Origin of the sequence: Stutzerimonas stutzeri (assembly GCF_024448695.1) — a bacterium.
Lineage (GTDB): Bacteria > Pseudomonadota > Gammaproteobacteria > Pseudomonadales > Pseudomonadaceae > Stutzerimonas > Stutzerimonas stutzeri_T.
Genome location: NZ_JAMOHY010000007.1, coordinates 57,516 through 115,186, shown reverse-complemented (window position 1 = coordinate 115,186; position 57,671 = coordinate 57,516). Strand labels below are relative to the sequence as shown.

51 protein-coding genes and 1 riboswitch (1 of these 52 only partly in view) are annotated in these 57,671 nt (G+C 61.0%); of the genes, 21 read left to right on the top strand and 30 right to left on the bottom strand.

Annotated elements, in window-relative coordinates; genetic code table 11:
* Positions 1 to 145: 145 nt before the first annotated feature.
* On the bottom strand, positions 146 to 799 hold the full coding sequence (locus NAV32_RS08590) for an OmpA family protein (RefSeq protein ID WP_256052382.1): 654 nt from the start codon (positions 797 to 799) through the stop codon (positions 146 to 148).
* Positions 800 to 990: 191 nt separating this feature from the next.
* The gene (locus NAV32_RS08585; RefSeq protein ID WP_256052381.1) at positions 991 to 1,620 is read right to left on the bottom strand and encodes a LysE family transporter; all 630 of its coding nucleotides are present in this window, start codon (positions 1,618 to 1,620) and stop codon (positions 991 to 993) included.
* 55 nt (positions 1,621 to 1,675) lie between these two features.
* Here NAV32_RS08585 and NAV32_RS08580 point away from each other — a divergent pair, with 55 nt between their 5' ends.
* From NAV32_RS08580 to NAV32_RS08565, 4 genes are all read left to right on the top strand, one after another.
* Positions 1,676 to 2,638, top strand: coding sequence for a 2-hydroxyacid dehydrogenase (locus tag NAV32_RS08580; protein ID WP_256052380.1), 963 nt, complete (start codon positions 1,676 to 1,678; stop codon positions 2,636 to 2,638).
* Between the two features lie 63 nt (positions 2,639 to 2,701).
* The gene (locus NAV32_RS08575) at positions 2,702 to 3,703 is read left to right on the top strand and encodes a class I SAM-dependent methyltransferase (protein ID WP_256052379.1); all 1,002 of its coding nucleotides are present in this window, start codon (positions 2,702 to 2,704) and stop codon (positions 3,701 to 3,703) included.
* Between the two features lie 29 nt (positions 3,704 to 3,732).
* Positions 3,733 to 3,865: riboswitch (yybP-ykoY riboswitch) on the top strand.
* A gap of 91 nt (positions 3,866 to 3,956) precedes the next feature.
* On the top strand, positions 3,957 to 4,544 hold the full coding sequence (locus NAV32_RS08570; RefSeq protein ID WP_256052378.1) for a TMEM165/GDT1 family protein: 588 nt from the start codon (positions 3,957 to 3,959) through the stop codon (positions 4,542 to 4,544).
* Positions 4,545 to 4,629: 85 nt separating this feature from the next.
* Complete coding sequence (locus NAV32_RS08565) at positions 4,630 to 5,073, top strand: ester cyclase (protein WP_256052377.1); 444 nt, start codon at positions 4,630 to 4,632, stop codon at positions 5,071 to 5,073.
* Positions 5,074 to 5,096: 23 nt separating this feature from the next.
* On the opposite strand, the gene NAV32_RS08560 is transcribed toward NAV32_RS08565, so the two are convergent.
* Positions 5,097 to 5,915, bottom strand: a complete 819-nt coding sequence (locus NAV32_RS08560) for a M48 family metallopeptidase (protein WP_256052376.1) — start codon at positions 5,913 to 5,915, stop codon at positions 5,097 to 5,099.
* Positions 5,916 to 6,072: 157 nt separating this feature from the next.
* Between NAV32_RS08560 and NAV32_RS08555 the strand changes: the two genes are divergently transcribed.
* Positions 6,073 to 8,202 (top strand): methyl-accepting chemotaxis protein, encoded by a 2,130-nt coding sequence (locus NAV32_RS08555; RefSeq protein ID WP_256052375.1) that lies wholly within the window; start codon positions 6,073 to 6,075, stop codon positions 8,200 to 8,202.
* Positions 8,203 to 8,314: 112 nt separating this feature from the next.
* On the opposite strand, the gene NAV32_RS08550 is transcribed toward NAV32_RS08555, so the two are convergent.
* Positions 8,315 to 8,938: an SOS response-associated peptidase gene (locus NAV32_RS08550; protein WP_256052374.1), complete on the bottom strand. Its 624-nt coding sequence runs from the start codon at positions 8,936 to 8,938 to the stop codon at positions 8,315 to 8,317.
* 33 nt (positions 8,939 to 8,971) lie between these two features.
* Positions 8,972 to 9,232 carry a DUF2007 domain-containing protein gene (locus NAV32_RS08545; protein WP_256052373.1) on the bottom strand — a complete coding sequence of 87 codons (261 nt, stop codon included), beginning with the start codon at positions 9,230 to 9,232 and terminating at the stop codon, positions 8,972 to 8,974.
* Between the two features lie 224 nt (positions 9,233 to 9,456).
* Between NAV32_RS08545 and NAV32_RS08540 the strand changes: the two genes are divergently transcribed.
* Both NAV32_RS08540 and NAV32_RS08535 read left to right on the top strand, forming a co-directional pair.
* Positions 9,457 to 10,620 carry a 1-acyl-sn-glycerol-3-phosphate acyltransferase gene (locus NAV32_RS08540; RefSeq protein WP_256052372.1) on the top strand — a complete coding sequence of 388 codons (1,164 nt, stop codon included), beginning with the start codon at positions 9,457 to 9,459 and terminating at the stop codon, positions 10,618 to 10,620.
* A gap of 329 nt (positions 10,621 to 10,949) precedes the next feature.
* The gene (locus NAV32_RS08535; protein ID WP_256052371.1) at positions 10,950 to 12,326 is read left to right on the top strand and encodes a DUF1329 domain-containing protein; all 1,377 of its coding nucleotides are present in this window, start codon (positions 10,950 to 10,952) and stop codon (positions 12,324 to 12,326) included.
* A gap of 83 nt (positions 12,327 to 12,409) precedes the next feature.
* Here NAV32_RS08535 and NAV32_RS08530 read toward each other — a convergent pair whose 3' ends face one another.
* Complete coding sequence (locus tag NAV32_RS08530) at positions 12,410 to 12,994, bottom strand: YajG family lipoprotein (RefSeq protein WP_256052370.1); 585 nt, start codon at positions 12,992 to 12,994, stop codon at positions 12,410 to 12,412.
* Between the two features lie 160 nt (positions 12,995 to 13,154).
* Between NAV32_RS08530 and NAV32_RS08525 the strand changes: the two genes are divergently transcribed.
* On the top strand, positions 13,155 to 13,346 hold the full coding sequence (locus NAV32_RS08525; RefSeq protein ID WP_256052369.1) for a hypothetical protein: 192 nt from the start codon (positions 13,155 to 13,157) through the stop codon (positions 13,344 to 13,346).
* A 62-nt stretch (positions 13,347 to 13,408) separates the two neighbouring features.
* On the opposite strand, the gene mqo is transcribed toward NAV32_RS08525, so the two are convergent.
* Together mqo and NAV32_RS08515 are read right to left on the bottom strand one after the other, a co-directional pair.
* Positions 13,409 to 14,920 (bottom strand): malate dehydrogenase (quinone), encoded by a 1,512-nt coding sequence (mqo, locus tag NAV32_RS08520; RefSeq protein ID WP_336604863.1) that lies wholly within the window; start codon positions 14,918 to 14,920, stop codon positions 13,409 to 13,411.
* A gap of 302 nt (positions 14,921 to 15,222) precedes the next feature.
* Positions 15,223 to 15,510: a PA4642 family protein gene (locus tag NAV32_RS08515; RefSeq protein ID WP_256052368.1), complete on the bottom strand. Its 288-nt coding sequence runs from the start codon at positions 15,508 to 15,510 to the stop codon at positions 15,223 to 15,225.
* A gap of 158 nt (positions 15,511 to 15,668) precedes the next feature.
* Between NAV32_RS08515 and dauA the strand changes: the two genes are divergently transcribed.
* Complete coding sequence (gene dauA, locus NAV32_RS08510) at positions 15,669 to 17,402, top strand: C4-dicarboxylic acid transporter DauA (RefSeq protein ID WP_256052367.1); 1,734 nt, start codon at positions 15,669 to 15,671, stop codon at positions 17,400 to 17,402.
* Positions 17,403 to 17,404: 2 nt separating this feature from the next.
* Here dauA and NAV32_RS08505 read toward each other — a convergent pair whose 3' ends face one another.
* Entirely contained in the window at positions 17,405 to 18,313 is a 909-nt protein-coding gene (locus NAV32_RS08505) for an SDR family oxidoreductase (protein WP_256052366.1), read from the bottom strand.
* A gap of 948 nt (positions 18,314 to 19,261) precedes the next feature.
* Between NAV32_RS08505 and NAV32_RS08500 the strand changes: the two genes are divergently transcribed.
* From NAV32_RS08500 to NAV32_RS08485, 4 genes are all read left to right on the top strand, one after another.
* Complete coding sequence (locus tag NAV32_RS08500) at positions 19,262 to 19,741, top strand: DUF2726 domain-containing protein (protein ID WP_256052365.1); 480 nt, start codon at positions 19,262 to 19,264, stop codon at positions 19,739 to 19,741.
* Positions 19,742 to 19,851: 110 nt separating this feature from the next.
* Entirely contained in the window at positions 19,852 to 20,874 is a 1,023-nt protein-coding gene (locus tag NAV32_RS08495) for a DUF5924 family protein (RefSeq protein ID WP_256052364.1), read from the top strand.
* A 66-nt stretch (positions 20,875 to 20,940) separates the two neighbouring features.
* Positions 20,941 to 21,465, top strand: a complete 525-nt coding sequence (locus tag NAV32_RS08490; protein WP_256052363.1) for an MgtC/SapB family protein — start codon at positions 20,941 to 20,943, stop codon at positions 21,463 to 21,465.
* Positions 21,466 to 21,489: 24 nt separating this feature from the next.
* Positions 21,490 to 22,806, top strand: a complete 1,317-nt coding sequence (locus tag NAV32_RS08485) for a PQQ-dependent sugar dehydrogenase (RefSeq protein ID WP_256052362.1) — start codon at positions 21,490 to 21,492, stop codon at positions 22,804 to 22,806.
* 6 nt (positions 22,807 to 22,812) lie between these two features.
* On the opposite strand, the gene sfsA is transcribed toward NAV32_RS08485, so the two are convergent.
* Positions 22,813 to 23,520, bottom strand: coding sequence for a DNA/RNA nuclease SfsA (gene sfsA, locus NAV32_RS08480; RefSeq protein WP_256052361.1), 708 nt, complete (start codon positions 23,518 to 23,520; stop codon positions 22,813 to 22,815).
* A complete protein-coding gene (locus NAV32_RS08475; RefSeq protein WP_256052360.1) occupies positions 23,520 to 24,692 on the bottom strand; it encodes a pyridoxal phosphate-dependent aminotransferase in 1,173 nt (390 codons plus the stop codon). Before NAV32_RS08475 ends, sfsA begins: the two co-directional genes overlap by 1 nt.
* A 192-nt stretch (positions 24,693 to 24,884) precedes the next feature.
* Between NAV32_RS08475 and dksA the strand changes: the two genes are divergently transcribed.
* Complete coding sequence (gene dksA / locus NAV32_RS08470; protein WP_256052359.1) at positions 24,885 to 25,328, top strand: RNA polymerase-binding protein DksA; 444 nt, start codon at positions 24,885 to 24,887, stop codon at positions 25,326 to 25,328.
* An 85-nt stretch (positions 25,329 to 25,413) separates the two neighbouring features.
* Complete coding sequence (gene gluQRS, locus NAV32_RS08465; protein WP_256052358.1) at positions 25,414 to 26,316, top strand: tRNA glutamyl-Q(34) synthetase GluQRS; 903 nt, start codon at positions 25,414 to 25,416, stop codon at positions 26,314 to 26,316.
* 110 nt (positions 26,317 to 26,426) lie between these two features.
* Here the strand turns inward: gluQRS and NAV32_RS08460 are convergent, their stop codons facing one another.
* Positions 26,427 to 27,953, bottom strand: coding sequence for a PLP-dependent aminotransferase family protein (locus NAV32_RS08460; RefSeq protein ID WP_423836422.1), 1,527 nt, complete (start codon positions 27,951 to 27,953; stop codon positions 26,427 to 26,429).
* 57 nt (positions 27,954 to 28,010) lie between these two features.
* Here NAV32_RS08460 and NAV32_RS08455 point away from each other — a divergent pair, with 57 nt between their 5' ends.
* Entirely contained in the window at positions 28,011 to 29,270 is a 1,260-nt protein-coding gene (locus NAV32_RS08455; RefSeq protein WP_256052356.1) for a benzoate/H(+) symporter BenE family transporter, read from the top strand.
* Between the two features lie 62 nt (positions 29,271 to 29,332).
* The gene (locus tag NAV32_RS08450) at positions 29,333 to 30,598 is read left to right on the top strand and encodes an aspartate aminotransferase family protein (RefSeq protein WP_256052355.1); all 1,266 of its coding nucleotides are present in this window, start codon (positions 29,333 to 29,335) and stop codon (positions 30,596 to 30,598) included.
* 42 nt (positions 30,599 to 30,640) lie between these two features.
* Here NAV32_RS08450 and NAV32_RS08445 read toward each other — a convergent pair whose 3' ends face one another.
* The 18 genes from NAV32_RS08445 to NAV32_RS08360 form a co-directional block, all read right to left on the bottom strand.
* Positions 30,641 to 32,341, bottom strand: a complete 1,701-nt coding sequence (locus tag NAV32_RS08445) for a GspE/PulE family protein (protein ID WP_256052354.1) — start codon at positions 32,339 to 32,341, stop codon at positions 30,641 to 30,643.
* Positions 32,341 to 33,036: a type II secretion system protein gene (locus tag NAV32_RS08440; protein ID WP_256052353.1), complete on the bottom strand. Its 696-nt coding sequence runs from the start codon at positions 33,034 to 33,036 to the stop codon at positions 32,341 to 32,343. The genes NAV32_RS08445 and NAV32_RS08440 overlap by 1 nt, the downstream gene beginning before the upstream one ends.
* Before the next feature lie 14 nt (positions 33,037 to 33,050).
* Positions 33,051 to 34,217: a prepilin-type N-terminal cleavage/methylation domain-containing protein gene (locus NAV32_RS08435; protein WP_256052400.1), complete on the bottom strand. Its 1,167-nt coding sequence runs from the start codon at positions 34,215 to 34,217 to the stop codon at positions 33,051 to 33,053.
* Positions 34,218 to 34,219: 2 nt separating this feature from the next.
* Positions 34,220 to 35,362, bottom strand: a complete 1,143-nt coding sequence (locus tag NAV32_RS08430) for a type II secretion system protein (protein WP_256052352.1) — start codon at positions 35,360 to 35,362, stop codon at positions 34,220 to 34,222.
* The gene (locus NAV32_RS08425; protein WP_256052351.1) at positions 35,359 to 37,416 is read right to left on the bottom strand and encodes a prepilin-type N-terminal cleavage/methylation domain-containing protein; all 2,058 of its coding nucleotides are present in this window, start codon (positions 37,414 to 37,416) and stop codon (positions 35,359 to 35,361) included. Before NAV32_RS08425 ends, NAV32_RS08430 begins: the two co-directional genes overlap by 4 nt.
* 12 nt (positions 37,417 to 37,428) lie before the next feature.
* A complete protein-coding gene (locus NAV32_RS08420) occupies positions 37,429 to 38,685 on the bottom strand; it encodes a type II secretion system F family protein (RefSeq protein ID WP_256052350.1) in 1,257 nt (418 codons plus the stop codon).
* Positions 38,682 to 40,190: an AAA family ATPase gene (locus tag NAV32_RS08415; RefSeq protein WP_256052349.1), complete on the bottom strand. Its 1,509-nt coding sequence runs from the start codon at positions 40,188 to 40,190 to the stop codon at positions 38,682 to 38,684. Before NAV32_RS08415 ends, NAV32_RS08420 begins: the two co-directional genes overlap by 4 nt.
* Positions 40,187 to 40,636, bottom strand: coding sequence for a tetratricopeptide repeat protein (locus tag NAV32_RS17655; protein ID WP_256052348.1), 450 nt, complete (start codon positions 40,634 to 40,636; stop codon positions 40,187 to 40,189). The genes NAV32_RS08415 and NAV32_RS17655 overlap by 4 nt, the downstream gene beginning before the upstream one ends.
* 413 nt (positions 40,637 to 41,049) lie before the next feature.
* Positions 41,050 to 42,756, bottom strand: a complete 1,707-nt coding sequence (gene mshL, locus NAV32_RS08405) for a pilus (MSHA type) biogenesis protein MshL (RefSeq protein WP_256052347.1) — start codon at positions 42,754 to 42,756, stop codon at positions 41,050 to 41,052.
* Positions 42,757 to 42,801: 45 nt separating this feature from the next.
* A complete protein-coding gene (locus NAV32_RS08400; RefSeq protein ID WP_256052346.1) occupies positions 42,802 to 43,575 on the bottom strand; it encodes a prepilin-type N-terminal cleavage/methylation domain-containing protein in 774 nt (257 codons plus the stop codon).
* The gene (locus tag NAV32_RS08395; RefSeq protein ID WP_256052345.1) at positions 43,572 to 43,937 is read right to left on the bottom strand and encodes a hypothetical protein; all 366 of its coding nucleotides are present in this window, start codon (positions 43,935 to 43,937) and stop codon (positions 43,572 to 43,574) included. The genes NAV32_RS08400 and NAV32_RS08395 overlap by 4 nt, the downstream gene beginning before the upstream one ends.
* 299 nt (positions 43,938 to 44,236) lie before the next feature.
* The gene (locus NAV32_RS08390) at positions 44,237 to 44,758 is read right to left on the bottom strand and encodes a general secretion pathway protein GspB (protein WP_256052344.1); all 522 of its coding nucleotides are present in this window, start codon (positions 44,756 to 44,758) and stop codon (positions 44,237 to 44,239) included.
* Positions 44,755 to 46,014 (bottom strand): hypothetical protein, encoded by a 1,260-nt coding sequence (locus tag NAV32_RS08385; RefSeq protein ID WP_256052343.1) that lies wholly within the window; start codon positions 46,012 to 46,014, stop codon positions 44,755 to 44,757. The genes NAV32_RS08390 and NAV32_RS08385 overlap by 4 nt, the downstream gene beginning before the upstream one ends.
* Complete coding sequence (locus NAV32_RS08380) at positions 46,011 to 46,505, bottom strand: hypothetical protein (protein ID WP_256052342.1); 495 nt, start codon at positions 46,503 to 46,505, stop codon at positions 46,011 to 46,013. The genes NAV32_RS08385 and NAV32_RS08380 overlap by 4 nt, the downstream gene beginning before the upstream one ends.
* Positions 46,505 to 47,335, bottom strand: coding sequence for a prepilin-type N-terminal cleavage/methylation domain-containing protein (locus NAV32_RS08375; RefSeq protein ID WP_256052341.1), 831 nt, complete (start codon positions 47,333 to 47,335; stop codon positions 46,505 to 46,507). The genes NAV32_RS08380 and NAV32_RS08375 overlap by 1 nt, the downstream gene beginning before the upstream one ends.
* Before the next feature lie 14 nt (positions 47,336 to 47,349).
* Positions 47,350 to 48,150 carry a type II secretion system protein gene (locus NAV32_RS08370; protein WP_256052340.1) on the bottom strand — a complete coding sequence of 267 codons (801 nt, stop codon included), beginning with the start codon at positions 48,148 to 48,150 and terminating at the stop codon, positions 47,350 to 47,352.
* A 285-nt stretch (positions 48,151 to 48,435) separates the two neighbouring features.
* Positions 48,436 to 49,179 (bottom strand): response regulator transcription factor, encoded by a 744-nt coding sequence (locus tag NAV32_RS08365; protein WP_256052339.1) that lies wholly within the window; start codon positions 49,177 to 49,179, stop codon positions 48,436 to 48,438.
* Positions 49,179 to 51,104 (bottom strand): ATP-binding protein, encoded by a 1,926-nt coding sequence (locus NAV32_RS08360; protein WP_256052338.1) that lies wholly within the window; start codon positions 51,102 to 51,104, stop codon positions 49,179 to 49,181. The genes NAV32_RS08365 and NAV32_RS08360 overlap by 1 nt, the downstream gene beginning before the upstream one ends.
* Before the next feature lie 138 nt (positions 51,105 to 51,242).
* On the opposite strand from NAV32_RS08360, the gene NAV32_RS08355 reads away from it, so the two are divergent.
* From NAV32_RS08355 to NAV32_RS08340, 4 genes are all read left to right on the top strand, one after another.
* On the top strand, positions 51,243 to 51,482 hold the full coding sequence (locus tag NAV32_RS08355; RefSeq protein ID WP_256052337.1) for an alkaline shock response membrane anchor protein AmaP: 240 nt from the start codon (positions 51,243 to 51,245) through the stop codon (positions 51,480 to 51,482).
* Positions 51,466 to 54,420 (top strand): sensor histidine kinase, encoded by a 2,955-nt coding sequence (locus tag NAV32_RS08350; RefSeq protein ID WP_256052336.1) that lies wholly within the window; start codon positions 51,466 to 51,468, stop codon positions 54,418 to 54,420. The genes NAV32_RS08355 and NAV32_RS08350 overlap by 17 nt, the downstream gene beginning before the upstream one ends.
* Positions 54,421 to 54,504: 84 nt before the next feature.
* Positions 54,505 to 55,926 carry a sigma-54-dependent transcriptional regulator gene (locus tag NAV32_RS08345; protein ID WP_256052335.1) on the top strand — a complete coding sequence of 474 codons (1,422 nt, stop codon included), beginning with the start codon at positions 54,505 to 54,507 and terminating at the stop codon, positions 55,924 to 55,926.
* Positions 55,927 to 56,579: 653 nt separating this feature from the next.
* Positions 56,580 to 57,671, top strand: the 5' portion of a protein-coding gene (locus tag NAV32_RS08340; protein WP_256052334.1) for a polynucleotide adenylyltransferase PcnB. It continues 312 nt past the right edge of the window; the window shows 1,092 of its 1,404 coding nt (coding positions 1–1,092); it begins with the start codon at positions 56,580 to 56,582; its stop codon lies off the right edge, out of view.

Here is a 57,671-nt window from a genome sequence, read left to right as displayed (position 1 = left end):
ACCTCCTCAGTGCCATGGCTCGCTGTCACGAGCTTCTGAGTCACGGAGCGTCGATAGGTTCAATGAGGGAAAGGAAAAGATAGAAAAATGACGCCGCTTTACAGACACAGGCACGCCCGTTGCGGACGCGCCTGCTATCACCCCCTTAAAGCGGGCGCAGATTGATCTCGACACGACGGTTCTGCGCACGTCCGGCGGCGCTGTCGTTGCTGGCAATCGGCTGGCTCGGGCCTGCGCCATAGGAAGAGATGCGCGAGGACGCTACGCCGTTGCCTTCAAGATAGGCTGCAACACTGCGCGCACGGCGATTTGACAGGTCCTGATTGAGCTGCAGCGAACCGGTACTGTCGGTATGCCCCACGATATCGATGCCGTTCTTGTTGAACTCCTTGAACACCAGCACCAGCGAATTCAGCGTCGAATAAAAGCCGCTGGAGATATCCGCCGAGTTGCTGGCAAAGGTGATGTTACCGGGCATGATAAGGGTCAGGTTGTCGCCCTCGCGCTGAACCTGAACACCAGTACCCTGCAGCGTCTGACGCAACTTGGCCTCTTGGGTGTCGACGTAATAACCGTAACCACCACCGGCTGCGCCACCGACTGCGGCGCCGATCAGCGCGCCCTTGGCGCGGTCCTTTTTGCTCGACGTTGCAGCACCGATCACAGCGCCGCTGACCGCGCCTACGCCACCGTAGATACCCGCCTTCCCGGCCTGTTGCTGGCCGGTATAGGGATTGGTCGTACAGCCAGCCAGCAGTGCGAGAGAGGCAGCGAATGCGGTCAACTTCAGCGTTTTCATTGGAGTACTTCCTTCATTTCATCAATAACACGAGGGCCACCCGGCCTGTGCGGGCAGCCTGAACTGGCCGTAGATTAACATCGACCAAGCGCAGGAATGGGAACGGAAGAGCAAAACCCTGTCAGCACTCACCGCAGCGCTGAGTACAAACCCGTGCAGAGCCTTGAATGGATTCTTGAGAAAGTTTTCCGTCAGGCCATCTCACTGACCACCAGGCGCACCCCAAGGCCAATCAGTACCGCACCCGTGAGCCAGTCGAACCAGTGCCCCATGCGGGCAAACCCGGCCCGCACGCGCTCGCGACTGAACAACCAGGCCAGCAGGCAGAACCACGCGCCAGTGGCGAACGCCAGATAGAACCCATAGCCGGCCTGCACGGCAAGCGGGGTATGAGGGTCGATAACCACTGTGAACAGGGAGAGAAAGAACAGTGTCGCCTTCGGGTTCAGGCCATTGGTAACAAAGCCGATAGTGAATGCACGTCGGCGGGACAGCGGCGCGGCCGGTTCGGTTACTGATATAGCACCCGCCACTGCCGGTCGCGCGCGCAGCGCCTGAAACCCCAGGTAAAACAGATAACCCGCCGCCAACCACTTGAAGAGGTTGAACAGCAGGATCGACTGCGAGACGATCAGACCAATCCCGAGCAGCGAATAACTCACGTGCAACCCAATGCCGCAACCTACGCCAAAGGCGGTCCAGCTACCGCTTTGCTGGCCACGGGTAACGCTTTCACGCACCACTACCGCAAAATCAGGTCCGGGGCTGGCCACGGCAAGCACATGCACCAGAGCCACCGTGAGAAATTCCATCCAGTACATTTATTGACTCCGCCATTCAGGGCATCTGCCCTCTGATTCATTCAGGTACGACTTCATGAGCAACCGCCGCGCCGTATTTCTAGACCTCGCCCCGCTCGATCAGGGCGATCTCGATTTGAGCCCATTGCAATCAGCCTTCGATGAGCTGATCTGCCATACCCAGACCGCCGAGGAGCAGATCATCGAGCGCCTGCAGGGCGCGCAGGTCGCCATCGTCAACAAGCTCACGCTGGGCGATAAGGTATTCAGCGCCTGCCCGGACCTGAAGCTGATTCTGGTAGCAGCCACCGGCCTCAACAATATCGATCTTGCCGCCGCTCGACAGCGTGACATCAGTGTCTGCAACTGTCAGGCCTATGGCACTGCCACCGTTGCCCAACACACCCTGATGCTGCTACTGGCACTCGCCACACGCCTGCCGGATTATCAGGCCGCGGTAGCCCGTGGCCGTTGGCAGGAAAGCGGACAATTCTGCCTGCTGGACTTCCCGATCGTCGAGTTGGCCGGCAAGACGCTCGGCATCCTCGGTCATGGTGAGCTGGGCAGCGCAGTGGCCAGGCTCGCCGAAGCCTTTGGCATGCATGTGCTGACCGGCAACCTGCCCGGCCGTCCAGCACGCCCAGAGCGCCTCGCACTGGAGGAGCTGCTGCCACAGGTCGATGCGCTGACCCTGCACTGCCCGCTGACCGAGCAGACCCGCAACCTGATCGGCGCCCGCGAACTACAACTGATGAAGCCCACAGCCTTTATCATCAACACAGCCCGCGGCGGCCTGATCGACGAACAGGCGCTGGCTGAAACCTTGCGCCAGGGACATCTGGGCGGTGCGGCCACCGACGTGCTGATCAGTGAGCCACCGAGCCACGACAATCCGCTGCTGGCTGCCGACGTGCCGCGCCTGATCGTCACCCCGCACAGCGCCTGGGGCAGCCGCGAAGCACGGCAGCGCATCATCGGGCAGATGAGCGAAAATGCTGAAGCGTTCTTTGCCGGTACGCCCAAGCGCCTGGTCAACTGATGCCGCTTACGCTTATCAGGCCGTAACAAGCTTGCTAAGCTCGCCGGTTTTCCCGGAGGCATCATGGATCCCCGAAGCGAAGTACTGCTGCGCCAGGCCGAACTTTTCACTGGCGATCTGTTGCTTGCCGGTCTACCGGCGGACGATCTGCTCGGCCAGCTCTCCGGGGCCAGCGGCTGGAGCTGGCACGCCGGCGATCATCAGGTGCTGCAGGCCCGCTTCGCCGGGCGCTGCACATTCGGTGTGCAGCCCCCGGCAGCCAGCTTCGATACGGCGGTGCTGTTTCTGCCCAAATCCCGGGAACTGACCGATTACCTCCTGAACGCGCTGGCCTCCAGACTGCAGGGCCAGTTGCTGTATCTGGTCGGCGAAAAACGCGCCGGCATCGAGCGCGCGGCCAAACAGCTGGCGCCGTTCGGCGAGCCGCGCAAACTCGACAGCGCCCGGCATTGCCAGCTCTGGCAGGTCCGGGTAGAGCACAGCCCGCCCACACCCAGCCTGCCGGACCTGGCCCAGCACTTCAGCCTTCAACTGGCGGATGGACCGCTGCAGATCATCAGCCTGCCCGGCGTGTTCAGTCATGGTCGGCTCGACCGTGGTACGCAGCTGCTGCTGGGGCAGCTCGACAACTTGCCAGCCGGTCGCCTGCTGGATTTCGGCTGTGGCGCAGGCATCATCGGTGCGTTATTGAAACGCCGCTATCCGCACAGCGACGTACACCTGCTGGATGTCGATGCCTTCGCTGCCGAAAGCAGCCGCATGACCCTCGCCGCCAACGGGCTGGAAGCCGAAGTCATCAGCGGTGACGGCATCGATGCCGCGCCCCATGAGTGCGCCGCGATCATCAGCAACCCGCCCTTTCATCAGGGCGTACACACCCACTACGCAGCCAGCGAAAACCTGCTGCAACGCGCCGCCAGCCATCTGCGCCCCGGCGGCGAACTGCGCCTGGTGGCCAACGCCTTTCTCAAATACCCGCCGCTGATCGAGGCGCATCTGGGACATTGCGAAACCCTGGTGAACGCCGACGGCTTTCGCATTTATCGCGCACAACGCGAGGCCTGACCCGACTTGCACAACGCGCTGCGCTTGGGCAAACTCGCGTCCGTCCTGGGGGAGTAGTCTCCGGCGAGCGCCCTGCTCGCCTGGCATGCGTCAACATACTTGGTCCACAGACCATGGTGCATGCGACCTGCGCGGCCTGTTTCGGCAGCCGACGCGCGGTTTGACAAGACCCATGACACGTACCTCTGACCCTGGGCGGGCGGATGTTGCGTGTCATGGTGATTTCGTCGACCCGCCCTTTAAGGAAACCCGCTTGGAATCGTTCTACATCTCCACCCTGATCGTTGCGCTCGCCGAAATCGGCGACAAGACCCAACTGCTCGCATTGTTGCTGGCAGCGCGCTACCGGCGTCCGGTGCCCATCATCTGGGGCATCCTCATCGCCACCCTGGTCAACCATGCGCTGGCTGGCGCCGTGGGCAATTGGGTTTCCACGCTGGTTTCACCGGCCATCCTCAGCTGGATTCTCGCTGCCTCCTTTGCCGCAGTTGCCCTGTGGACGCTGGTGCCGGACAAGCTGGAAGACGACGAGGCCGCGCGCGGTCGCTACTTCGGTCCCTTCTTGGCCACGCTGGTAGCATTTTTCCTCGCCGAGATGGGCGACAAGACCCAGGTGGCAACGGTCATGCTCGCGGCCCAGTACCCTGACTTCCTCTGGGTCATCGTCGGCACCACATTGGGCATGCTGATCGCCAACGTGCCGGTGGTACTGGCCGGCAACTTTGCCGCCGACCGCCTGCCACTGACGCTGATCCGCAGGATTGCAGCCATTGGCTTCGCCGCTCTGGCCCTGTATGCCGTCTATCAGGCACTGAGCCTGAACGGCATGCTTCCAGTCTGATACGCAGCGCAAATTGCCCGCTCCCCGGTACTGCTAGAGTGCCTCCATGCCGCGTTTCTGACGGCAAGACAGGGGAGCAGGCTGCATGTCACCGGAGGAGCGAAAACGTCGGGTTCGTCAGCATATCGACCTGAGCTGGGGCAAGGGTCGCCTGGCGCTGGCCGAGCAGTTGCAGAGCCGCTATTTCAGTTACAAGAGTTCATTCATCGCGCAGCCGGTCAACAGCGCGGGGTTTGGCCTGATCGTGCGGGAAATTCGCCTGGCCATGGCGGATCTGGAAGTGGTCGTGGATGAATGCCTCAGTGAAGACAACCGCGTGGTCACGTCCAGCACACTGTTCGGCACCCTGACAAAGCCGGCGTTCGGCTATCCGCCGAGCGGCAAGATACTGACGGTGGCGGTCATGTCGTTCTGGACTCTCAATCCCGGGGGCGACATCGAGGAAATCAACAGCCTGTTCGATCTGGAAAGCGCCCGACAACAACTGGGCGCGCACACTCCTTTCCCGATCACCTTGCCACCGACCTGATCGGGCGGTGGCACCCTCCGGCTTCAGCGACCTTTTCGGCGCTGCTCATACAAGGGCATGACCTTCGGAATATTTGTCTGCAACGCCTGCGTGCGACTGCTGGAAGACGGGTGTGTGCTGAGGAACTCCGGTGGTGCCGAGCCACCGGCACTCGCCATCTTCTGCCACAGGCTGACCGCTGCATTCGGGTTGTAGCCGGCGCGTGCAGCCAATTCCAGGCCTATCAGATCGGCTTCGTTTTCATTGCCGCGGCTGTTGGGCAGCGTCATCAGGTATTCAACGCCCATGTTGGCCAGCTGCAGGCTGCCATCGCCGACGCCCAGAGCCGAGCCCAGCTGCGTCGCCATCTGCACCCCGTAGGCCTTGGACATCGCCTCGCGACCGTGCTCGCGCAGCGCATGAGCAATTTCATGCCCCATCACCGCGGCGATCTCGTCATCGGTCAGTTTCAGCTTTTCGATCAGGCCGCTGTAGAAGATGATCTTGCCACCCGGCCCGCAGTTGGCATTCAGCTCCGGACTGTCGATCACATTGACCTCCCAATCCCACTGGGCGGCGTCCGGGCGAAACGTCGGCACCTCGGCAATCAGTCGCTGGGCGATGCCATTGACCCGCTTGGCCAGCGCAGTATTTTTCGCCAGGACACCCTTCTGCGACGCTTCGCTCAGGGTTTGCTGGTAGGACTGCGCATACATCTGGTTGACCTGTTCAGTGGACAACATGCTGAACATGTACTGCTTGCGTTCGACGCCAATCGCACCGCCACTGGTGGTGTTGACTGCCTGGCAACCCACGAGCAAGGAAGCGGCCAGGGCCAGGTGGAAAGTATGCGGCTTTAGCATGTGGCGTCTCCGGTGAGTTCTGCGCCGTATGCTAGGGGCTGTTGCCGTCACGTCGCAAGCCGCATCGCCGCACTCATAAACACTGGTTGGCACAGGCTACAGTCATGACCGACCTGGCCGATATAAATAGACCAGAATAAAAAGCCGGGAAGCCGCCATGTTCAAATCGATCCAGACCTCCTTCGCCACCCTCGCTGGAGCCGGCATATTTGCGGTAGCGGCTGCACTGCTGCTCTATGTCATGTGGAGCGGCACACAAACCCAGCAGATGGTGGAGATACGCACACGCACGCTGATCGAAGGAATGGTGCAGCAGCGCGTCAGTGCGCTTGCGCAGCATCAGGTCAGCCGCATCCAGGCGGAGCTGCAACTTCCGCTGTTGATCGCAACGGATGTGGCGCGCGTCAATGCCCTGTCGGGCAAGACCGGCGATGACGGCATGCCGATGGCCAATCTGACCCGCGAGGAGCTGATCAACCTGGCCCGGGAAACCCTTGAACAGAACCCCATGCTCCAGAGCCTCTATATCGCCTGGGAACCCAACGGCGTTGACGCCAATGACATCATGTACGGCGGTGATACGCCCGGCATGCTCGGTGGCCGTTTCGCCAGCTGGCTGTATCGCGACGGCAACAATGGCCTGAAACTCGAAACCCTTACCGATCTCGAAGACACCAGGCAGCTGCCCACGGGCGTGCGCGCGGGCGAATACTATCTGTGCCCGCGCGAAACCCTCAAACCCTGCGTGATTGATCCGGCCCCTTACGAAATGAACGGTGAAATGTCGCTGCTCTCCTCGTTCAACGCACCGATCATTATCGACGGCAAATTCCAGGGCATCGTCGGCGCCGACCTCAAGGTCGATTTCATGCAGCAGCTCCTGACCCAAGTGAACAGCCAGCTCTACAGCGGAGCCGGCGAGATTGCGCTGATCACCACCAACGGTCACCTGGCCGCCTATACAGGCGACGCTTCCCAGCTGGGCGAGATGGCTACGGCAGTTCTCGATGGGGACAGCGTTTCCCGCCTGCAACAACTGCCCCTGAACATCCCTTCGCTGCAGATGAACAAGGCACAGGGTCAAATTGAAGTATCCCTGCCATTTACCTTCCCGGGCACCGATGCTCGCTGGACGCTCTGGCTTGAACTGCCACTCGGCGTGGTCATGCAGGACCTCGAGCAGCTTCTCGCCGAACTCGACCGCGAGCACCAGAGCAGCCTGCTGACCATGCTGGTGATCGGCCTCGGCATCGCCCTGGCAGGCATCCTCGCCATCTGGCTGGCCAGCGCAGGCATTACCCGCCCGCTGCGGCGCATGGTGTCGATGCTCGACGATATCGCCCAGGGCGAAGGCGATCTGACCCAACGCCTGAATGTCGACAGCAGGAACGAGCTGGGCCAGATCGCACGCGGCTTCAATGCTTTCCTGGCGCGGCTGCAGGGCATGATCGGCGAAGTGGTCGGCTCCGTGCAAAAGGTCAGCGACGCCTCGGAAGACACTGCCGACATCGCCAACCGCACCGACCAGGGCGTGCAACGCCAGCTTGCCGAGATCGAACTGGTCGCCACCGCCGTGCATGAGATGACTGCGACGGCCCAGGATGTCGCACGCAACGCCACCCAGGCAGCCGAGGCGGCCAACAGCGCCGATCACGCCGCCAGCCAGGGCAAGAGGATCGTCGCGGCTACCGGTACGTCCATTGCCGAACTGGCCGACGAGATCGGTCGTGCAGTGAAGGTGGTGCAGACCCTGGCGCGTGACAGCGAAAATATCGACGCGATCCTGGTCACCATTCGCAGCATCGCCGAACAGACCAACCTGCTGGCGCTCAACGCCGCCATCGAAGCAGCCCGGGCTGGCGAACAGGGGCGCGGTTTCGCTGTAGTTGCGGACGAGGTACGCAATCTGGCGCAAAAAACCCAACAGGCAACCGGCGAAATCCAGTCCATGATTCAGCAGCTGCAAAGCGGTACTCGCAACGTAGTGGAGGTCATGGAAAGCAGCCAGAACCGCACCCTGGACAGCGTTGCACAGGCTGACGAGGCGGCGCGGGCGCTGGAGACCATCACGCAGGCGGTATCGCAGATCAACGACATGAACAACCAGATCGCCAGTGCCGCCGAAGAACAGAGCGCAGTGGCCGAGGACATCAACCGCAACGTGGTCAATATCGGTCAGGTCGCCCACGAAGTCGCCGGTGGTGCCGAGGAAGCCAGCCAGGCCAGCGCCGGCCTGACCCGCCTGGCCGAACAGCAGCGACGCCTGATCAATCAGTTCAAGGTCTGACGGCTGGCAAACCGCAAAGACTTCGTGGCTGAAGCCACTTCCATAGACAGCGCTCAACCGCTTTCGTGGGAGCGACTCCAGTCGAGAAGCCTTTTGGAGCGCCTCACAGAACCTAGTTCGCCGGCGTCAGGCACTCCGGCGAATCGAGCTTCGGGTCATTTACCAGAGTCGCCAGCGGCCGCTCGCGCAATGTTGGCTGAGGGCCGGCAAGCAAGGCCTGCAGAGTGTCGACAGACGCCTCGGGATCGAGCCAGGCGCGAACACCCGCCTCGTCGAGGATTACTGGCCGGCGCTGATTCGCCGCTGGCAGGGTCACTACCGCCGCACTGAGGTACGTGTGCCCCTGAACCGGATAGGCCTCCCATACTGCTGCGAAATACATCAGCGAAGCCTCGCCTGTCATCCAGTAGGGGCGCTTGCGCCCTGTGCCGCGCCACTCGTAGAAGCCATTGGCCGGCAAAACGCCACGGCGCTGCCGAAAGGCGTCACGGAACATTGGCTGCTCGGCCAGGGTTTCTGCCCGCGCCTGCGCTGGTGTGCGGGTGAAATCGCTCAGCCAGGCCGGCGTCAAGCCCCAGCGCACCGAACTGAGCTGCACATCATCACGCTCACTCCGGCGCAATAACAGCACCGAAGCACCGGGCGCCAGGCTCCAGTGCGGCGCCTGGTCGGCAGGAAAGCCGGGCAACGCGGCAAAGGCCGGACTCCAGCGAAACAGGGCATAACGGCCACACATGGATAAGCACTCAAAGAGGAAAAGCGAAAGCGGTTAACAGATGAGCTCTCCCGGATAACCCTCAGGCTCATCGCCAGGCAGCAGCTCGGCGCCATTGTACGCAGCGATCAGCTGCCGCGCGTGCTCGGCCTGGTCATCCCCGACCATGAGGCCGAGCAGTCCGGCAGCCGGCAACTCACCAACCGCGCCGATCAGATGACGTCCGGTCAGGAACGCCTCGACCCCCTCGCCGGCCAGCATGCCGATCAGCATTTCGGCTTCCAGCAGATCCCGTGCCTCATAGATGCGTTGCATCGCAGCTTCCTTCTTGCAAACGACTGACGTCTGTTCCCGTTTTTACCTGAATCCACCCGGCAAATAACCGCGTAGTTGAGCGCGCAGCTCCCGACCATCCACCCAATGAGTGTGGCTCAGTTTCGCTATCAGCGTCTCCCGTGTGACTTGTCGCTATAATCGCCGTCCAGTTACGCCCCTGAAACAATTGGGGTTATTCAATGGTTTCACTTACAGAGAGCATGATGGACGAATTCGAAGCCATTCGACCCTACGCCGACGCCGAAGTCCCTGCCGTAATGGCGCGACTCTTCGCCGATCGGGAGTTCCTCGATATCCTGGCGCGTTTCCGCTTTCCGCGACTGGCCGGCACGCTGGGCTGGCTGCTCAAACCGCTTATCGCGCAACGCCTGCGGAGCGAGTTTGCCACTATCCATTCGGTCGACACGCTGCAGGCCCGGATTGAGATGTATCTGGACCGCACCATCGAACGCGCCACCGATGGCATCACCTATTCCGGCCTGGACAGATTGCAGCACGGCTGCGCCTATCTGCTTATGGCTAACCACCGCGACATCGTGATGGACCCCGCCTTCGTCAATTACGCAGTGTTTCAGGCGAAGCTGCGCACGCCGCGCATAGCCATTGGCGACAACCTCCTGCAGCGGCCTTTCGTCAGCGACCTGATGCGCCTGAACAAGAGTTTTATCGTGCGCCGCTCAATCACCGGAAGACGTGAAAAACTCGCGGCCTATCAACTGTTGTCGGCCTATATCAACCATTCGATTCGCAACGATGGTGAGTCGATCTGGATCGCCCAGGCCGAAGGCCGGGCCAAGGATGGCGACGACCGCACCGACACGGCCATCCTGAAAATGCTTCACATGAGCCGTAAGGATGATCCTTTTGCCGATGTACTGTCGGCGCTGCGGCCCACACCGGTGTCGATCAGCTATGAATACGATCCCTGCGACCAGGCCAAGGCCCGCGAACTGTATATCCGTGACACGACCGGCAGCTATACCAAAGCGCCTGGCGAAGACGACGCCAGCATCGCCTTGGGTATCACCGGCTACAAAGGGCGCGTGCATATCGGCTTCGGCACGCCTATCACTGAGGTTCCGGAAGACGCCAGACAGCTTGCAGCAGAAATCGACCGGCAGATTCTGTGCGGCTACCGCCTGTTCCCGGTGCATTATCTGGCCTATCGAATCTGGGACAATCAAGATCCCGAACTGGCGATCCCCAGCCTCGCCGAGCTGTTCAGCAACGAGGAGATCGCCCGCGCCGAAGCCGAATGGAAGCGGCGTCTGGGCGCCTGCCCGATCGAGCATCAGCCCTACCTGATCCAGCAGTACGCCACTCCCGTGCGCAATCAATATCGCCTCAAGGCCGGCTTGCCCTTGTAGTGTCCCGCTGAAAACCGCCAGCCCTGGCGATACATTGTTGAACGCTTCCTTACAGCCCTGTACCCGTTTCGCCTCGACAGCGAAACGGGCAACCCCCCGCCCATACGCCCGATCAAAGCCGGCAATTTACCGGCTGATTGTGCCATTTGTGCCGACAGGCCCCGGGGCATTGATTGACTTGAGGTGCCTTTCGGCTTAACCCTCGTCTCGCTTCAAAACGAGCGAAGTAGAGCATGCGCTGTCATCGAAGCAGCAACCGAACTGCACTGAATGACCAGGCAATCTATGGCGCTCACAGGGACTCAGCACTGAATCAACAGGACCGAACAATGAATAAGAACAGTGTGAAAACGGGGGCACTTTCACTCACCCTGCTGGCCAGCGCCTTGCTCGCCAATGCAACTATGGCCGCAGTATCCGAAGCGGAGGCGGCCAGGCTGGGCGACAGCCTGACACCTGTTGGCGCAGAGAAAGCCGGCAATACTGCCGGTACCATTCCTGCCTGGACCGGCGGCCTGCCAATTGACGCTGCCCCGATCACTGCAGACGGCTTCGTCAGCGATCCTTATCCGAACGACACAGCCAAATTCACCATCACCGCACAGAATTATGAGCAGTATCAGAAGCACCTGACCCCAGGCCAGGTCGCGATGCTCAAGCGCTACCCCGACACCTACCGACTGCCGGTATTCGAAACCCGCCGCAGCGCCGCCATGCCAGAGCGCATCTACGAGGCAGCACAGCGCAACGCCACCCGGACGTCTTTGGTGCGCGGCGGCAATGGCCTGGAAAACTTCGATACGGCCATCGCTTTCCCAATGCCGCAAGACGGCCTGCAAGCCATCTGGAACCACATCACCCGCTACCGTGGCGGCTCGGCCCGCCGCGTTGTGGCGCAAGCAACACCCCAGATCAACGGCAATTACAGCCTGGTGAAGTTCGTCGACGAGGTCGTTTATACCGACACCCTGACCGACTACAACCCGGACAAGCACGGCAACGTCCTGTTTTATTTCAAACAGCAGGTCACCGAACCGTCTCGCCTGGCAGGCAACGTATTGCTGGTCCATGAAACCCTGGATCAGGTGCAGGAACCGCGCATGGCCTGGATCTACAACGCCGGCCAGCGCCGGGTACGCCGCGCTCCGCAGGTGGCCTATGACGGACCAGGCACTGCCGCCGACGGCCTGCGCACTTCCGACAACCTGGACATGTTCAACGGCGCGCCTGATCGCTACGAGTGGAAACTGGTGGGCAAGAAGGAACTGTACATCCCCTACAACGCCTACCGCCTGGACTCACCGCAGCTGAAGTATGGCGACATCGTCAAGGCCGGCCACATCAACCAGGACCTGACCCGCTACGAGCTGCACCGCGTATGGGAAGTCGAGGCCACACTGAAAAGCGGCGAGCGGCATATCTATGCCAAGCGCAACTTCTTTATCGACGAGGACACCTGGCAGGCCTCGATCATCGACCACTACGATGGACGCAATTCGTTGTGGCGAGTCGCCGAGGCGCACAACGCCTATTACTACAACGAGCAGGTGCCGCTGTATGCCATGGAGACTCTGTATGACCTGATTTCAGGTCGCTACCTGGTCATGGGCATGAAGAACGAAGAGAAGAACCCCTACCGTTACAACTACGACACCAGCTCGCATCAGTACACGCCGGCAGCGCTGCGCAACTCCGGCGTGCGCTGAACCCAATCGAGCTTCACCCGACCCTGAAAAAAAGAAACCCGCATCGAAGGCGGGTTTCTTTTTTACGGGCTGGCTGGCCGGACTTACTGCGAGAGCACCTGACCAATATTCTGATCCTTGAACACCCTGGTCAGGGCATCACTCAATACGTCGCTGACCAGTTTGGTATTGGTCTGCTCGTTCGGCGCCATGCCGAAGCGCTGGTTGAGGGTCGCTCCGTAGCGACCGGTGTAGCGTCGCCCGCCGTTCTGCACCTCGATGCGGAAGGTGGCGCCAATGGTCGCCTCTGTCACATACAGCCCTTCCTTGGGAGACTGATATTTCAACTCGGCCAGGGTCAGGGTCAGCTGCGGTGCGTTGTAGGCATTGGGCGACGGGGTAAAACCGAGCAAGCGGACAGCAGCCTCGGCCTCAGCCTGGAGCTTGGGCAGGATTTTTTCCTTGGGTACGCTGACAGCGCTGGTTTCAGGGTAAAGACCACCGCGCGTACCGAGCGTCGGCGATGGACGGCCATCCACGATCCGCACTGCAACCGGCTGGCCCTGACCCACCGGATTGATGGTGCCGGTGAGTTTCGGGGTTGGGTCAAGTTGTTGCGGACTGTGCGCACAACCGGCAAGCGCCAGCGCGGACACAGCGAAAAGGCTGAACAACAGACGTTGCAGCATGCCGTCTTCTCCAGGTTGGGGGGAACGATGGTGTGCAGTATAACCAGCACCGCAACCGCCCGACAGTAATGCGCAACAGCCTTGCCAGACTGGCATTGCACATTCATCAAGCGGTCATGAAGACCTGCGATAAAGCGGCAAAGCATTCGGAGCACGCATCATGCCAATGTCCCTCGCCTCGCTTCGCCGATCGCCACGCCGCCATTATGCCTTTGTCGATGAAAATGACTGCTGCCGCATGCTGCTGACCGCGGCCAACAGACCGCGCGGTGAGCGCTGGGTAGAAGTACGGGAAATACGTCTGGACTGGATCGGCAAACCCTTGCCGGTCTCAGGTGTTTCGCAACGCTGAAGGGCGCCCAGACAAAAAAGCCGCCCTGATCAGGGCGGCTCGGTCTTAACGCAGAGCCAGCCTCAGTCGGCCAGTCCCAGGCGCTTGTCGATCATCGCCACTACTTCACGGTAGGCAACGGCATCGGTTTCGAGAACATCTTCACGGGCCGGGAATATCTCTCCGAGCCTGGTGGTCCACGCCTCGCTCCTGAGCTGTTCGGGGAAGCAGCGCTGGATCAGATCAAGCATGATCGAAACGGTCACCGAGGCACCTGGCGACGCCCCCAGCAGCGCGGCAATGGAACCGTCCTGAGCCGACACCAGCTCGGTCCCGAACTGCAGAACGCCACCCTTCTTCGGATCTTTCTTGATGATCTGCACGCGCTGGCCAGCCACTTCCAGGCGCCAGTCTTCAGCCTTGAGCTGCGGATAGAAACCGCGCAGGGTCTCCAGGCGGTCAGCCATGGACTGCCGAACTTCCTTGATCAGATAACGGGTCAGATCCATGTTGTCACGCGCAACAGCCAGCATCGGCTTGAGGTTGCCCGGACGGATCGACATTGGCAGGTCGAGCGGCGAACCATATTTCAGGAATTTGGTGGTAAAGCCCGCATAAGGTCCAAATAGCAGCGACTTCTTGCCATCGACTACCCGCGTATCCAGATGCGGGACGGACATGGGCGGCGCGCCGACGGCCGCCAGGCTGTAGACCTTGGCTTGATGCTGATTGACGATTTCCGGATTGTCGCAACGCAGCCACTGGCCACTGACCGGAAAACCGCCGTAACCCTGGCCTTCCTCGATACCGGACATCTGCAGCAACGGCAACGCCGCACCGCCCGCGCCGAGGAATACGAAACCGGCATCGATTTCGCGGCTGCTGCCATCCTGAGTATTCTTGACCTCTACACGCCAGCCTTTGCCCTTGCGCTCAAGGCCGGTGACCTTCTGCAGATAGGACATCTTCACACCCGGCTTGGTCGCCAGGTAATCCAGCATCTGACGGGTCAGCTGACCGAAGTTGACGTCGGTACCGTTCAGGGCGCGGGTCGCGGCGATGGGCTCGTCAGCCGGGCGACCGGGCATCATCAGCGGCATCCACTCTTGCATGGTGGCGCGATCTTCGCTGTAGACGATGTCTTCGAAGGCATGGTGCTTTTTCAGCGCCTCGAAACGGCGCTTGAGGTAATCAATGTTCTTTTCGCCACGGACGAAGCTCAGATGCGGCACGACATTGAGGAAGTCTTTGGGGCTGCCGAAACCCTCACGATCACTCAGGTAGGCCCAGAACTGCTTCGAGACCTCGAACTGGGTATTAATGGTGACGGCCTTCTTGATATCGATCGAGCCGTCTTTGCTGTCCGGGGTGTAGTTCAGCTCACACAGCCCCGCATGACCGGTACCGGCATTGTTCCAGGGGTTCGAGCTTTCGACGGCTCCGGATTCCTGCAATTCGACGATCTCAAGACGGATGTCAGGATCGAGCTCCTTGAGCAGTACTGCCAGAGTGGCACTCATGATACCGGCGCCAACCAGTACCATATCTACCGCTTCGCTATCGTGTTGCGCCATTAACGCGTTCTCCAGAAACACAGCATTAAACTGTCACGACCGCAGTACGCGATCGCGTAAAACCACCAGCCAGACGGTCGAAAACGGAGGAAGTCTTCATACCGCTGTCCGGGCTTGTGCCCGAAAACAGCCCTCCAGAAAAAGGGCTGCCCGCTGTCAGGAGAACGGCTTTTGGCCTACTCCCTCCCGCACCGCACCTTCCGGAGCAAGGCTACAGGCCAGGGCTCTACGGAAAAACGCTGCGGGATCATCATGTGTAGGCCGCCAGTCGCTCAGCCCTTGGTCCAGCGCTGCCGCAACCGGGTGCGGCGAGTCTCTTCAGCTCAGCCGCGTGCGGCCCGGATCACGTCGATATAAGGCGCTGCCTGACGCTGATCACCAATCAGGGCGACGATATCCCGACCCTCTGCATCCTGCGCCTGCAGGTCATATCCCGCCTCGGTGAAAAAGCCGACGAAGCGCGCGAAATCATCAACACGCAAACCGCGATAGGCCTTGATCAGCTTGTGCAGCGACGGCGGCGTGTCGTCAGCCGGCTCGGGCTCCAGAAACAGCCTGATCGACTCGTCGGAGATCTCTTCACCAATCACCTTCTGCTTGTCTTTGCGCATCTTCACTCCACTCGACGAGCCTTACGGGGGCGGCAGTTTACTCCTGCGGACCAGCGCACTCAACGCACCAGCGGCTCTTGCGACCAAGGTCGTACAGGGCACAAGCGCATCTTTGCTCTGGGCATATACTCGGCCTTTGCGCACATGGAGTGTCCTGGATGACTTTTCCGCCCCTGTTCGCCGCTTGGCGCCAAGCCTTGCGTTCAGGCTACAACGGTCGTGCCCTGCGTGGCGACATCAGCGCCGGCCTGACGGTCGGTATCATTGCCATCCCTCTGGCCATGGCACTGGCCATCGCAGTGGGCGCCCCGCCGCAACACGGGCTGTATACCGTACTGGTTGCTGCTCCGCTGATCGCCCTGACTGGCGGTTCACGCTTTAACGTTTCAGGACCCACAGCGGCTTTCGTGGTCATTCTGCTGCCCATCACCCAGCAATTCGGCCTTGGCGGTCTGCTGCTTTGCACCATGCTTGCCGGTCTGATCCTGATTGCCATGGGCCTGCTACGCGCCGGCAGACTGATCGCCTTCGTGCCCTATCCGGTCATTCTGGGATTCACCGCAGGCATCGGCATTGTCATCGCCACCCTGCAGCTCAAAGACGTGTTCGGCCTGAACATTACCGAACAACCGCAGCATTACATCGAACAGATCGGTCTGCTGGTCAGTTCCCTCCCCAGCGCTCAACTCGGCGACGGACTGGTCGCGGCGCTTTGCCTGGCGGTCCTGATCCTCTGGCCACGTTGGGTGCCAAAGGTACCTGGTCATCTGGCCGCACTCACGGTCGGCGCCCTGGCCGGACTCGCACTGGAGGCCTCAGGGCTGTCGGTTGCCACGCTGGGCGAGCGCTTCAGCTACAGCATCGATGGCGTGAGCCATCCCGGCATCCCGCCGTTTCTTCCGGACTTTGCCTGGCCTTGGACGCTGCCCGGCCCCGACGGCCAGCCGCTGGTGCTGAGCTTCGAGCTGCTCCATCAATTGCTGGCGCCGGCCTTCGCGATTGCCATGCTGGGCGCCATCGAATCGCTGTTGTGCGCAGTAGTCGCCGATGGCATGACCGGTAGCAGCCATGATCCCAACGCCGAACTGCTCGGCCAGGGCATCGGCAATCTGGTAGCGCCACTGTTTGGCGGCATCACCGCGACGGCCGCCATCGCCCGCAGCGCCGCCAACGTGCGCGCGGGAGCCTTTTCGCCCTTGGCCGCGATCATTCATGCCGGCGTGGTGCTGGTGGCGATTCTCTGGCTGGCGCCCCTGTTCAGTCACTTGCCGATGGCGGCCCTCGCGGCTCTGCTGCTGATGGTTGCCTGGAACATGAGCGAAGTTCCGCACGTGCTGAAAACCCTGCGTATCGCACCGCGCAGCGACGTTCTGGTCCTGCTCACCTGCCTGGTGCTGACCGTTGTATTCGATATGGTCCTGGCCGTAGGCGTGGGTCTATTGCTGGCAGCGGGCCTGTTCATCAAGCGCATGAGCGATTTGACCGACACCACCAGCCTGCGCGACAGCCAGAAGCGCCTGTTTGCCGACCTGCCCGAGCATGTCGCCGCCTACACCATTCGCGGGCCGCTGTTCTTCGGCGCAGCCGAGAAGGCCCTGAGTGTGTTGCGCCGCTTCAACCCGGAAGTGAAGGTGGTCATCGTCGATATCAGCGGCGTACCGATGCTGGACATGACGGCCCTGGCTGCACTGGAAAATGTGCTGGTGGACTATCGCAAGCAGGACATCGCCCTGATCATCGTCGGCTGCAGTTCAAGCGTACGCCTCAAACTGCGCCACGCTGGCATCCGCAGCCTGCCGGGGCACCTGCATTACGTGCGCGACCTGGCCCAATCCAAGCAGCAGGCCCAGCGCCTGCTGCAGGAGACAGCAGAGCCTGGGCCCGCCAGCTGAGATCAGCGGTACTTCTGCAGGTTAGCCATCATGTCCCGTAGCGCATCCATGTTGTCGACCGGATGCGTGGCGTTATCGAAGCTGCAGATATCATCCCAGCGCGCGGCGATCTCTTCGGCATCGAAACCCGCCGCCGGATCGAAGCCGGCGCCGCGGCTGCGCTCCCAGCGCACCTTGCCCATCCAGCCGCCACCTACCTCGAACAGGCCGGCGGTTTCCTGGCAACGCTCACTGGCCAGATACACCACCAGCGGGCTGACCAGTTCAGGCTTGAGCTGTTCAAAGATCTGCGGCGGGATCAGCCCTTCGGTCATCCGCGTAGCGCCGGTGGGGGCAATGGCATTGACCAGAATATTGCTCTTGCGGCCCTCCAGCGCCAGGGTGCGAGTCAGGCCATACAGGCCGAGCTTGGCCATGCCGTAGTTGGATTGGCCGAAATTGCCGTAGATGCCGGAAGTGGACGAGGTAAAGATCACCCGGCCATAGCCCTGCTCACGCATATGTGGCCAGGCGGCACGCGTGACCTTGTAGGCGCCCTCGACATGCACCCGGTACACCGAATCCCAGTCGGTGTCTTCCATCTTGTGAAAGGACTTGTCGCGAAGGATGCCCGCATTATTGACCACCACATCGAGGCGCCCGAAGCTGTCCAACGCCTGCTGCACGATCTTTCCGCCGTCAGTGACCGAGTCGTGACTGGCGACCGCAGTCCCGCCAGCCTGGCGGATTTCCTCCACAACCTGATCGGCTGCCGAGTGATTGGCCCCTTCTCCCTGGGCGCTGCCGCCCAGATCATTGACGATGACGCGGGCGCCGTGGCGAGCGAACAGCAGCGCATGTGCACGTCCAAGGCCACCGCCTGCACCGGTCACTATGACCACCTTGTCGTCAAAGCGGATGGTTTCACTCATCGAGGCTCTCCATGAATTGCTGTGGATTGTATCCGGGAAGTGTCCGATGCGGCTTCTCGACTGGCAATCACGCGCATTGGAATGAATGCCCAGCCATAACCACAGCACGATATGAGACGCAAAACAGCCCAGCGAAGGGCATCGACTCTGGAGTGGTCAATAAAACACCAACCAGTGCCAAGCCTTGCCTGCCGGGGCCTGCACACGTCTGCGAAGAGGTTATCCACAGCACGGTACACAAGGATCTTGGATAACTAGTCCACGGCTATCGGGACCATTGGCACAAGCAAAGTGCGACTCACCGCCATCACACCTATGCTGTCATTTCAGCAAACAATGGAGAGACGTCATGCCCAACCTCCACTTTCTGGAAAGCCTCTTTGCCGATTATGCTTTCGCCGCAAGTGGTACTTGCCCCTGTGAACAAGCCCGATAATGGCGCACCGGGAAAGCTCGCCGAGCCCCGAAGGCGTCTGCGAACAGCACAAAAATCGTACAGCTAGGTCTAACCCAGTCTCTATCTGGCCTGCAGAGAGTTTGCTGGCAGTTATCCACAAGACGCTCCACAGCAACCGTGGATAACTGCAAAAAGGCTTTTCTGCCTACCGAAATCTCTTTGTAAATCAAGGCTAAAAGACTTGCCGCCGCAGGAGCAATATGCCCTTCCATAGGTTGAGCACTGTTTGTATAAAAAGTGAACAACACTCTGAAAAACAAGCCCGGCCTGGTCTCTGACGCTTAGCCCCAAGGTTATCCACAGAACGCCTCACAGATAAACGGGATAACTCGGAGCAGCACTAAAACAAGAACTTCCCCGCCCCTTACCTGCTCCAATTCCCCGACCAGTGCTCTTAACCCCCCATCGCAGGAACCCTTCATGCCCGCACCGTGTTACCCCGGCAACGATCCATTTTGCATGCCCTACCCAGGCAAGCGGGAAGGTGTTCGATGATGGCTTTTCTGGGGCTCGTGCTGGTTGCCTTCATCTGTTTTGCGCTGGTGTTCTATATCAAGCAACGTCAATACAACCACCCGGCGCTGCGCATGCCCTATCAGCTCAGGCGACCAGTGCTTCAGGCCGCCGAGCGTGAACTCCTGACGCGGCTGCAAGAAGCCGTGAACGATGACTACCTGGTCCTGTGCAAGGTGCGTATCGCCGAGGTGGTTGAGGTGACAGCCATTCCCCGGCGAGCGCACTGGTACCAGGCGACCAATAGAATATCGGCAGGGTGTTTCGACTTTCTCCTGTGCGATCCGCAAACCCTGGACCCTCTGTGCGCCATCGAGACGGAGCCTGCAACCGAAGCCAATGCCTTTCTCGACGAACTCTGCACGACCATAGGCCTGCCGCTGCTACGCCTGCCGCCAGAAACGACGAGTTCCAGCCCGGAATTGCGCACCGCCATCGAACAGGCAACGGCTAGCTGAATTCGCTGGCTGAACAGCCGGCAGGCGATTACATTTGCGCACCGATAGCGGAGTCAACGACCCACTGGCGTTATGCCCGCATGTCCTCACACCTGCGAGGTGAAACCGACATGACGCTTCATCCCAGGCTCGCTGCTCTTTTCAATCTGGTCTCGCGCCTGATCAGCCGCTACCCCGGCATCATTGCGCTGTTCGGCTTCTGCTCGGGCATCGCCAGCTTCATACTGGTTGAACGCCATGCCGGCCTGGCCAAGGTCATCGCCGCCGTGATGCTGTTCGGCTGGCTCTGGCTGATGCTGGAAACCCCCCTGCGACGCAGCCTGGAACGCTGGTTCGGCTGGAAAGTACCACCCCCGCTGTTGCGCTATGTGACCCAGATGGTGCATCAGGAAAGCCTGTTCTTCGTCATCCCGTTCTTCTTCATCACCACCACCTGGAACAGCGGTCAATCCGTGTTTACGGTAATGCTGGGGGTGGCTGCGCTGATTTCGCTGATCGACCCGCTGTACTACAAATGGCTGGCACCACGGCGCTGGCTCTACCTGTCATTCCATGCACTGACACTCTTCGCGGTTCTGCTCACCGCGCTGCCAATCATCTTTCATCTATCGACCCCGCAAAGTTATCTCTGGGCGCTGGGCGTCGCCGTTCTACTGGCCCTGCCAAGCCTGCGCGGACTGTTCCCGCAATGGCGCTGGAAAAACCTGCTCGCGATCCCGCTGCTGGTCATTACCGTCGCAACGGCCGGCTGGCTGGGACGCACCTGGGTACCGCCTGCAACGCTATGGCTGACGGATGTCGCGGTGACCATGCGCATGGACAACGCCTCGCGCAAGCCCGGCAACCGCCTGAGCCAAGTGAGCCTTGCCGAGCTGCACGCCGAGGGGCTGTTCGCCTTCACTGCGATCAATGCACCACGCGGCCTGAAGGAGCGCATCTATCACGAATGGATACACAACGGTCGGCGGGTTGATCGTATCCCGCTCGACATCAGTGGCGGGCGCAAGGCGGGTTATCGCGCCTGGACCCACAAACGCAATTTTCCTGCCGACGCTGCAGGCAAATGGCGCGTACAGGTCATGACCGAAGCGGGGCAAATGATCGGTATGTTGCGCTTCGAGGTCATCGAGTGAACCGCGTACAGGCCGCAGACTCGAAAAACACAAGAGAAACTGTTGTACGGCCCATAGGAGAAACGCATGGAATGGTGGGAAGTGATGAGCCGCACCGTTGCATCGGAATTTTCCGACCTTCCCGATCTGGAACACGCCACCCGCGTTTCGGTAAGACTGCTGCTGGCCACGGTACTCGGCGGCGTGCTCGGTTACGAGCGTGAACACAAGGGCAAGGCCGCAGGCCTGCGCACCCATATGCTGGTGGCCCTGGGCGCCGCGCTGTTCGTACTGGTGCCGCTCGAAGCCGGCATGCCGCTCGAAGATGCCTCTCGGGTCATGCAGGGCATCATCGCCGGCATTGGCTTTCTGGGCGCAGGTACCATACTCAAGGGCAATTCAGCCCAGGATGTCAAAGGCCTGACTACGGCGGCGGGTATCTGGCTGACGGCAGCCATCGGCGTCGCCTGCGGGCTGGGCCATGAGGCCACGGCAGTCCTTACCACCGGCTTTGCGCTGGTGATCTTCATCCTCATGCCACGTCTTGAACAACACGCTGCCAATACGGCCGACGGCAACCAGCAGGGCCGCGACAGCGAAAAGAACCCCTGATCCATCCCGACGCAGGAATAGGCCATGCGCACCCCTTACGCCCTCCTGGCAACAGCGACACTCATGCTCAGCCTTGCCGGCTGCGGCGAAACCGCAAAATTGCCTGTGGGTTCCGGTTACGGCCCCCACCCGACCTTGCCCGAACCCAACAAGACGCTGATCCCAACCGTCAACATCGCCAAGGCGACCGGCTGGCCCGAGGGCGCCAGACCTCAGGCAGCACCCGGTCTGCGCGTCGAGGCATTCGCCGGCGACCTCGATCATCCACGCTGGCTGCATGTCCTGCCCAATGGCGACGTGCTGGTGGCAGAAAGCGATGCCCCACCCAAACCGGGCAACCAGGGGCTGCGCGGCTGGGTCATGAAAAAAGCCATGGCGCGCGCCGGATCTGGCGGCAAGAGCGCCAACCGCATCACCCTGCTGCGCGACAGCGATGGCGACGGAGTACCCGAAGAGCGCACGGTATTGCTTGAAAACCTGAACTCGCCATTCGGCATGGCGCTGGTCGGCGACTGGCTCTACGTCGCCAACACCGATGCCCTGCTGCGCTTTCCCTACGAGGAAGGCGCCACGCGAATCGACGAGTCGGGCGAGAAGGTGGTCGACCTGCCGGGCGGCCCCATCAACCACCACTGGACCAAGAACGTAATCGCCAGCCGGGACGGCTCGCGGCTGTACGTCACCAGCGGCTCCAACAGCAACGTCGGCGAAAACGGCATGGCCGCCGAGGAAAACCGCGCCGCCATCCTTGAAGTCGATCCGCAGAACAAAACCCTGCGCCTGTTCGCTTCGGGCCTGCGCAATCCCAACGGGCTGGCCTGGCAACCGGATAGCGGCGAGCTGTGGACCACCGTCAACGAACGCGACGAAATTGGCAGCGACCTGGTGCCCGACTACATGACCTCGGTGCGCGACGGCGGCTTCTACGGCTGGCCCTACAGCTACTTCGGCCAGCACGTCGACAAGCGCGTCGAGCCGCCGCGACCGGATCTGGTGGCCAAGGCCATCGTTCCCGATTACGCCCTGGGTGCACATACCTCGTCGATGGGGCTGGCCTTTTATGACGGCAAACTGCTGCCGGAGCGTTACCGCAAGGGCGCATTCATCGGCCAGCACGGTTCCTGGAACCGCAAGCCGCGCAGTGGCTACAAAGTGGTTTTCGTGCCGTTCAAGGACGGCAAGCCGGACGGTGCCCCTGTGGACATCCTCACCGGCTTCGTCAGCGCCGACGAGAAGGCACTGGGTCGCCCCGTGGGCGTCGCCGTCGACAAGACCGGCGCCCTGCTGGTAGCCGATGACGTCGGCGACATTATCTGGCGCGTAACACCGAACACGGACTGAGAAGCCTCAGAGGATCACCGGCAGCCTATGGCTCAGACGGATTTCCTCCTGCGATATCTCCACACCGTACGCCAGCACCTCAACGCCCGCCGCCACCGCATCACGCAAGGCGGCGGCATACAGTGGGTCGATCTCGCTGGCCGGGCGCACCGCTTCGATGCCAGTCAGATTTACGCAATACAACTGCACCGCACGCACGCCATCACGCGCCAGCACCGCCAGCTCACGCAGATGACGCGCGCCACGGGTGGTGACCGCATCGGGGAAGGCCGCCACTGCCGTATCGTCAAAGCCGAGGGTGACGCTCTTGACCTCAACGAAGGCCGCCCCCGTCGGATAGTCCAGACGAAAATCCACCCGACTGTTTTCCATGCCGTAGGCGACTTCCCGCCTGAGCGCGGCAAACCCCGTCAGCTCTTCGATCACACCGGCCAACAGCGCCTCCTCCACCAGGCGATTGGCGCGCGCGGTATTCACGCAGGCCAGCCGGCCCTGCGGCGTTTCCACCAATTCCCAGGTGCCGGGCAGCTTGCGCTTGGGATCATTGTTGCGCTGGAACCAGACGCGCGCGCCCTCACCCATGCAGTTGAGCATCGAGCCGGTATTAGGGCAGTGGATGCACAGGCGTTCGCCGTCATCGGTGACGATATCGGCGAGAAAGCGCTTGTAGCGCCGCACCAGTCGGCCCGCTTCCAGCGGAGTAGAAAAGCGCATCAGCCTTGCCAGCTCTGCAGGCCACGAGCGATGCGCTCGACCGCCGCTTCGAGTTGCGGCAGATCCTGGGTGTAGGCGAAGCGCACATGATGCCCGGCCTGATGCCGACCGAAATCCAGTCCAGGGGTGATGGCAACGAACTGGGTTTCCAGCATGTGCTGGCAGAAGGAGAAGGCATCGCCGCCAAAGGTGCTGATATCGGCATATAAGTAGAAAGCACCTTCGGGCTCCACCGCGATGCCGAAGCCCAGCTCACGCAGGGCCGGCAGCAGGAAGTCGCGACGGCGGGCGAACTCGGCGCGACGTGCTTCGAGGATTTCCAGCGTAGCCGGCTCGAAGCAGGCCAATGCCGCATGCTGGGCCATGGTTGGCGCGCTGATGTAAAGATTCTGCGCCAGTTTTTCCAGCTCCGGGACCGCACGAGGCGGCGCCACCAGCCAGCCCAGACGCCAGCCGGTCATGCCGAAATACTTGGAGAAACTGTTGAGCACGAAGGCCTCATCGTCCACCTCCAGCACACTGGCCGCGTCGGTGCCATAGGTCAGGCCATGATAGATCTCGTCCACCACCAGATGCCCGCCACGCGCCTTCAGTGCCCTGGACAGCCCGGCAAGCTCATCGCGGCTCAGCAGCGTCCCGGTCGGATTGGCCGGCGATGCAACCAGCGCACCGACGCTGTCGGTATCCCAGTGCCGGGCGACCAGATCCGGCGTCAGCTGGTAACGCACTTCAGGCCCTACCGGCACCAGTTGCGCGGCACCTTCGATCAGCCGCAGGAAATGCCGATTGCAGGGATAACCGGGATCCGCCAGCAGCCAATGTTTGCCCGGATCGACCAGCAGGCTGCTCGCAAGCAATAAAGCACCTGAACCGCCGGGAGTAATCAGCACCCGTTCGGGGTCAATAGACAGTTGATAACGCCGTGCATAGAACCCGGCGATGGCCTCACGCAGCTGCGGCAGCCCTCGGGCAGCCGTGTAGCGCGTATGGCCGGCGGCGAGCGCAGCCTGGCCCGCCGCAACTATGGGCGCCGCAGTGGTGAAGTCCGGCTCGCCAATTTCCAAGTGGATGACGTCATGCCCCAGCGCCTGCAGTTCATTGGCACGCGCCAGCAGCGCCATGACGTGAAAGGGTTCGATTGCACGGCTGCGCGCACTGTAAGACGAGGTCATGTGACCTTCCTGATGAGAACAAAAAACCGATTCTACCCAAGGTCCCCCTGACGCCGCAGCCACCGTGATACTCGGGAGTAGCGCACCCCGATACGATCTGGTAAGTTCGCCCGCTTGTAGCCGCAGGGCTGGCACGGGCCGGCAGAGGGATCCATTATCCTGCGCAATGGACATAGCGAGAGGCGTTCATCCATGCCCATTACCAAAACGAAAAACAGCACCCAACTGATTCGCGCCTTCGAGCCTTACAAGGAATCCAAAGGTGAGGATTACATGAGCGACAAGATGCGCGCTCATTTCACCGGCATCCTCAATAAGTGGAAGCAGGAACTGATGGAGGAAGTCGACCGCACCGTGCATCACATGCAGGACGAAGCGGCCAACTTCCCTGATCCGGCCGACCGCGCCAGCCAGGAAGAAGAATTCAGCCTGGAACTGCGTGCTCGTGACCGCGAGCGCAAGCTGATCAAGAAAATCGACGAAACCCTGCAGCTGATCGAGGACAACGAATACGGCTGGTGCGACTCCTGTGGCGTCGAGATCGGCATCCGCCGTCTGGAAGCCCGCCCCACCGCCACACTCTGCATCGACTGCAAGACGCTGGCGGAAATCAAGGAAAAGCAGATCGGTTCCTGATCCCGAAACGGGGCGCTACGGCGCCCCGCTTCATTTCTGCAGCACTGGCTTTTTCCGCCTCGCCGATCAGCACCCGAGCCGGCTCATGTCTTCATCCCCTTCCCTGACATCCGCCTACGTTGGACGCTTCGCACCAACACCCAGCGGCTACCTGCATTTCGGCTCGCTGGTTGCAGCCCTCGCCTCCTATCTAGACGCCCGCGCCGTCGGTGGCCGCTGGCTGCTGCGCATGGAAGACCTCGACCCGCCACGGGAAATGCCCGGCGCACAGATGGCCATTCTCGAAAGCCTTGAGCGCTACGGCCTGGAATGGGATGGCGAGATGCAACGCCAGAGCGCGCGCCACGATGCCTACCAACAGGCCATCGCGCACCTGCTGCGAGAAGGCCTGGCCTATCCCTGTCAATGCTCGCGCAAACAACTGGAAGCCCATCCGGGGCCTTATCCCGGCTTCTGCCGGAACGCCAGACAACCGCTGAAAAACGCCGCCATTCGCCTGCGCGTGCCTGATCTCGAATACCGCTTTACCGATCGAGTGCAGGGAGAATTCGCTCAGCATCTGGAGCGCGATGTAGGCGATTTCATCATCCGCCGCCGCGACGGCCTGTTCGCCTATCAGCTGGCCGTGGTGCTGGATGACGCCTGGCAAGGTGTAACCGAGGTGGTGCGCGGCGCCGATCTGCTCGATTCGACCCCGCGCCAGTTGTACCTGCAGGAACTGCTTGGCCTGCCGCAGCCGCGTTACCTGCACGTGCCGCTGATCATCCAGCCGGACGGGCACAAGCTGGGCAAAAGCTATCGTTCCCCACCGCTACGCCCGGACGAAGCCGTACCGCTGCTGCTGCGCGCCTTGCGCGCCCTCGGCCAACCCACCGCCCCGGAGCTGAACGACGCCCTGCCCGGCGAACTCCTGGCCTGGGCCATCCCACGCTGGAACGCCGAGCGCATCCCACGCACGCTGACGCTGGCTGAGGCGCAGCTAGGCTGAAGCTGCTGGGAAACGAACGCAGTGTGAGGGCTGGCCGGGCACTGTCCAGGGGGCATTGCTCAGCAAACAGGCAATGCTAGAGCACCTCAGGAAGTGATCTCTAATCGGTATCAACGACTCAGCGCACGCAGTACAGCCGCAAGCTTCTTGACGGCGATTTCCAGCTCTGCCGGCGCATGGGCGGCAAAACCCATGAGAAAACCGCCCCTTTGCTCGTGCGACGCATGCAGCGCTGTCAGGCCAAGCAAGTCGATGCCGGCCCGGCGTGCGGCCTCCACGGCTTCGCCTTCAGAAATGTCACGGATGAAAATACAAGGCATCTGCATCCCTCCTGCCGGAACCCGCGGTTCCACGAAATCGGCAAGGTGCTTGCGCACCAGATGCGCCAGTACATCGCGTCGTTCGGCGTAAACGGCGCGCATGTTGCGCACATGCGCGCCGAAATGCCCACCCTCGATGAAACGTGCCAGCGTCAGTTGCGGAATCGGCGCGCTATGCCCATCCAACAAGGTGCGTGCCACTGTCATCGGCGCCACGAGCTGTGAGGGCAAGACCATGTAACCAATGCGCAGGCCGGGAAACAACGACTTGGTGAAAGTGCCGATGTAGATCGTCCGCTCGTGCGAGTCCAGCCCCTGCACGCATGCCGTGGGCTTGCCGGCATAGTGGAACTCGCTGTCGTAGTCGTCCTCGATGATCCATGCCTGGTTCTGCCGCGCCCATTCGATGACGGCCAGACGCCTGTCCAGCGCCAGCGTTGCCCCGGTCGGGAACTGATGCGAAGGGGTGAGAAATACCGCCTTGGCCGGCTGCGTGGCATCACGCAGATGCTCTACACGCATACCGTCGGCATCCAGCGGCACGGGCACGCACTCGAGGCCAGCCGCATCGAACGCCTTACGTGCACCGTGGTAGACGGGGTCTTCGATGAAGATCCGGTCACCCGCGTCGAGCAGTACGGTGGCGCACAGGGTCAGGGCCTGCTGGGAGCTGGTCAACACCAGCACACGGTCGGAGGTGGCGTACGCGCCGCGTTCGAGATTGACGTAGTCCGAAATGGCCCGGCGCAGCGGCTCCATGCCCTGCGGCGGACTGTGCAACAGCGCCAGAGTGCCGTAGTCCTTCAACACCTGCCGCTCCAGCCGTTCCCAGGTCTGCAGGGGAAAATTGCGCGTTTCCGGTACGCCAGGAGCAAAGGGGCGCGGCGTCAGGAAGTCGCGCACGCCGCCACCCTGGAACATGGCACTGCCACGCTGACTCAAACGCAGGGCCTCCGTGGAACCCCTCGTTCGCGCCGCCCCACGCCCAGGCAGGCGTTGCACCCGTTGCGACACGAAGCTGCCGCTGCCTACGCGCCGCTCGATGAAGCCTTCCAGATGCAGCTGGCCATACGCCGATTCGACGGTATCGCGCGAAACACCAAGCGATTTCGCCAGCGTGCGTGTGGCAGGCAACGGCTTACCGACATCGAGCGCGCCGCCGAGAATCAATTGCCGGATGGCCCGTTGAATACGCGCATGCAGGGGCAAAGCGGCATGGGCGGGATCACCGAGCCAGGCTTTGACGGATTCAAGTTGGGCATATTTAAACAAATGGTCTGGATCTCTTGAAAAAGATGGCAGGGAATAACCTGCCATTTTAGCGCTATAAAACAACTGCCAATCACAGCGTTTTTCAGGAGTCGTATTCGAGCCATGCCATCTGCCAAGCCATCCTCGTCCGTTCGCTTGAGCGATCTTCCCCATCCCGTTGTCGCCGGCCTGGTTTCGGTCATCGTCAACTACGGCGGCACCTTCATCCTGGTGTTCCAGGCGGCACAGATGGCCGGCCTCAGTCCAGAGCTGACGGCTTCGTGGGTGTGGTCGATTTCGATCGGCGTAGGGGTGACGGGAATCCTCCTCAGTTGGTTTTCACGCGAGCCGATCATTACAGCCTGGTCCACACCAGCCGCCGCGTTCCTCGTTACTGCACTGGCCACTACGTCCTATGCCGAAGCGGTCGGTGCCTACCTGATTTGCGCCGCCGCCTTCGTCGTACTCGGTCTGTCGGGCTGGTTCGAAAGGATTATCCGGCTGATTCCGCCAGGCGTGGCGGCCGGGCTACTGGCGGGCATCCTGCTGCAATTCGGGATCAAGGCCTTTGCCGGCCTGAGCATCGACCCGTTGCTGGCCGGGTTGCTGATCGTCACTTATGTAGTGCTCAAGCGCTTTACGGCGCGCTATGCCGTGGTCGGCATCCTGGTGCTGGGGCTGGCTTTCCTGCTCATACAGGATCGTGTCGATCTGACGGGGCTGGAGTTGAAGCTGGCCGCCCCCGTGTTCACCCTGCCGGTGTTCTCGCTCAACGCCTTGCTGAGCGTAGCGCTGCCGCTGTTCCTGATCACCCTGACCGGTCAGTACATGCCCGGCATGCTGGTGCTGCGGGGAGACGGCTTCAAGACCAGCGCCAACCCCATCGTCACCGTCACGGGTCTCGGTTCGCTGCTGATGGCGCCTTTCGGTTCGCACGCCTTCAACATCGCCGCAATCACGGCTGCCATCTGTACGGGTCGGGAAGCACACGAAAATCCGGACAAGCGCTGGATCGCCGGCATCGCCGCAGGCCTCTTCTACATTCTCGTCGGCGTGTTCGGCGTGACCCTGGCCGCCGTATTCATGGCCTTCCCGGCCACCTTCATCACCACGCTGGCGGGCCTGGCCCTGCTCGGAACCATAGGCGGCAGCCTCGCCAGCGCCATGGCCGACGCCAGAACGCGCGAAGCCTCGCTGATCACCTTTCTGGCCGCTGCGGCCAACATCTCGATGTTCGGCATTGGCGGCGCGTTCTGGGGGCTGTTGATGGGGCTGCTGGCCTATGCCGTACTCAACGGGCGCTTGCCACAGCGGACACGAGCGCCGCAACAAACCATTCAGCCGGGCACCGAGGCCGCAGCGGGTAAGGAAGCCTCCAACTGATGCCCGCCGTAGCGAGACGAATCGCCCTGCCTGCTCTATCCATCTGACTTGAGGACCGCTCCATGCAACACGCCACTTCCCACCTGATGCGGGCCTATGCCCGCCAGCCCGTTTCCTTCGTACGTGGCAGCGGCGCACGCCTTTGGGATGAACAAGGCGTGGAGTACCTGGATGCCATTGCCGGCGTCGCAGTCACCAGCCTGGGACACGCCCATCCGGAAATCGCCGCAGTCATCGCCGAACAGGCCGGGCTGCTGCTGCATACCTCCAATGTCTTTCGCATCGACTGGCAGGAACGGCTGGGCGAACGCCTGTGCGCATTGACAGACATGCAGAAGGCCTTTTTCTGCAACTCGGGCGCGGAGGCCAACGAAACCGCCCTCAAGCTGGCAAGGCTGCACGGTCACCGCAAACAGCTGACCCAGCCGCAAATCCTGGTGATGCAGAACGGCTTTCATGGCCGCAGCTTTGCGACACTCGCGGCCACGGGTAACCCCGCGAATCAGCGCGGGTTCGAGCCACTGATGCCAGGCTTCCTGCGTGTGCCCTACAACGACATCGATGCGGTGCGCAGAATGGCCGAGCAGTCGCCCAACATCGTTGCCGTTCTGATCGAGCCGGTGCAGGGAGAAGGCGGTATTCGTGTCGCCAGCGCCGACTACCTGCGGGAACTGCGCACCCTGTGCGACCAGTACGACTGGCTGTTGATGCTCGACGAGATCCAGGCCGGAATGGGCCGCACCGGCACTTGGTTCGGCTATCAGCACGCGGGCATCGCGCCCGATGTCCTGACGCTGGCCAAGGCGCTGGGCAACGGCTTTCCCATCGGCGCCTGTCTGGCGCGCGGCCAGGCCGCCGACCTGTTCTCGCCCGGCCAGCACGGCTCGACCTTCGGCGGCAATCCCTTAGCCTGCCGAGTGGCCTGTTCAGTGCTCGACATCATGGCGCGTGACAACCTGCCGGCACGCGCCGCCGTACTCGGGGACCGCTTGCTTGCCGGCTTGCAGCAGGCGCTTGGCGATCACCCGGATGTCATCGCCATCCGTGGCCAGGGCCTGATGGCGGGAATCGAGCTGAACAGGCCTTGCCAGGAGCTGGTCGTTCGCGCACTGGCAGAACAGCGCCTGCTCATCACGGTGACCCGCGACACCATCATCCGTTTGCTGCCGCCGCTGATCTGCGACGAAGCGCAGATCGACGAGATCGTGGCGCGTCTCTCTCGCCTCTTGTTTTCTACAGCGCAAAAATCGCCCAGCAGCAATTGCGATCACGCCCAGGAAACCTGCGGCGCACATGAAGCCCGAACAGACACACTCATTCAGGCCTGATCTTTTTGAACCTCAGGAAAAGTCTTCATATATCTATCAGGGTTAGCGCACGACTGGAGCCAGAGCCTCGCGACTACCCAAAACGCGTGTAAGCTCGTCTACCGTTGTGAGCCCTTCACGCAAGAGGCGTGCGCCCGTTTCCCAGAGTGGTACATGGTTGCTCGCCGTGAGCAGCCCGAGCAACTGAGCGCGACGCCCGCCATCCTCGACCCAGCGCGCCAACGGTGCGTCTACGATCAGCATTTCGTAGACAGGTAACCGGCCATAAAAGCCAGTCTGACGACAGTGCCCGCAACCCTCGCCTCGAAAGTGCTGAACGCCAGTCAGCAGAGTTTCGAGGCCTGAAGGCATATTTTCAGGCGCAGCTACTGGCACCTTGCAGTGCGAACAAAGGCAACGCGCCAAACGCTGATTGATGCAGCCGATCAGTGTCTCGGCCAATGCCTGGGGCGCGATCCCCAGCGCCATAAGACGACCGACCACGCCCGACACGCTGTTGACGTGCAACGTCGACAGCACAAGGTGGCCGGTTTCCGCAGCGCGGATCGCAGCTTCTGCCGTTTCTCCGTCGCGTATTTCACCCACCAGCATGATGTCCGGGTCGTGCCGCAGAAAATGGCGAATGGCGGTTTCGAAGGTGTAGTTGGCCTTGCGGTTTACCTGGGTTTGGGCAGCGACCGGCAGCTCGTACTCGATGGGGTCCTCGACGGTCAGAATGCTCTTCCCGGTCATGCCCAGCGGGCGCAATCCCGCATGCAGGGTGGTGGTCTTTCCGGAGCCGGTGGGCCCGGTCATCAGGAAGATACCGTGCGGTTGCTGGAACAGCTCCTGTAAACGCTGCAGGTGTTCGGGCGCAAATCCCAGCTCTTCCAACCCAGCCACCGAGATCCCTTTGGGGAGCAGACGCATAACGACGCTCTCCCCTTGTGGCGTGATGCTGGTGGAGACACGGACATCGTAGGCCTGGTTTTCGATAGTGACGGAGAAGCGACCGTCCTGCGGCCTCAGGTTATCGGAGATGTCCATGGCCGAGATAACCTTGATCGCCGATACCAGGCGCATCATGCCTCGCCCTAGCGCCATGATGGGGACCAGCACACCGTCAATGCGGAAGGCCATATGCACCGACTGGGACTCGGGCTGCAGATGAATATCGGTGGCACGCTCGCTGACAGCCAGGGCCAGCATCTGGTTGATCAACTCATCGACCGGGAAAGAACCCTGACTGTCCCGGGACAGCTGGCGATACTCGCGCTCGAAGGCAGACATCGCCGATCCTCGTCGCGGTGAATAGACCTCCTCGATACGACGCGTCACGGCAATGAAGTCGCCTTGGCAAAGCCGCGCCACCAGCCCGGTCCTGCGCTGGATCAGGCTGACGGCGCGTTGCGGATCGGCATTGCCGAGCACTGCCTCAAGATGCCCGGCGTGTACGCGAAGCGGCAACAGCCCGTGCGCCAGACAGGCCTCACGGCTGAACAGTTGCAGCACCTCCGCCGCGGGTTCAGGCCACTCCTCCTGGCTGAAGTACGGCAGCCCATGGTGCTCAGCCAATACGCGCGCCAGATCGCTGGCGGCCACCAACCCCAAACGAACCAGTATCTGGCTTAGTGATTCACCGGTTACTGCCTGTTTCTGTTGGGCGTAGGCCAACTGAATCGGCTCGACGATGCCGAGGCGAACCAGAGTGCCGCCCAGCTCGGGCGCGTCAGCCAGAACCAGGTCGGGATCGACTCTTTTCATTACCGGTCCATCAGATAGTAAGCGGTCAGGGTGGTCACCTGGGACTCATCAAGGTTGGTGGCGCTGGTTCCACCGTACGCTACGCCGCTGTCCAGGCTCCACGTGGCGCTGGCAGCGGTGATCACATCTGCCTGTTCCTTCTCACGGAAGCTGCCAAACCGCGCATCGGCATTGCCATCGACCAGGTTGTCGAGCATGCGCGCCAGATCGGGCGTCAATCCGCGCAGGATCAGCACATTCTTGCGCTGTACCACGTATATCCCGGCGCTGCTGCCCGGAACGCTCCAGGCAACGTTTGCAAAACAGGCGCTGACGTCCTGGGGGTTGCCGTTGCTATCGAGGTAGCCATAGTGGGTCTCGAAGCCTTCCGCGCGGCCCTGCGGCATGGTTACCCCGGCTGCGTACATGGCGTTGCGCAGGTTTGTACTGCACAGCTCGCTATCGTTAGCCGCATTGACCTTGCCGGTCGGCGTCGTCTGGCTATCGCCGGGCGCCACGCCCACGCGATCCACATGGCTAAGATACGACAGCTGCCACCCCCTGACGAAACTGGACGCCAGATGCTGGTAAACGGTGTTGCGCTGCAGGTCACTGCCCAACGTCAGGGCACTGACGATCAACGCGACGATGATCAGAACAACGGACATTTCCAGCAATGTAAAACCGCGTTGGCGCGAACAGGTATGGGTAGTCATGGGAATCTCTGTAATTACTGGGCCGAAAGCGCGTCGTTATCGGCGCTGACGACATTGATGCGGACGTCGTCATGCAACTCGTCCAGTTCTTTGATCAGAAGATCGAGCTCCTTCAACTGATCACGAACCTTATTCAGATTGATGATGGCCGCTGCCTGGGCTGCACCCGCCAGACCCACCAGCGCAGCGTTGCCTGTGATCGCGCCAAGCGAGGCGCCAACTGCAGCAGCAGTGGCACCAAAAGTATTGATAGCCGAAGCGGTCGCGGTCGGCGCGGAGGCAGCAGCAGCCGCGACCGACGCGGTAGCCGAGGCAATGGACGCGCCCGTCTGGAAGTTGTCGGCGAACGCCATCTCTTCGACCAGTTCAAGCTGCGTTTTATAGTCGCGAATGGTCTGGCGGAACATCGCCAGCGTGGACAGCACATTAGGGTGCGCATGACCGGCGGTTGAGAGCAGCGCCGAACAGCCCAACTGCTCCCATAACTGGTTGAAGCGCACGACACTGACACGGTCGTCATATTCCCGGCTGCTGTTGCGGACCGGGTGCTCGAAGCCCAGCCCGGCAGCATTCAGCCCGTCGAACAGCGAGCCATTACCGTCACGATCTGCCTGCCCAGGGTCAGCCAGCACATAGGCCACTGCTTCACGTGCGCCTGAGTGCTCCAGGTACAGATACTGGTTATCGGCAGCGCTGGTTTGTGCCACGCCGAGCGCACGACAAAGATCCAGCGGTGTGCTGCTGTCAAACGCCTCCAGTGCTGCCGCCGGTGGCAAACCAGACACCAAGATCGGCTGCCAGCGGTCGGTCGCGCGGACAAGATTGACATCGTTCATCGGCGCGCCGTCGCTGCGCACATAAACGGCATACCGGTAGTCATAGCCATGTGCATTTCGCAGCGGCCCACCGAGCCCCACCGTCAGGTAGGGGAATCCGCCAGCTACCGCAGGGCAATCCTCTACGCCATCCTGATTGGTATCGGCACATGGCAGCCGACCAGTCGCCAGCGCGAAGCCGGTTATCGCATTCTGTGTGTCATTTACGTCATCAATGGCTGATTCCACACTGGCCAGGCGAGTCAGCGAGGGCAGCAGCGACATCAGCACGGCCGTCATCAGTCCCAGCACGACCAGCACCACGGAAAGCTCGATCAGCGTCATACCCCGCTGTCTGCATCGCATGCTCATTGGAACCACCCCTTAGCATCGCGATTCAGCGCCGTGGTGCGCGCCAGTTGCTGGTAGGCCAGGGCGTCAGCGTGAGCGACCTTCGCAGCCTCATGCTGTTGCTTGGCGATTGCTAGCTGATCCTTTTTATCGGAGACGTCTTCTGCAGTGCTGCTGAGCTCGTCCTGTATGGCGTAAATTGCCGCTGCCGCATTGATGGCTGCTACCCCGATGGCAATGGCACCCGTGGCACTGCTGAGCGCAGCGGCGGCATCATTCAAAGCCATCGCGGCGCTCGCCGCAGTGTTGAACTCGGCGATTTCTCGTTTCAACTCGGCGATCTCCAGATTGGTTTCCCGGACTTCCACGCCAAATTTTCGAAAGTCCAGGTAAAATTTGAAGGCGCGCCGGGCATCGTAGGCCGCATTGGAGTCACGGGTAGCCGCGCTGACGCGCGCCAGGATGGACGGGCAATCGAGCCGGACGGCCAGCTCGGCGAAACTCATCGCCGTTACCTGATCGTCGTAATCATCACTCTGGCTGTGCCCGGTCGATTCGAAGACCAACCCTTTGGCGTTTATACCGTCGAATGGCCTGCCGTCACGGTCGGCGTCAAGCGGGCCAGGGTCCACGAACAGGAAGGCCGGATTTACCCTCGCGCTCCCGGTATGCGCCTGTACGCTGGCTTCACCGGGCTGCAGCCCACCGGACACACCCAGCCTGAGGCCTTGGCAGAAATCCAAAGCATTGCTCTGCAGCGGTGTAGCGCCACTGAGCAGCGACGGCTGGTAGCTGCTCTGCAGGGCGACCAGATTGGCGTTTGCGTGCTGATAAACCGCGTACTGGAACGGGAACCCGCGGTCGTTAACCAGTTGTTGGCCAAGGCCTGCCGTACGCCAGGGAAAACGCCCGCTGCGGGATCCATTGCAATCCTCGTAACCGTCGCCATTGGCATCCGGGCACGGCAGGCGGTCATGCTGGACGATAAAGCCGACCGCCGAGTTGACGGCAAGCTTCTTCCGATCGAGCGAAGGAGAGGCGCTTTGTGCGCTACCCAGCACGCTCAGGGCCATGGGCACCATCGCGAACAGAAACCCCAGCACTGCAAGGCTCAGGGCCATTTCCAGCAGACTGAAACCGGACTGTCGATGCACTTTCATTGCACGGTTCCTTTGCTGTCCAGCGTTCGCACCAGATCATCCATGCCACTGAAGATTGTCAGCGGGTCGGGATTCGTCGAGTCAGGGTTGGCTTTCACTGCGGCACAGGACACTGCATCGTATGCCTCGCTGGAAGGATCACAGAGGACTTTGATGCCGTCATTCAGGGCGCCGCTTCCCGGCGCGCCGGCCTTGCAGCTACTGGTGCTGGCGTCATAGTCCATATTGAAGTTGAAGGCACAATTGAGCGCGCCGTATGCGTCCCTGTCCCCTTTGGCCTTCTTGTCCGCTGTCTCAGCCGCAACGCGAAGCTTATCGACCTCGTTCCAGGCCTCTCGCGCTTTGGTGTAGGCATCAACATGCGTATCGTACGCGGTAGCCAATGGGCAAGGCGTTGAGCCGCCACAGCCAGCGCTGACCAGGCTCTGGCGAACCTCGGCGATACGTTGCTCAGCCGTTTCCCTGGCCGCACCCGCACTGGCGCCCAGATCGACAGCATTACCGTCTTCGTCCTTGATGGGATTACCATCGGCGTCGACTGGCTTGAAGTCTCCTGCCTCAGCCATCTGTTTCACTATGGCTTCGCTCTCAAACCAGGCATCAATGGAGGGCTCAACGCCCAGGATGATGCTGGATTCGTCCGGAGGGTTCTCTGGATCAAGATCCTCCCGTCGAGGGAAGCCGTAAAGGTCATCGAGCGCCTTATCTCTTTGGGCGCCGGACAGGTTACCGATTTCCGTTTCCAGGGCGTCGCGGCTGATTTGCGCCTCGGCCAGCGGACCGGCAAGATACGCCGCTAACGCCGCCATATAGGCATCTTGTGCAGTCTGGGCGCTAAGCTGTGATTGTTCAGAAGCGGTCAGCGCACTATCGACCCTCTCCAGCGTAATGCCCGAGCCACCGCTAGCAGTTTCCGGCGCTCCGGCCTTCTTTGCGATTTTCGAATACAACACCGTGGACGATATCTGCAGCCCCAGTGCTGCCCCGGACAATCCGACGGCTATGCCGGACAGGGTTACGCCAGTGCCGGCAGCGGCTACGGCTGCGGTATAAACCGGAACCAGTGCGCAACCGGCAAAGGGGGGTATCGCACAGGTGGCGGTGGCCGTAGCAAGCAGGCCGGCCGAGATACTCTGCACTTCCATCGCGCCACTCAGCTCGGCTGCCGCCTGCGCCATGGACCAGGCAGTCAGGGCGCTGCCTACGGCATTCATCATCACACCTTCATCGGCGCTGTCCTTGTTGGATTCGGCGAAGGCGATGTTTTCCTCCTCCAGCGCGATGGCATTGGCCGCTAGGTTCAACGAGCGCTGGCTCACCTGGCAATGCAGCAGTTCATACAGCTCGGTCAGGCCACGCCCCTGTGTAGTGTCATCGTAGGCCGTGGAAACCGGCGTTTGTGGAGCATTGAATCCTGTTGCGCTCGTGCTATTGAGGCCGTCGTAGCGATCGCCATCGCTGTCTGCATCGGCCACTCCGGGGCTGGCCAGCATGTACGCCATCCCCGCGCGGGCGCCATCGGTGTAGGCGATATGCAGGTAGGCATTGTTTTGCGCACTTTTCGCGGCACTTGCCAGAGCAGTACAAAGATCCAGGCTGTTTTCATTGCCGAGATCGTAGGCAGTTTCGTCGGCATTGGTCGGCTTGAAGCGTTCGTCCCTGACCGCCAGGTCGGCATCCGCCGCCGCGTTGCGATAGACCCCGTAGCGTAGCGAACGCCCGCCCTGCTCACCCACTTCATAGCCAATGGCTGCCAGCTTCAGGGTGCGGTACGGCAGGTCGCCCTTCTGCGCACCGCCACCACAATCCTCAAGCCCATCACCATCGGTATCCGGACAGGGCAGACGCCCGTTCCAGGCGGCGAACTGTCGCAATTGCTCATCGGCTGCCTTCAATGCCGAATCCGTACTTTGCAGCGCTGTCTGAATGCTGACGTCGGAGGTCTTGTATAACAGTGCAAAGACCAAGCCCGACAGCAACGCCAGCACGGCAGCCAGCTCCAGCAGGGAAAAACCTCGGCAGTGACGTGTTTGAGCAAGGGCGCTGTGCGGCATGACGAGTCCTGTTCAGCGAAGCTGAGTGCTTTGCGCAATAAGTTCGTAGACCGGCAGCAGAAACACCACCACGACGAAGATGAACAACGCTCCGGCCAACAGCAGCACGGCGGGCTTGATCACCTCGGCCAGGGTTGCCACCAGATGGTTGAGCCGCCGGCGATACTCATCGGCCAGGGTGCGCAACTGCCCATCCAGATTGCCGCTCTGTTCGCCCACGTTGATCAGGCGGATCATCAGCGGCGAAAACACTCCGCTGCGCTCCAGCTCACGTGACAGCGTGTTGCCTCGCTGTACACCTTCTCGCGCCTGGCGGATCGCATTGCGATACACCTCATTGCGGATCGCTGCCTCCAGAATGGCCAGGCCATCCAGTAGATTGATGCCCGCCGCTACGAGCAGCGCAAGATACTCGCTGATGAACGCCATGGCAGAGGTGCGTACCAGCGTGCGGCTGATTGGTAGGCGGTACGCCAGCCAGTAGAACCCGGCCCGCACCCGCTGGCTGCGGCTCAGTATCACCGGCACCAGCAACAGGGCAGCCAATATCCAGTAGCCGTAGGCGGCAAGCAGCTCACGTATCCAGTACACGCCGCTCATCACGCTCTGGGTCAGAGGGGGCAGATGGGCACCCATCTGGCGGAACATGTCGGCCAGATCAGGCAGTACGTAGTACACCCAGAACAGCGCAGCAACGACGATGATTGCCACGACGAAAAACGGATAGATCAGCGCACGGGAAACGTCCTGGCGCAGCGCCGTAATGCGCCCAAGGTGCTCGGAGGCATCCATCAGAACGCGATCCAGATTGCCGGAACGCTCGCCGATATCGACGAGGTGACGGACTGTCGCCGGAACCAGATGAGGGTAGAACGACAGCCGGGAGGAAAGGCTGTTGCCTGCCCTTACGCCATTGAGCAAGTCCGCAGTCAAGGCCTTGAGTGCCGGATGAGTGGCATCATCACGCAGGTCTTTTAGGGCCATGTCTACCGGCAGCCCGCTGCGCAACATCAGCCCCAGGCTGTGCAGGAATTCCGCCAGCAGCGTCAGGGGAATGCTGCGGCGCAGGAACAGCGCCAGGCCGTCGAACAACGGCACAAGCAGCATCGGCAAAACATAAAGCCTCAGCACCACTGCCTGCTCGCGCCGCTCTACCAGCGGGTGGGCATTGCTGAAGTCGGTAACCGGCAGCTTCGACAAGCCGCTACGTACGCGGCCCTGCTCAGGGAGCACGCGATAGAATACGTAGCGCAAGGACACCTCGCTCATGCGTCACCTCCGCCCAGGCAGGCCAGCAGATACGCGGTATCAGCATCCGGCTGCCCGCTCGCCAGCAGGCCACTCTGCTTCTGGAATTGGGCCAGGGCAGTAGCCGTTCTCGGCCCCATGACGCCATCGACAGCCTCGGGGGGCAGGAATCCTTGCGCGACAAGCACCTGCTGCAGCGCGACGATCATTGCGCCCGCCTCGCCAAAAGGCTGCGGCACGACCGGCAGCGCTGTGCGGAACAGTGCCAACTGCCCGTCACTCAACGGATAGAGAGGCCGCTCATCACACCCCCGTTGCCACTCCTGAGGCAGCAGTACAGGCACCCAGGGCTGGACGTTACTGCGCGCCGGAAGCCACTCGAACACTTCGGCCCAGCGCGTGGGAAAAGCATCGGCTACCGGCAACGGGGCGTGCGCGGCGATGAACGCCTGCCAGGCTGCATCCGCTTCTGGCACAGTCTCTTCGCGAACAGACGGCTGCGGAGCAGGCTCTTGAGGAGCTGCCACAGCCAAAGCGGGCGGCTCCTCGGCAACCGCTACGGGTAGCGTCACGGCAGGCGTCAGGGCTGGCGTCACACTGGGCGCCATACCCAACATCACGACAGCCGCAATCGCACCCACGCCAGCCAGTACACCTGCCAGCACTGAGCCGTAACCGGGCCGTCGCGGCGGTCCTGCCAGGCTCAACTCACGCGCCGCGGTATCAACCAACGAGGCATTGATCCGACCGGAGCCGTTAATCGCCAGGCCGTAGAGGCAGCGGTCCAGCAGTATGTGTACGCGGCGGATATAGCCCAGGCTGTAGCGGTGCAGCTGTCGCAAGGCACGGCGGTCAAGAGTCAGCGCAGCCGGGCAGCCGGCCCATTGAAGGCGGTGATGCAGGTATACATCCAGCTCACTCAAAGAGAGGGGGAGCAGTTCGAGGCGCAGTGCAATACGGCTGGCCAGCTGGCGCATGTCGTGGCGATCCAGCGTATGGCGAATTTCCGGCTGGGCCACCATGACGATTTGCAGCAACTTGGCCTGGCTGGCTTCCAGATTGCTCAACTGGCGAATCAGTTCGAGGCTGGACACCTCCAGCCCCTGGGCATCGTCGAGAATCAGTACGCAGTTACGACCCTGGTCACGCTGATGCAACAGCCATGTGTTGAGTGCCTGCAGCAGCGCCTCAAGACTATCGCCCTCGGCGGTGATGCCAAAGTCACGATTGATCGCCCGTAACAGATCCGGGCCCTGGAGAAAGGTGTTGAAGATCAACGCGGTGCACGCGCCCTGCTCGGCGAGTCGCGAAAGCAGCGCACGTGAAAGCGTACTCTTGCCGACTCCGACGTCACCGGTAACCAGCATGAATCCCTTGCGCTGCTCAATACAGTGCAGCAATTCGGTGAACTGCTCTGCCAGCCGTGAAGAAAAGAAGATGCCATGCTCATCCGGTGTTACCGGAAATGGATTGCGCACGAACCCCAGGTTCTTCAGGTAAGCCGACAGCGGGAAGTCTGCGCTCATCGGCTTGCTCCCATCAGCCGCTGCAGTGCGCGCAATTGTTCGTCACCAGGATGCTGAGCCAACAGCGTACGGACCCGCTTGCGCGCCTCGGCCTGGTGCCCGGCTTTCCAGTCCAGAACCGCGAGGTTGTAACCCGCTTCGCGGTCCTGCGGGAGGCGCGTCAGGATCGTGGCGTAGGCCTGGCGGGCCTGCTGCAGGCATTGCGCGATCATGCAGTAATACCCTTCCATGCGGGCGACCATCAGGTGCGAATCTCCGAGCGCTAGCCGGGCCTCTCCAATGACCGCATGAGCCTGAGGTAACTGGTCGGCGGCCAGTGCGGCGTTGAATGCCACGAACAGAGTCGCCGGATCCGCGACTGCAGACAGTGATACATCGACCGTGACGGGCTTCTCTTCGGGCGCAGGCAGGATGACGCCCGGCAGTGCAGCATCGCCTTGAGGCACAGGCGATTGGCCCTTAACAGACGGCTCCGTATCTACCGGTGCACTCGCCACAATCAATGGCTCCGATGGCTCAACCGCTACCACCGCAGGGACCGGAGCCGACTGAGCAAGCCGGACCAACGCATCCTCGGGCAGCCGAGAAACGCTCAGCGCTGGTGGTTGCGCTTGCGGTGCAATGCTGGTGACCTCGGCAACATTCGACACCGGAGGCTCAGCCGTGCGGTCAGCCAGATAAAAAGCCTCCAAGAAAACCGTAGCCAAGATTGTCAGACATAGCAGCACCCCGGCGGATATCCACGGCAAGCACGGCGCTCCACCCTGAGTGACTACGCTGCCGAACGCCGTAGGCTCCTGCGTCGGCTGTGTACCTTGCTGACGCAGCGCGTCGAAGACCAGGCTCATGGCAAGCGGACTTAAATAATCTTGACGCGAAGCACGAGGACCAGCTCCCGTGCGGAGGTCGATTCCGCCAGGCCACCGAGCATCTCGCCGAACCACGGAATATCGGTAATACCCGGAATGCCGTTTTTGCTTCGACTGCCACCTTCGCCAATCAGGCCGCCGAGGATGACCATGTCACCGTCGTTGAGCGACAGCGAGGTGGTCATGCCTTTGAAATCCACGCGAGGCAGCGAGATTTTCAACGGGTTCTGCTCACTCCCCACCTCGACCAGCGCCATGGAGGCTTCCTGCACGGAAGTCTGCATCGGGTTGATTGTGAGGTGAATCGAGCCGTCTTCGGAAACAAACGGAATCACCCCCAGCATGACCCCGTCGAACACGTTGGAGGTCACCACGCTGGCGGTTGTCGCCAGCAGTCCGCCGCCGCCATTCTGGGTATTGGAGCTCGATTGAGCGATGTAGCGCATGTTGCTGCCAACACTGACCACCGCCGGCTGCGTGTTGCGCACGCGGATCGACGGGTTGGACAGGATATGAACGGCACCAAACGTCTTCATCAGGTCCAGGCCGATATTGTGATTGCTGCCGGATTGAGCCAGGCCCAACGATGGCGTACCCGCATTGCCCAGTGCAGTGGCAGGAATCAGCACACTGCGCCCCGCATTCGCGGCGTTAGGAACCGTCGAGTTAATGGCACCCAGAGTCAGTGGGTTGGCGGAGTATGACAAGGCAACCTGATTACGCAGGAAGCTCCAGTCAACGCCATAACTGAACTGATCGTTGAGTTCGACATCAAGGATTTGCGCCTCGATTAGAACCTGCCGGTTCAATACCGATTTGTAGTGCTCGACAAGGCGCCCGACGGCGGCGAGCTGGGATGGCCGCGCGCGGACGAACAGCGTGCCAGTGGAGCGGTTGAGCGTGTAGGTCGCCGTCTGGCTGTCGAATGGCTGGCTGAAAACGCCGTCCTCGCTGCGCTGCCCGCCAATCAGCGATACCAGCATGCGTTCGATCTGCTCGTACGGGTTCACATCATTGGTGTTGCGCCCGGAGACGGAAAAGCTGCTGCGCAGGCCGCTGCTGCCAGTACCGGCATCGGCAACCGAGGTGCCATCACCGCCGGCGCTGCTCGCGCCGAACACGTCGCCTCCCGCCTGGAAGTCAGCCGTACTCATGGTGAGAAGGAAGTCCATGTCGAAGACCCGCTCTTCGAATGTCCGCACCACCAGCATGTTGTCGCGGACTTCTCCGGTGAGGTCCAGCGCCCGGGTGATTTCCTCAAAGGCCTGGCTGGCCGGTACCGATTTTAGCGATAGCGACAGTGTGCGCGGCTCACTTGACAACAACGCCGGTAATACCAGGTTCAGACCCGCCTGATCGGCAATGGCCTTGAGCAAATTACGCACATCGACATCGTTGGCCTGCAGCGTAACGTTGACGGCATCAAGCGGATTGAAGCGAGGCGCCACCGGCTCCAGCACGATCGCCTGACGCTGCTCCAGCCGCTCCCTGAGCTGGTCCTGCAGGGTGCGCAGCTTTTCCGACTCTTCTACCAGCCGGTCCTGCAACAACTGCTGCGAACGGTCGTCAACCGTCTGAACCTTCTTGGCATCCACTTTGGACGGCCCAACGGCGCAACCGGCCAGGGATGTTGCCAGCAAGGCACCGAGCCAGAGCCCCCGCTTGGGGCGAAGGACTATGCGTGATTCGAATTTCATGAGGCTGCTCCTGGTGCGCCTGATTTCATATTTGTTGGTTTCAAGTTACTGAGTCAGGTAGCCGAGCAGTTCCGCGAAGCCCACCGCGATGGTGGCATCGTCATACTCCTTGCCTTGCCCTGTTAGCGGTCCGGACACGCAAAGCCCCCCGCCCGATGGCCATTTGAAATTTTTGTTAACGCCATCGAATGACTTGCCATCACCATCGGCATCACGTGCTCCGGCGTAGGCAAGGAAGAACGCCAGGTTGGTTACAGGGTTGGCTCCGCAGTCAGCTGCTCCCGCCTGCTGATCGTCACCGGTGACGTGGATGCGAGCGGGATCGAATGCTCGGGAGCCCAGGCTGCGTAACGCAAAACGCAGATCATCGAGGCTGAGATAGCCGCTTGTGCCAGGTGCATCACCGGTTCGCTCGGCCAGCGTGGTCAGATCGGTATCAGATGAGGTATCGCGGAAAACACCGTAGATATAGCGCTGCCGGACCGCCTCGCTGAAGCCTTGTGCCTCGTTCATGCCGAGCGTCAGAAAGGGCACTCCACCAACCATGTGGGTTACCCCGGGAGTGCAGGTCCCATCGCTACCCTCAAGCCCATTGCCGCTGGTATCGGCGCACGGCAGTCGATAATGGCGCTCGGCATATCGATAGATCGCAGCGGCAATCTGATCGTGATACCCCTTGGCAACTGCATCGTCCTGGCTCAACGTCTGGGCACGGTAATGCATGGCGACCAGTAGCACGCCACCCATGACCACCAACACCAACGCCAGCTCAAGCAGGCTGAAACCCTGCTGCCGGTGGGAAAATGCACGTTTGGTCATGGCGATCCGGACCCACCACCGGAGTGCCCGGAGAAACTGCCGGTAATGTCCTTTTGTAGCTGGCTCAACTCGCGACTGAGCGCTTGCAAACGCTGAGGATTGGCTTTCGCACCCTTTAGCGCCTCGTCCAGCAGAGCCTGGTTTACCTCGGCCAGCTTCTGACTCGCCACCAACTGCTGGCGAATACCCTTGAGATTGATCTGCTCCTCAAGGCCGTTTTCCTTCAACCTTCGGTTGAACGTCTGGAGCACATCGACAAGCCCATCGACGTCACCCGGCTTCAGACTCTGTATCTGCTTCAGCGCATCATCACGTGCGGCAAACATCGCATCGCGGCGCTGTTTGCTACGTTCACGCGCCACCTGCCGCTCCCGCGCAGCCTCGGATACCGCCGGTTCAGCGGAATCATTCGAGGCCGATTGGCTGTCGCTGTCACCTGCATCTGACGAAGCAGGCGCCTGACTCAATGCCTCGTAGCGTTTCCACAGCCCGTCTATATCCGTGTTGCGAGCTGACGCTTCAGGTAAAGAAGGCTCTGGCCACACGACCGCCGGGACGTGTGAAACAGGGCTGACCGGCGCAGGCCTCTGGTTGGCCCACCAGAATCCTGCCGCCAGTACGACAAGCGCCGAGAGCACCAGGAGCTGTGGTCGCTGAAATCTCATTTCGCCGCACCGAGTTTCAGCTGCGCATGTTCACCGGCCCGAACCAGAGTGACCTGGCCTGGTTCAATTCGCCGTACAACCACGCCCGGCGCCACTGCATCGCCAACGCGTACATAACGGCCATTGATTACCGCAGAAGGAGAGCCGTCCGAAGCAACCACCATGCTCAGCTTGTAGCGAGTCCACCATGGAGCCGGCCTGGTAGTGCGCGCAGGGCTTTTGGCATTTTCGATCTTGACGGGCTTGGGCGCAGCTTCAAGGCCAGTCAGCAATGGCAGACCCGGCTGCCCATCGCGCGTCAACTGCCCGGTCTCCAACTGCCTGCTCAGCAGTTCGTTCAACTCGAGAAACTCCCGCACCTTTTCACCCAGCCGGGCATCGAGGCCTTGCAATTGCGTATCCTGGCCGGGTCGCCATTGCTGCGCCTGTCGCTCTTGGGCGCTGGCGAGTTGGTAGGCGAGTACGCTGGAGGCAGCGGCGCCTACAAGCAGGCCCGCAGCGAGGTATTTCTTTTTCATGCTTCGCTCCAGGTCAGCGCCAGACGGAACAGGCTGTTACCGATGCCACTGCTGATTTCACGCCGAACCACCTCGTAGCCGAGGCCATTCAGCGCCTTTACAAACCGCTCTTCTGCGGCGAAGGGCGCGGCAACGCTATCGCTGCGTCCCGCGACAATGATCAGCACGCCCGCCTCGTCCGAAACGATGCCCGCCTCGGTCAGCTCGATACTGTCAGGCACGGCTTGTCGCAGATGACGGAGCAGACTAGCCGGGTCAGGTGTGGTGCGAACCCGTTCGGCAAGGTGTACGAAATCGGCACGTTCCCGCTGGGACAAGGCCAGGCTCTCGGCACTGCGCAGAGCGCCTTCAATTTCCGCCAGGGTTACATTGACGCTCTGTGCCTTCACATCGCTCAGGGCGGCCTGCAGCGAACGCGCCTCGTGCTTCCAGTACAGCGCGCCGGCAACACTGGCCAGGCACAGGGCAAGCATTCCAGCCACGGCCCAGGGCAACGCCCGTTTGGCGAGATACAACGCCCGGCTGACGCCATCGAGGTCGGAATGCTTGATGCTTGCATGCTCAAACAGACGGGCCGCCGACATCACAGAAATGACGTTCTGGAAGCTACTGTATGCCAGTGCGTCGATAAGTGGCTGGCTCTCGCCTGCGCTGCGCTCCAGCAGCAGAAAATCCATCTGCCGTTCGCGATCGGCAAACAGGCTCTGCTGAGCGGCGATAAAGGCCGCGATGCGCGTATGACCGCTGCTATCACTGCCATACAGGCGCTGCCGGCCTGCGTGCAGAACCAGGCCATCCTGCAACACCAGAACATCGACACTGTCGTCACTGACGAAGGCCAGCACGCCGTTATCAAGCCCCTGGCGTCGCGCAAGGATGAGCAACGCTTCAAGCAGCGAAACAAGCAGAATGTGGTCATCGCATTGACCGAGCCAGCGCCGATAGCGCATGGAAACGGCTAACGGGATCGCCGTGTAACATACGCGCGCCAGGTCGCCCTGCCGCTCACGCGCGTGAATGATGACGCGCGCCAGGCCGTCAATATCGCCCTCATCGCGCAGGCGTTTGTCCAGCAAGGGGGCAAGGTTATGGTGGTGGGCTGGCAGAGACTCCACACCAAACGGCGCACCCTGATAATCACTGATAACAACGGCTGGTCCGCGCAACGCGTCCAGGCTTTCCACAATACCCGTCGTTTCAGGGCCGGCCTGCCAGACCTTGCCTTTGAGATCGAGCAACCACTGCGATTGGCTCATTGCGTGCTCCGCGAATAATAGTTACCCGAGAGCGAGAGTTGAATCACCCCTGCCTGATCCCCAGCAGAGGACGTGATGAAAAGCGAGCCGCTGTTACTCATCAACTTCATCGAGAACGCTTTTGCCAGCATGAAGCCGTCGCGGCTGGACTCCAGGCTGTTGATCAACGTATCGGCCTCGCGCCGCGAATAGCGTTTGCCGTCCACGTCTATCGAGCGAACGTTCCACAGGCTGGTACGCCAGCCGAGTTCATCGGCATGCCCTGCCAAGGCATCCCATTGGCTGCGCGCCTGTTGCCAGCGCAGCAACTGCTGTTGCGCGCTTGCCTGCTGTTCGACCTGTCGCTGATTGTTCATCAACTGCCGCTCGGCTACTCCGGCTTGTGCTTTGTAGCTGAATGCGGTTTTCGCCAGGTACGGCAGTGCAAGGGTGCCAAGCACAATCAGTCCCATCCCTACACGCCCGCCAGCGACTTTGCTCCAGGCGCTCATCACTGATCCATGACCCAGTGCGCAGTCACCAGCACCACACGATCCTCGTCGCCCGACGTACCCTGCCCGTAGGCGCTGGTATTTGAGTCACGGTGGTTATAGGTGTTGTTGGCGCTCCACTCATACCCTGGAAGCTGGCGGCTACGCTCAAGCACGTTATGGTTGACATTCTGCTGGCGGAAGCGACCCTCGTAGGCATCGGCCTTGCCATCGACCATCTGGTCGAGCTTGCGCGCCAGGTCCGGAGTCAGCCCGCGGATAACCATGACATTGCCCGCACCGCTGATGGTGCCTTCAGGATTCCACTGAAAGCAGATCTGCAGCTCGACGGGATTGCCATTGTTATCCTTGTAGGCGTAGCGGTCCTCCGCCCCCTCTGCGCGCCCGGCCGGCATACGAATACCGACTCTGTCAAACAGCTGGTGCAGATCAAGGTTGGAAAGGGGGGGATCACCCGCCCCCATCGAATTAGCCGGGTAACCAGCGCCATGGCACACCCTGCGACCGGTGTTACGGTAATTGGCAGGAATACCGGCAACGCCGCCACCAATGTGATCAAACACAGCTTCATAACCGTTGACCATGAGGGTGGGTGCCACCTGACTGTCCCCTACGGCCACACCGGTACGCTGATAGTAAAGATCGTAGTTCTGCTTCCAGGGCAAGAGAAACTTGCTCTGGATACGGTTGTATTCAGCCTCGCGAAGCACTTCGCGACCAATACTTAAACCACCCATGATCAGACCGATGACGGCCATCACCAAGACAATCTCCATCAGGGTGTAGCCGCCCTGGCGGGTGCCCATAGACCTTACAACTGTCGGCCTCATCGCCATCTCCCTACTCACTGATTCATCTTGTAGGTGGCGACAACCGTAATGACCTGGTCTTCATCCAGATTCTGGTTGGTGTCGGTCGCGGAACCCGTGGCGGCGCCATAGGCCTGGGTATTGTTCGCAGCCCACTCCACGCCGGGTTCTCCGCCAGTGCCGTTAGCGATGTCATATTTGCGGAAAAGTCCCTCACGGGAATCCGCCTTGCCGTCAATCATCTGGTCAAGCGCACGGGCCAGGTCGGGCGTCAGACCGGTAATCACCATGACGTTTCCGGAGCTGGCCGGATTACCAGGTCTGTTCCACTGGAAACACACCTGCAGCTCCTGGGGGTTGCCGTTGGTGTCCAGGTAGGCGTAGCGATCTTCAAACCCTTCAGCACGGCCAGGCGGCATGCGCACCCCGTGACGGTCCATCTCGCGATGCAGGATCGAATCTGCAGAGGATAAGCCCGGCGCCGCAGCACCCTGGCAGATCGCATTTGGCGGCGTGGCGCCGGTCATGTCCTGTCCGGAAATCAGGTCAGCGACAACAGCAAACTCACTGCCGTTAACCATCAGCCGTGGCTGAATCTGGCTGTCACCAACCACGACACCGCTCCGCAGATAATGCGCGTTGTAGGCACTTGCCCACTGGTCGACAAACTTCTGCTTGATCTTCGTATATTCTGCGTTTCGCTGAACGTCCTTGCCGATCGAGACCGCACCAAGGATCAGCCCGATCACAACCAGAACGAGAGATATCTCCACCAGAGTGAAGCCCTGCTGGCTACGGGGCGAAACATGTTTGAGTGAACGCATGTTTTTTTCCATCGATGAGTGATAAGGGTGCGGACCGGCAAACTTGAAAACACTGAAGCGGAACCAATCGCCTCGGAGTCTGTCAGAGCTTGGATGGCACTTTGACATAGCGCTTATGAGCCATGTCAGTCTCAAACCTCTCATATCTCTCAGCAACAGGCGCTCGTGGACAAGCCTGGAATAGCCTTGGAAAAGTTGACAGGCAGGCGCCCCCACACCGGCAAGCGCAGATAATCAGGTCGGAAAAGCAGGGTCGGAGGCGACAGTCGGCCGGTGCCACCCCATACAAGATTGTCGCTAGCGCGACGCTGGTGTGCCAGAGACCCCTTGTACTGCCCCGGTGAACACGATGCCTTTACCGAATACCGAACGAATCGGAAGGCTCATACCTTGAGCCCTTGCCTTGCTGCGCAGACGACTGAGGATGACATCGACCCGGTGAAGCTCCATCACGTCGGCATACTCAAACAACAGATCATGAAGGGCTTCCTTGCTGAAGACCTGGCTAGCCGAGTGAACCAGGATTTTGAGCAGTTCGAACTCCTGAGGCGACAGCGCAAGACGTTTATCCGAGGGGTCCCTCAGACAGCCCCTTCCGGCATCAAGCTGCCACTGCTCGCGCGGGTCATCGAGCCTGATTCGGCCTGATTGCTGAGCGTCCTCCCCGCCGTGCAGACGCAGCCCCAATGCGTGTAGAGCAGTACCGAGCCGCGCGAGATTGACCGGCTTGACCAGAAACAGATCAGCACCCAGGTTAAGCCCCCGCAGCCGCTCTTGTTCCCCGCCACGCGCGGTAAGGATAATCACCCCGTAGCTGCCCATGCTGTGCAGGTACTGCACGACACTGAAGCCATCCTCTCCGGGCAACCCAAGATCGACCAGAACGATATCCACCGGGTTGCGGTGCAGCTCTTTCCAGAACGCCTCGGCACTGGCGACCCCCCAGGCGCTGTACCCTCGATGGCGCAGGAAGAACAGCAGCTCATCACGTAGGTCTTCGTTATCCTCAATGAGGGCGAGTCGCAGACAAGGTAGATTCATCAGGCGGGACAGAGCTCACGATGGTCAGGGAAAGTGAAAGTGAAACGGCAACCCGAGGCCGTATTCCTGGCAAGGCGCAGGTCGCCGCTGTGCGCCCTGAGAATCTGCCTGCTGACATACAAGCCAAGCCCTACGCCTTGCTCAGGCTGATCCACGTCATTGGCCTGCCGGTAACGCTCAAAGATGATACACATCCGCGACTCATCGATCCCTTCCCCGGAGTCGGTTATGGCAATCGACCAACCCTTACCGTCACGAGCAAGTTCAATAAGGATGGTGCCTCCTGAAGAGTATTTCACCGCATTGTCGATGACGTTCGATAGCGCGATACGCATCAGGGCTGGATCCACATTCGCCATGGCCTTGATGGCCGGCACATCCGATATGTCCTCACCATCCATCATCAATTTCCAGCAATGGTGATCGGAGAGCTGAACCAGCGACGCTGCCGAGGCAAGCAGCTCGACCAGGCAGGTTGACCTGCGGGCGATAAGCAGCTCACCGGCATCCAGGCGGGCGTCAGCCAGGCAGTTATCGGTCAGTTGCACAAGTCGCTCGCTGGCACGCCCGATCCGGTTGTAGCGCAGTGCCTGCTCATGCGCGGCTGGCAGCAGTCGTAGATTCTCCAGGCTGGCGGAAATCACTGCCAGTGGAGTCCGGAACTCATGAGCGATCATGCCCATGAACTGCCGCTGATGAAACCGCGCTTCGCGCTCCACACGGAGCTCGCGGGCCAAGTGAGTCTTTTCCACCTCCTGCAGGCGCCTATCGCGAACCTGGAAGACGGCAATCGAGGTAACGAGCAGCATGTTTACTACCAGAGCGACCTGCCAGACCACATAGATCCCCTCGCGGAATGGCACCCATCCGAACACTGAGAACAGACCGAACAGACTTACGGCAATGCAGAACAGCGGGCCGGCACCCAGTAGCACGATGGCAAGCGGAGGCCGATCACGCATCCACAGGTAGAGCCCGATACCGATACACAGAAAGCCCGCCGGCAGGTACAACAGAGCCAGAACACGGACGGCCTCACCGTATAAGCCCAGCGGAATACTCCATAGCAACAGTACGATCAGGCCGCTGCTCCCCAGCACCAGCCGGTACATCCAAGGCAACCGCTTTCGCAACCCCAGCGCTTCGACCGCCATCCACAGCACGGCGGCATAGGAAAGCAACGTCAGGCTGCCAGTCAGATAATGCTGCAACAGCCTGCCAACACCCGGCACCATCCACGCCACGTACCCCTGGATGCAGGCCACCAAGCCATAGGCCGTCGACATTGCCGTGACCGACCAGAGCAGCCGCTTCTTGAGTACAATAGCCAGCGCCAGCGCCATCAGGCTGGACAGGGCTGCCAATCCGAAATAGGCACTCCAGAGACCGGTTGCCCGCATCGCCTGCTGTGTGAACTCGGTGGGGACCCAAAACCCTAGCTGCAGCATCATCGCGCTACTGCTAATGACCCTCAGCAGCACCTCGTAACCCGTCTCGCTCGTCGGCATGACGAATAATGCGAAACGATCGTCCACATCACCTATTACCCCGCGCTGGGTATCGCCGGCACGGCGCTCTTGCCAGATACCGCCATCTGCAAGCGGGCGATAGAAAATCCGAACGTCGTCGAGAAAGTTCGGGCGCACCTGCATCCAGCGCTCACCTGCGGCGAAGGCAGTCGCGGGCAACTCGAAGCGCAGCCAGTAGGCTGAGCGTGTATATCCTTTGGACAAAGCGCCCAGGCGGTTCACCTCCGGACCAGCCTGTAAAATCGGCAGGACCTCGTCTCGCGTCAGCTCGCCGGAGACATCTTCGTGAACGGTATACGGAAGGTCGCTACCAAGCTGCAGTGGTGCTGCCTGGATCGGCAGGGCGCACAGTAACCAGAGGGCCGGCAGCAGGAACGAAATCACAATGGCCTTCACAACATAAATCCTCAAGCTCATTGCAAATTCAGGGCAGCGACCCTCCGAAATCAGCTGCAAAGTTTCGCACATTACAGACGCACCGCGGGAGGGCAGCTCGGCATACGGCCTAAGTAGCAACACACCCACAGATGGAGCATGTCAGCTGCTTTTTATGGCCTGCTGCTCTACCATCGCCCTACTTCCGACACGAGACCCGGCATGTACATCTACCGACTGGTGCTGCTTCTGGTAGTGGGGATCTATCTGTTCTCTCCCGCAATCATGGACTGGTGGATCGATCCCAACGGCGCCTGGTACCGGCCCTACCTGTTGTGGCTGATTCTTATCGTGGTGACTTTCATTCTTCAGAGCCAGCGCGATGCAGACGAGCTTTAGCCTCAGCCACCTGATCCTGATCAGCGTCGCCTACCTGCTAGTGCTGTTCGGGGTGGCCTGGGTCAGCGAGCGTGGGTTGATTCCGCGCTGGATCATCCGTCATCCGCTGACCTACACCCTGTCGCTGGGCGTCTATGCCAGCGCCTGGGCCTTCTACGGCACGGTCGGCCTGGCCTATCAGTACGGCTACGGTTTTCTCGCGACCTATCTGGGCGTCTGCGGCGCGTTTCTGCTGGCGCCGGTGCTGCTCTATCCGATCCTGCGGGTTACCCGAACCTATCAGCTGGCGTCCCTGGCAGACTTGTTCGCCTTTCGCTTTCGCAGCACCTGGGCCGGTGCACTGACAACCATCGTCATGCTGGTCGGCATGCTGCCGCTGCTGGCCTTGCAGATCCAGGCGGTCGCCGACGCCATCGGCATTCTCACCCTGGAACCGCTGCAGGAGCGGGTAGCACTGGGCTATTGCGTGATGATCATGCTCTTCACCATTCTTTTCGGCGCCCGGCATATCGCCACCCGCGAAAAGCATGAGGGCTTGGTCTTCGCGATCGCCTTTGAATCCCTGGTCAAGCTGCTGACCTTCGGCGCCATCGGTCTGTATGCGCTTTTTGTGGTGTTCGGCGGTCCACACCAGCTGGAAATCTGGCTGTTGCAGAATCAGTCCGCCCTCCAGGCGCTGCACACGCCATTACAGGAAGGGCCGTGGCGCACACTGTTGCTGGTGTTTTTCGCCTCGGCCATCGTCATGCCGCACATGTACCACATGACCTTCACCGAGAATCTCAACCCGCGCGCGCTGGTCAGCGCCAGCTGGGGATTGCCGTTGTACCTGCTGCTGATGAGTTTGGCGGTGCCGCTGATTCTCTGGGCCGGGCTCAAGTTAGGCGTGAGCACCAACCCCGAATATTTCACCCTGGGCCTGGGCATCACAGCGCAAAGCGAAGTCCTGACGCTGCTGGCGTTCGTCGGAGGCCTGTCGGCTTCCAGCGGGCTGATCATCGTCTGCACCCTGGCGCTGTCGGGCATGGCCCTCAACCATCTGGTGCTGCCGCTCTACCAGCCACCCACCGAAGGCAATATCTATCGCTGGCTGAAATGGACCCGCCGCAGCCTGATCCTGACCATCATCATGGCCGGCTACGGTTTCTACCTGATGCTTGGCGCCGAACAGGACCTGTCCAATCTGGGCATCGTCGCCTTCGTCGCAACCCTACAGTTCCTGCCGGGCGTGCTGTCGGTTCTTTATTGGCCCACCGCCAATCGCCGTGGCTACATCATCGGCCTGCTGGCGGGGATCAGCGTCTGGGTAATCACCATGCTGTTGCCGCTGGTGGGCAACCTGAACGGCTTCTACATCCCCCTGTTCAACCTCGTTTATGTGCTCGACGACACCAGCTGGCATCTGGCCGCAATTGCCTCGCTGGCAGTCAACGTACTCGCCTTCTCGCTGTTCTCGCTGTTCACCGAAACCAGTGCCGAGGAACAGAGTGCCGCCGAAGCCTGCGCCGTGGAGAACATCCGCCGCCCGCAGCGCCGCGAGCTATCGGCTGCTTCACCGCAGGAGTTCGCCGTACAACTGGCCAAGCCGCTGGGCGGCAAAACCGCACAGCGCGAGGTGGAACAGGCGCTGCGCGACCTACAACTGCCCTTCGACGAACACCGCCCCTACGCCCTGCGCCGTCTGCGCGACCGCATCGAGGCGAACCTGTCCGGCCTGATGGGGCCGAGCGTAGCGCAGGATATCGTCGAGAACTTCCTGCCCTACAAGGACGGCGCCGAGGGCTATGTCACCGAAGACATCCACTTCATCGAGAACCGGCTGGAGGAATATCACTCGCGTCTGACCGGCCTTGCGGCTGAGCTCGATGCCCTGCGTCGCTACCATCGCCAGACCCTGCAGGACCTGCCCATGGGCGTCTGCTCGCTGGCCAAGGACCAGGAAGTACTGATGTGGAACCACGCGCTGGAAGAGCTCACCGGAATCCCCGCACTGCAGGTGGTCGGTTCGCGCCTGACCACCATCGGCGAGCCGTGGCGAAGCCTGCTGGTGGACTTCACCCAGCAAACCGACGAACACCTGCACAAACAGCGCCTCTCGCTGGATGGCGACACCCGCTGGCTGAACCTGCACAAGGCCGCCATCGACGAGCCCCTGGCACCGGGCAACAGCGGGCTGGTCCTGCTCATCGAGGACCTCACCGAGACGCAGGTACTGGAAGACCGACTGGTGCATTCCGAGCGCCTGGCCAGCATCGGTAGGCTCGCAGCCGGCGTCGCCCACGAGATCGGCAACCCCATTACCGGCATCGCCTGCCTGGCACAGAACCTGCGCGAAGAGCGTGAGAGCGATGGCGAAATCACTGAGATCAGTAGCCAGATCGTCGAGCAGACCAAGCGCGTCTCACGCATCGTCCAGTCGCTGATGAGCTTCGCCCATGCCGGTGGGCGACAGCACGCTCAGTATCCCGTGTCCCTCGCCGAGATTACCCAGGGCGCGATCAACCTGCTGTCGCTCAACCGCAACACCACCGAAGTGCAGTACTTCAACCTCTGCGACCCGCACCATCTGGCCGAAGGCGATCCCCAGCGTCTTGCCCAAGTGCTGATCAACCTGCTCGCCAACGCCCGCGACGCCTCGCAACCGGGCGGCATTATCCGTATCCACAGCGAAGTCTCCGAGCAGACCGTGTATCTGCTCGTCGAGGACGAAGGCAGTGGCATTCCCAAGCCGGTTCAGGACCGATTGTTCGAGCCGTTCTACACCACCAAGGACCCTGGCGAGGGGACTGGCCTGGGCCTTGCGCTGGTCTATTCGATCGTGGAAGAGCATTATGGACAGATCCATATCGACAGCCCGACTGATCCTGAAACCCAACGCGGCACCCGCTTCCGGATCACCCTACCCAGGTTTACCGAAGCAACAAACGCTGAAAGTTGAAGAGGCGATCATAGAAATCTGCCCATAGCAGGCCGTCACGCAGCGACGGGCCGTAGCCGCCTCCAGACCGTCGAGAGAGTACTGATGCCACACATCCTCATCGTCGAAGACGAAACCATTATCCGCTCCGCCTTGCGCCGACTGCTCGAACGCAATCAGTACGAGGTGAGCGAAGCGGGCTCGGTACAGGAAGCCCAGGAGCGCTTTGACATCCGGGGCTTTGACCTCATCATCAGCGACCTGCGCCTGCCCGGCGCGCCCGGCACCGAACTGATCAAGCTTGCTGCGGGCGTACCGGTGCTGATCATGACCAGCTACGCAAGCCTGCGCTCAGCTGTCGACTCCATGAAGATGGGCGCCGTGGACTACATTGCCAAGCCCTTCGATCACGATGAAATGCTGCAAACCGCAGCGCGCATTCTTGCCGATCGCGAGCAGGTGCGTAGCGCCCCGGCACAGGGCAGCAGCGGACAGTCTGCAGCGGCTGTGCAGGAGACAGGCAATGGAGAGATCGGCATTATCGGCCACTGCGCGCCGATGCAGGACCTGTTCAGCAAGATCCGCAAGGTAGCCCCAACCGACTCCAACGTACTTATCCAGGGCGAATCCGGCACCGGCAAGGAGCTGGTGGCGCGTGCCCTGCACAATCTTTCGCAGCGCGCCAAGGCGCCGATGATCTCCGTCAACTGTGCAGCGATCCCCGAGACACTGATCGAGTCCGAGCTTTTCGGTCACGAAAAAGGCGCCTTCACGGGTGCCAACGCCGGTCGGGCCGGCCTGGTGGAAGCGGCCGATGGCGGCACACTGTTCCTCGACGAAATCGGCGAACTGCCGCTGGAAGCCCAGGCGCGATTGCTGCGCGTCCTGCAGGAAGGCGAGATCCGCCGAGTCGGCTCGACCCAGTCGCAGAAGGTCAACGTGCGCCTGGTGGCGGCAACTCACCGCGACCTGAAAAGCCTGGCCAAGCTCGGCGAATTTCGCGAAGACCTCTATTACCGCCTGCACGTCATTGCGCTCAAGCTGCCTCCGCTGCGGGAGCGCGGCAGCGACATCCTGGAAATAGCCGTAGCTTTTCTGGCACGTCAATCCGCGCGCATGGGCAACGACGACATGTATTTTTCGCATGAGGCCGAGCAAGCCATCCGTCACTACTCCTGGCCCGGTAACGTGCGGGAGCTGGAAAACGCCATCGAGCGGGCGGCCATCCTCAGCGAGAGCCCGGAAATCAGTGCCGAACTACTGGGCATCGATATCGAACTCGACGGCCTTGACGACGATTACGAGGAACCTTGCACCTCACGCGGTGACGGCTCCAGCGTAACCAGCAACGAGCCGACCGAGGATCTATCGCTGGAAGACTACTTTCAGCATTTCGTGCTCGAACATCAGGATCACATGACCGAAACCGAACTGGCACGCAAACTGGGCATCAGCCGCAAATGCCTGTGGGAACGCCGCCAGCGTCTGGGTATCCCGCGGCGAAAATCCAGTACCACCGCAGGGTAGCGTTTGTTACCCACCGCCCCGAGGCGTAACAGCGAGCCGGGTTTATCGGTAACGAAACCCGGTTTTTTATGCCTTCAGGTCGACAGCGAAAACCATCAAGCCACTGATTTATAAAGACTTTTTAAAACTGGCACGACAACTGCTTTATATCTGGCACAACAACAATAACAAGCAGACCCACAATAAGAACAATACGTAGCGACTCCAGCAAAACAACGACAAGAAGGCGGAGGCGTAGCTAACTGATTCTTTTGGAGAGGACTTGCCACATGGGGTTTAGCCCCACGACCAGGCCGAGAACAATAAAAACTGCATAAGCAGTGCCTGAACTGGTTGGATCACTGGATCGATGGCAAATCAGCGACCAAAGAAATCCGTTTGCTCTTTGCTCCCAATGTAGGAGCGATTCCCAGAGGCGATAGCCGAAGGGAACGGGCGATCAAATAAAAACAACACGCCCGAAATACCAATAACAACAAAGCACGCAACATTCTTTAGAGGGGAGCTCAGGCTCCCCTTGTGCTTTATCGCACTGGCCAAATTTTGACACCTCTCCGCGCTTCGTTCACCATCCCGGCTCCCGGTGCTAGAATTCACGCCTGTTTCGTGCTCATTCTCTACGTCACCTGTCCTTTCGCCACACAGTGCCTCCCATGCTGAAAAAGCTGTTCCAGTCTTTTCGTTCCCCCCTGCGCCGATTTCCGCGCCCTCGACACACACCTGAAATTCTGTCCGGCAGGCAGCATTCACTGCACAGCGAGGACATCAACAGACACGCTGTCAGCATCGTCGAGAGGCTTCAGCAGGCGGGCTATGAGGCTTATGTGGTAGGCGGTTGCGTACGCGATCTGCTGCTGCGACTGTCGCCCAAGGACTATGACGTGGCCACCAGCGCCACGCCCGAGCAGATCCGCGCCGAATTCCGTAACGCACGCATCATCGGTCGGCGTTTCAAGCTGGTTCACGTGCACTACGGTCGCGAGATCATCGAAGTCGCCACCTTCCGCGCCAATCACCCCGAAGCCGATGACGAAGAAGATGCCAACCAACTGGCCTCTCGCAATGAAAGCGGGCGCATTCTGCGTGACAACGTTTATGGAACGCTGATAGACGATGCCCAGCGTCGCGACTTCACCATCAACGCGCTGTATTACGATCCGACCAGCGAACGGATTCTCGACCATACCCACGGTGTCCACGACATCCGCAACCGGCTGATCCGCCTGATCGGCGACCCGGAACAGCGCTACCTGGAAGATCCGGTACGCATGCTGCGCGCGATCCGTTTTGCAGCGAAGCTGGATTTCGAGATCGAGAAACACAGCGCCGAACCGATCCCCGACCTGGCCGACCTGCTTTGCGATGTGCCCTCTGCGCGACTGTTCGATGAAATCCTCAAACTGTTCCTGGGTGGCAAGGCCTTGCGCACCTTCGAACTGCTGGTGGAGTACGACCTTTTCGCCCCGCTATTCCCGGCGAGCGCCGAAGCGCTTGAAGACAACCCTGAATACGCCGGCACGCTGATTCGCAATGCGCTGGCCAATACCGATCAGCGCATTGCCGAGGGCAAGCCGGTCACACCAGCCTTTCTGTTTGCCGCACTGCTCTGGCCCGCGTTGCCGGCGCGCGTGCTGGAGGCGCAGGAACGCGGCCTGCCACCGATTCCGGCGATGCAGGAAGCGGCCCACGACCTCGTCTGGGAACAGTGCCAGCGCACCGCCATTCCCAAGCGCTTCACCCTGCCG

Coding starts and splice junctions, on each gene's coding strand:
- NAV32_RS08350 (WP_256052336.1), top strand. CDS start 51,466: ATGCAGACGAGCTTTAGCCTCAGCCACCTGATCCTGATCAGCGTCGCC.
- NAV32_RS08345 (WP_256052335.1), top strand. CDS start 54,505: ATGCCACACATCCTCATCGTCGAAGACGAAACCATTATCCGCTCCGCC.
- NAV32_RS08445 (WP_256052354.1), bottom strand. CDS start 32,341: ATGAAAAGAGTCGATCCCGACCTGGTTCTGGCTGACGCGCCCGAGCTG.
- mshL (WP_256052347.1), bottom strand. CDS start 42,756: ATGAAATTCGAATCACGCATAGTCCTTCGCCCCAAGCGGGGGCTCTGG.
- NAV32_RS08425 (WP_256052351.1), bottom strand. CDS start 37,416: ATGCCGCACAGCGCCCTTGCTCAAACACGTCACTGCCGAGGTTTTTCC.
- NAV32_RS08365 (WP_256052339.1), bottom strand. CDS start 49,179: ATGAATCTACCTTGTCTGCGACTCGCCCTCATTGAGGATAACGAAGAC.
- NAV32_RS08580 (WP_256052380.1), top strand. CDS start 1,676: ATGAGCAACCGCCGCGCCGTATTTCTAGACCTCGCCCCGCTCGATCAG.
- NAV32_RS08490 (WP_256052363.1), top strand. CDS start 20,941: ATGGAATGGTGGGAAGTGATGAGCCGCACCGTTGCATCGGAATTTTCC.
- NAV32_RS08555 (WP_256052375.1), top strand. CDS start 6,073: ATGTTCAAATCGATCCAGACCTCCTTCGCCACCCTCGCTGGAGCCGGC.
- sfsA (WP_256052361.1), bottom strand. CDS start 23,520: ATGCGCTTTTCTACTCCGCTGGAAGCGGGCCGACTGGTGCGGCGCTAC.
- NAV32_RS08475 (WP_256052360.1), bottom strand. CDS start 24,692: ATGACCTCGTCTTACAGTGCGCGCAGCCGTGCAATCGAACCCTTTCAC.
- NAV32_RS08415 (WP_256052349.1), bottom strand. CDS start 40,190: ATGAGCGCAGACTTCCCGCTGTCGGCTTACCTGAAGAACCTGGGGTTC.
- dauA (WP_256052367.1), top strand. CDS start 15,669: ATGACTTTTCCGCCCCTGTTCGCCGCTTGGCGCCAAGCCTTGCGTTCA.
- NAV32_RS08545 (WP_256052373.1), bottom strand. CDS start 9,232: ATGCAACGCATCTATGAGGCACGGGATCTGCTGGAAGCCGAAATGCTG.
- NAV32_RS08505 (WP_256052366.1), bottom strand. CDS start 18,313: ATGAGTGAAACCATCCGCTTTGACGACAAGGTGGTCATAGTGACCGGT.
- NAV32_RS08370 (WP_256052340.1), bottom strand. CDS start 48,150: ATGGAAAAAAACATGCGTTCACTCAAACATGTTTCGCCCCGTAGCCAG.
- NAV32_RS08435 (WP_256052400.1), bottom strand. CDS start 34,217: ATGCGATGCAGACAGCGGGGTATGACGCTGATCGAGCTTTCCGTGGTG.
- gluQRS (WP_256052358.1), top strand. CDS start 25,414: ATGTCTTCATCCCCTTCCCTGACATCCGCCTACGTTGGACGCTTCGCA.
- NAV32_RS08455 (WP_256052356.1), top strand. CDS start 28,011: ATGCCATCTGCCAAGCCATCCTCGTCCGTTCGCTTGAGCGATCTTCCC.
- dksA (WP_256052359.1), top strand. CDS start 24,885: ATGCCCATTACCAAAACGAAAAACAGCACCCAACTGATTCGCGCCTTC.
- NAV32_RS08390 (WP_256052344.1), bottom strand. CDS start 44,758: ATGAAAAAGAAATACCTCGCTGCGGGCCTGCTTGTAGGCGCCGCTGCC.
- NAV32_RS08590 (WP_256052382.1), bottom strand. CDS start 799: ATGAAAACGCTGAAGTTGACCGCATTCGCTGCCTCTCTCGCACTGCTG.
- NAV32_RS08540 (WP_256052372.1), top strand. CDS start 9,457: ATGGACGAATTCGAAGCCATTCGACCCTACGCCGACGCCGAAGTCCCT.
- NAV32_RS08485 (WP_256052362.1), top strand. CDS start 21,490: ATGCGCACCCCTTACGCCCTCCTGGCAACAGCGACACTCATGCTCAGC.
- NAV32_RS08575 (WP_256052379.1), top strand. CDS start 2,702: ATGGATCCCCGAAGCGAAGTACTGCTGCGCCAGGCCGAACTTTTCACT.
- NAV32_RS08500 (WP_256052365.1), top strand. CDS start 19,262: ATGATGGCTTTTCTGGGGCTCGTGCTGGTTGCCTTCATCTGTTTTGCG.
- NAV32_RS08375 (WP_256052341.1), bottom strand. CDS start 47,335: ATGAGGCCGACAGTTGTAAGGTCTATGGGCACCCGCCAGGGCGGCTAC.
- NAV32_RS08450 (WP_256052355.1), top strand. CDS start 29,333: ATGCAACACGCCACTTCCCACCTGATGCGGGCCTATGCCCGCCAGCCC.
- NAV32_RS08440 (WP_256052353.1), bottom strand. CDS start 33,036: ATGACTACCCATACCTGTTCGCGCCAACGCGGTTTTACATTGCTGGAA.
- NAV32_RS08400 (WP_256052346.1), bottom strand. CDS start 43,575: ATGACCAAACGTGCATTTTCCCACCGGCAGCAGGGTTTCAGCCTGCTT.
- NAV32_RS08530 (WP_256052370.1), bottom strand. CDS start 12,994: ATGCTGCAACGTCTGTTGTTCAGCCTTTTCGCTGTGTCCGCGCTGGCG.
- NAV32_RS08565 (WP_256052377.1), top strand. CDS start 4,630: ATGTCACCGGAGGAGCGAAAACGTCGGGTTCGTCAGCATATCGACCTG.
- NAV32_RS08460 (WP_423836422.1), bottom strand. CDS start 27,953: ATGGCAGGTTATTCCCTGCCATCTTTTTCAAGAGATCCAGACCATTTG.
- NAV32_RS08430 (WP_256052352.1), bottom strand. CDS start 35,362: ATGAAAGTGCATCGACAGTCCGGTTTCAGTCTGCTGGAAATGGCCCTG.
- NAV32_RS08380 (WP_256052342.1), bottom strand. CDS start 46,505: ATGAGCGCCTGGAGCAAAGTCGCTGGCGGGCGTGTAGGGATGGGACTG.
- NAV32_RS08535 (WP_256052371.1), top strand. CDS start 10,950: ATGAATAAGAACAGTGTGAAAACGGGGGCACTTTCACTCACCCTGCTG.
- NAV32_RS08525 (WP_256052369.1), top strand. CDS start 13,155: ATGCCAATGTCCCTCGCCTCGCTTCGCCGATCGCCACGCCGCCATTAT.
- NAV32_RS08385 (WP_256052343.1), bottom strand. CDS start 46,014: ATGAGCCAATCGCAGTGGTTGCTCGATCTCAAAGGCAAGGTCTGGCAG.
- NAV32_RS08585 (WP_256052381.1), bottom strand. CDS start 1,620: ATGTACTGGATGGAATTTCTCACGGTGGCTCTGGTGCATGTGCTTGCC.
- NAV32_RS08515 (WP_256052368.1), bottom strand. CDS start 15,510: ATGCGCAAAGACAAGCAGAAGGTGATTGGTGAAGAGATCTCCGACGAG.
- NAV32_RS08495 (WP_256052364.1), top strand. CDS start 19,852: ATGACGCTTCATCCCAGGCTCGCTGCTCTTTTCAATCTGGTCTCGCGC.
- NAV32_RS08420 (WP_256052350.1), bottom strand. CDS start 38,685: ATGAGCGAGGTGTCCTTGCGCTACGTATTCTATCGCGTGCTCCCTGAG.
- NAV32_RS08550 (WP_256052374.1), bottom strand. CDS start 8,938: ATGTGTGGCCGTTATGCCCTGTTTCGCTGGAGTCCGGCCTTTGCCGCG.
- NAV32_RS08355 (WP_256052337.1), top strand. CDS start 51,243: ATGTCAGCTGCTTTTTATGGCCTGCTGCTCTACCATCGCCCTACTTCC.
- NAV32_RS08560 (WP_256052376.1), bottom strand. CDS start 5,915: ATGCTAAAGCCGCATACTTTCCACCTGGCCCTGGCCGCTTCCTTGCTC.